General features: G+C 63.8%; 44 protein-coding genes and 1 pseudogene (1 of these 45 only partly in view). 25 read left to right on the forward strand and 20 right to left on the reverse strand.

Going from position 1 to position 57,671, the window contains the following annotated elements; all coding sequences use genetic code 11:
• Nucleotides 1–94 precede the first annotated feature (94 nt).
• The 6 genes from LOY53_RS15855 (at nucleotide 95) to LOY53_RS15880 (ending at nucleotide 6,388) form a co-directional block, all read left to right on the forward strand.
• Nucleotides 95–1,807 carry an FAD-dependent oxidoreductase gene (locus LOY53_RS15855; protein WP_258702950.1) on the forward strand — a complete coding sequence of 571 codons (1,713 nt, stop codon included), beginning with the start codon at nucleotides 95–97 and terminating at the stop codon, nucleotides 1,805–1,807.
• A 115-nt stretch (nucleotides 1,808–1,922) separates the two neighbouring features.
• Nucleotides 1,923–2,345 (forward strand): nuclear transport factor 2 family protein, encoded by a 423-nt coding sequence (locus LOY53_RS15860; RefSeq protein ID WP_252824782.1) that lies wholly within the window; start codon nucleotides 1,923–1,925, stop codon nucleotides 2,343–2,345.
• Entirely contained in the window at nucleotides 2,342–3,094 is a 753-nt protein-coding gene (locus LOY53_RS15865; protein ID WP_258702951.1) for an SDR family NAD(P)-dependent oxidoreductase, read from the forward strand. The genes LOY53_RS15860 and LOY53_RS15865 overlap by 4 nt, the downstream gene beginning before the upstream one ends.
• A gap of 6 nt (nucleotides 3,095–3,100) precedes the next feature.
• The gene (locus tag LOY53_RS15870; protein ID WP_252824785.1) at nucleotides 3,101–4,348 is read left to right on the forward strand and encodes an NAD(P)/FAD-dependent oxidoreductase; all 1,248 of its coding nucleotides are present in this window, start codon (nucleotides 3,101–3,103) and stop codon (nucleotides 4,346–4,348) included.
• Complete coding sequence (locus LOY53_RS15875) at nucleotides 4,345–5,154, forward strand: DUF1365 domain-containing protein (RefSeq protein ID WP_258702952.1); 810 nt, start codon at nucleotides 4,345–4,347, stop codon at nucleotides 5,152–5,154. Before LOY53_RS15870 ends, LOY53_RS15875 begins: the two co-directional genes overlap by 4 nt.
• Nucleotides 5,129–6,388 carry a cyclopropane-fatty-acyl-phospholipid synthase family protein gene (locus LOY53_RS15880; RefSeq protein WP_252824789.1) on the forward strand — a complete coding sequence of 420 codons (1,260 nt, stop codon included), beginning with the start codon at nucleotides 5,129–5,131 and terminating at the stop codon, nucleotides 6,386–6,388. Before LOY53_RS15875 ends, LOY53_RS15880 begins: the two co-directional genes overlap by 26 nt.
• A 141-nt stretch (nucleotides 6,389–6,529) precedes the next feature.
• On the opposite strand, the gene LOY53_RS15885 is transcribed toward LOY53_RS15880, so the two are convergent.
• Nucleotides 6,530–7,258 (reverse strand): sensor histidine kinase KdpD, encoded by a 729-nt coding sequence (locus LOY53_RS15885; protein WP_252824791.1) that lies wholly within the window; start codon nucleotides 7,256–7,258, stop codon nucleotides 6,530–6,532.
• Between the two features lie 152 nt (nucleotides 7,259–7,410).
• Between LOY53_RS15885 and LOY53_RS15890 the strand changes: the two genes are divergently transcribed.
• The 5 genes from LOY53_RS15890 to LOY53_RS15910 all read left to right on the forward strand — a co-directional run bounded on the left by LOY53_RS15890 (nucleotide 7,411) and on the right by LOY53_RS15910 (nucleotide 21,248).
• Entirely contained in the window at nucleotides 7,411–16,035 is an 8,625-nt protein-coding gene (locus tag LOY53_RS15890; protein WP_258702953.1) for a GH36-type glycosyl hydrolase domain-containing protein, read from the forward strand.
• Between the two features lie 76 nt (nucleotides 16,036–16,111).
• Nucleotides 16,112–16,843, forward strand: a complete 732-nt coding sequence (locus LOY53_RS15895; protein ID WP_258702954.1) for a Crp/Fnr family transcriptional regulator — start codon at nucleotides 16,112–16,114, stop codon at nucleotides 16,841–16,843.
• 400 nt (nucleotides 16,844–17,243) lie between these two features.
• A complete protein-coding gene (locus LOY53_RS15900; protein ID WP_099454554.1) occupies nucleotides 17,244–17,765 on the forward strand; it encodes a sigma-70 family RNA polymerase sigma factor in 522 nt (173 codons plus the stop codon).
• Nucleotides 17,762–18,736, forward strand: a complete 975-nt coding sequence (locus LOY53_RS15905) for a FecR domain-containing protein (RefSeq protein WP_258702955.1) — start codon at nucleotides 17,762–17,764, stop codon at nucleotides 18,734–18,736. Before LOY53_RS15900 ends, LOY53_RS15905 begins: the two co-directional genes overlap by 4 nt.
• Before the next feature lie 151 nt (nucleotides 18,737–18,887).
• The gene (locus LOY53_RS15910; RefSeq protein WP_258704179.1) at nucleotides 18,888–21,248 is read left to right on the forward strand and encodes a TonB-dependent siderophore receptor; all 2,361 of its coding nucleotides are present in this window, start codon (nucleotides 18,888–18,890) and stop codon (nucleotides 21,246–21,248) included.
• Nucleotides 21,249–21,461: 213 nt separating this feature from the next.
• Here the strand turns inward: LOY53_RS15910 and LOY53_RS15915 are convergent.
• Nucleotides 21,462–21,598: pseudogene (locus tag LOY53_RS15915) on the reverse strand (GNAT family N-acetyltransferase); the annotation flags it as partial.
• Complete coding sequence (locus tag LOY53_RS15920; RefSeq protein ID WP_258702956.1) at nucleotides 21,541–22,443, reverse strand: helix-turn-helix transcriptional regulator; 903 nt, start codon at nucleotides 22,441–22,443, stop codon at nucleotides 21,541–21,543. The pseudogene LOY53_RS15915 and the gene LOY53_RS15920, both read right to left, overlap by 58 nt.
• A 156-nt stretch (nucleotides 22,444–22,599) precedes the next feature.
• On the opposite strand from LOY53_RS15920, the gene LOY53_RS15925 reads away from it, so the two are divergent.
• Nucleotides 22,600–23,151, forward strand: a complete 552-nt coding sequence (locus LOY53_RS15925; RefSeq protein WP_099454557.1) for a GNAT family N-acetyltransferase — start codon at nucleotides 22,600–22,602, stop codon at nucleotides 23,149–23,151.
• Between the two features lie 39 nt (nucleotides 23,152–23,190).
• Here LOY53_RS15925 and LOY53_RS15930 read toward each other — a convergent pair whose 3' ends face one another.
• The 4 genes from LOY53_RS15930 to LOY53_RS15945 all read right to left on the reverse strand — a co-directional run bounded on the left by LOY53_RS15930 (nucleotide 23,191) and on the right by LOY53_RS15945 (nucleotide 27,867).
• Nucleotides 23,191–23,751: a nucleotidyltransferase family protein gene (locus LOY53_RS15930; protein ID WP_258702957.1), complete on the reverse strand. Its 561-nt coding sequence runs from the start codon at nucleotides 23,749–23,751 to the stop codon at nucleotides 23,191–23,193.
• A gap of 272 nt (nucleotides 23,752–24,023) precedes the next feature.
• Complete coding sequence (locus LOY53_RS15935; protein ID WP_252824799.1) at nucleotides 24,024–25,517, reverse strand: aldehyde dehydrogenase; 1,494 nt, start codon at nucleotides 25,515–25,517, stop codon at nucleotides 24,024–24,026.
• A gap of 118 nt (nucleotides 25,518–25,635) precedes the next feature.
• Nucleotides 25,636–27,018 carry an aspartate aminotransferase family protein gene (locus LOY53_RS15940; RefSeq protein ID WP_252824801.1) on the reverse strand — a complete coding sequence of 461 codons (1,383 nt, stop codon included), beginning with the start codon at nucleotides 27,016–27,018 and terminating at the stop codon, nucleotides 25,636–25,638.
• Nucleotides 27,019–27,063: 45 nt separating this feature from the next.
• The gene (locus LOY53_RS15945; protein ID WP_252827438.1) at nucleotides 27,064–27,867 is read right to left on the reverse strand and encodes a helix-turn-helix transcriptional regulator; all 804 of its coding nucleotides are present in this window, start codon (nucleotides 27,865–27,867) and stop codon (nucleotides 27,064–27,066) included.
• Nucleotides 27,868–28,200: 333 nt separating this feature from the next.
• Here LOY53_RS15945 and LOY53_RS15950 point away from each other — a divergent pair, with 333 nt between their 5' ends.
• Nucleotides 28,201–29,574, forward strand: a complete 1,374-nt coding sequence (locus LOY53_RS15950; protein ID WP_252824802.1) for an APC family permease — start codon at nucleotides 28,201–28,203, stop codon at nucleotides 29,572–29,574.
• A gap of 3 nt (nucleotides 29,575–29,577) precedes the next feature.
• Here LOY53_RS15950 and LOY53_RS15955 read toward each other — a convergent pair whose 3' ends face one another.
• On the reverse strand, nucleotides 29,578–30,069 hold the full coding sequence (locus tag LOY53_RS15955; protein WP_186680527.1) for a GNAT family N-acetyltransferase: 492 nt from the start codon (nucleotides 30,067–30,069) through the stop codon (nucleotides 29,578–29,580).
• Between the two features lie 138 nt (nucleotides 30,070–30,207).
• Here LOY53_RS15955 and LOY53_RS15960 point away from each other — a divergent pair, with 138 nt between their 5' ends.
• Both LOY53_RS15960 and LOY53_RS15965 read left to right on the forward strand, forming a co-directional pair.
• Entirely contained in the window at nucleotides 30,208–30,804 is a 597-nt protein-coding gene (locus LOY53_RS15960; RefSeq protein ID WP_252824804.1) for a biliverdin-producing heme oxygenase, read from the forward strand.
• 211 nt (nucleotides 30,805–31,015) lie between these two features.
• Nucleotides 31,016–31,411 (forward strand): hypothetical protein, encoded by a 396-nt coding sequence (locus LOY53_RS15965; RefSeq protein WP_252824805.1) that lies wholly within the window; start codon nucleotides 31,016–31,018, stop codon nucleotides 31,409–31,411.
• A gap of 156 nt (nucleotides 31,412–31,567) precedes the next feature.
• On the opposite strand, the gene LOY53_RS15970 is transcribed toward LOY53_RS15965, so the two are convergent.
• Nucleotides 31,568–31,726, reverse strand: a complete 159-nt coding sequence (locus LOY53_RS15970) for a DUF2986 domain-containing protein (protein ID WP_081717545.1) — start codon at nucleotides 31,724–31,726, stop codon at nucleotides 31,568–31,570.
• Nucleotides 31,727–31,787: 61 nt separating this feature from the next.
• Nucleotides 31,788–32,603: an AraC family transcriptional regulator gene (locus LOY53_RS15975; protein WP_252824807.1), complete on the reverse strand. Its 816-nt coding sequence runs from the start codon at nucleotides 32,601–32,603 to the stop codon at nucleotides 31,788–31,790.
• 114 nt (nucleotides 32,604–32,717) lie between these two features.
• Between LOY53_RS15975 and LOY53_RS15980 the strand changes: the two genes are divergently transcribed.
• The 4 genes from LOY53_RS15980 (at nucleotide 32,718) to LOY53_RS15995 (ending at nucleotide 37,914) form a co-directional block, all read left to right on the forward strand.
• The gene (locus tag LOY53_RS15980) at nucleotides 32,718–33,626 is read left to right on the forward strand and encodes a DMT family transporter (protein ID WP_252824809.1); all 909 of its coding nucleotides are present in this window, start codon (nucleotides 32,718–32,720) and stop codon (nucleotides 33,624–33,626) included.
• A 133-nt stretch (nucleotides 33,627–33,759) separates the two neighbouring features.
• Nucleotides 33,760–35,514, forward strand: coding sequence for a phosphoethanolamine transferase CptA (locus tag LOY53_RS15985; RefSeq protein ID WP_252824810.1), 1,755 nt, complete (start codon nucleotides 33,760–33,762; stop codon nucleotides 35,512–35,514).
• Nucleotides 35,515–35,638: 124 nt separating this feature from the next.
• Nucleotides 35,639–36,301, forward strand: a complete 663-nt coding sequence (locus tag LOY53_RS15990) for a TetR/AcrR family transcriptional regulator (RefSeq protein WP_252824812.1) — start codon at nucleotides 35,639–35,641, stop codon at nucleotides 36,299–36,301.
• Between the two features lie 53 nt (nucleotides 36,302–36,354).
• Nucleotides 36,355–37,914 carry an MDR family MFS transporter gene (locus LOY53_RS15995; RefSeq protein ID WP_252824814.1) on the forward strand — a complete coding sequence of 520 codons (1,560 nt, stop codon included), beginning with the start codon at nucleotides 36,355–36,357 and terminating at the stop codon, nucleotides 37,912–37,914.
• Here the strand turns inward: LOY53_RS15995 and LOY53_RS16000 are convergent.
• Complete coding sequence (locus LOY53_RS16000) at nucleotides 37,866–39,074, reverse strand: MFS transporter (protein ID WP_258702958.1); 1,209 nt, start codon at nucleotides 39,072–39,074, stop codon at nucleotides 37,866–37,868. The genes LOY53_RS15995 and LOY53_RS16000 overlap by 49 nt on opposite strands.
• Nucleotides 39,075–39,178: 104 nt before the next feature.
• Between LOY53_RS16000 and LOY53_RS16005 the strand changes: the two genes are divergently transcribed.
• The gene (locus LOY53_RS16005; protein ID WP_258702959.1) at nucleotides 39,179–39,766 is read left to right on the forward strand and encodes a TetR/AcrR family transcriptional regulator; all 588 of its coding nucleotides are present in this window, start codon (nucleotides 39,179–39,181) and stop codon (nucleotides 39,764–39,766) included.
• A 58-nt stretch (nucleotides 39,767–39,824) separates the two neighbouring features.
• On the forward strand, nucleotides 39,825–40,298 hold the full coding sequence (locus LOY53_RS16010) for a YMGG-like glycine zipper-containing protein (RefSeq protein WP_085273138.1): 474 nt from the start codon (nucleotides 39,825–39,827) through the stop codon (nucleotides 40,296–40,298).
• Between the two features lie 36 nt (nucleotides 40,299–40,334).
• On the opposite strand, the gene LOY53_RS16015 is transcribed toward LOY53_RS16010, so the two are convergent.
• A complete protein-coding gene (locus tag LOY53_RS16015; protein ID WP_027596219.1) occupies nucleotides 40,335–41,240 on the reverse strand; it encodes a LysR family transcriptional regulator in 906 nt (301 codons plus the stop codon).
• A gap of 500 nt (nucleotides 41,241–41,740) precedes the next feature.
• Here LOY53_RS16015 and LOY53_RS16020 point away from each other — a divergent pair, with 500 nt between their 5' ends.
• Together LOY53_RS16020 and LOY53_RS16025 are read left to right on the forward strand one after the other, a co-directional pair.
• Nucleotides 41,741–42,127: a VOC family protein gene (locus tag LOY53_RS16020; protein WP_027596218.1), complete on the forward strand. Its 387-nt coding sequence runs from the start codon at nucleotides 41,741–41,743 to the stop codon at nucleotides 42,125–42,127.
• A gap of 85 nt (nucleotides 42,128–42,212) precedes the next feature.
• Nucleotides 42,213–42,782 (forward strand): hypothetical protein, encoded by a 570-nt coding sequence (locus LOY53_RS16025; RefSeq protein WP_252824817.1) that lies wholly within the window; start codon nucleotides 42,213–42,215, stop codon nucleotides 42,780–42,782.
• A gap of 133 nt (nucleotides 42,783–42,915) precedes the next feature.
• Here LOY53_RS16025 and LOY53_RS16030 read toward each other — a convergent pair whose 3' ends face one another.
• From LOY53_RS16030 to LOY53_RS16045, 4 genes are all read right to left on the reverse strand, one after another.
• Nucleotides 42,916–44,595: an MFS transporter gene (locus tag LOY53_RS16030; RefSeq protein ID WP_099454571.1), complete on the reverse strand. Its 1,680-nt coding sequence runs from the start codon at nucleotides 44,593–44,595 to the stop codon at nucleotides 42,916–42,918.
• A 355-nt stretch (nucleotides 44,596–44,950) separates the two neighbouring features.
• The gene (locus LOY53_RS16035) at nucleotides 44,951–45,730 is read right to left on the reverse strand and encodes an alpha/beta fold hydrolase (protein ID WP_252824818.1); all 780 of its coding nucleotides are present in this window, start codon (nucleotides 45,728–45,730) and stop codon (nucleotides 44,951–44,953) included.
• A complete protein-coding gene (locus LOY53_RS16040) occupies nucleotides 45,727–46,146 on the reverse strand; it encodes a VOC family protein (protein WP_252824819.1) in 420 nt (139 codons plus the stop codon). Before LOY53_RS16040 ends, LOY53_RS16035 begins: the two co-directional genes overlap by 4 nt.
• Nucleotides 46,147–46,214: 68 nt before the next feature.
• Nucleotides 46,215–47,141, reverse strand: a complete 927-nt coding sequence (locus LOY53_RS16045; RefSeq protein WP_186703201.1) for an alpha/beta fold hydrolase — start codon at nucleotides 47,139–47,141, stop codon at nucleotides 46,215–46,217.
• 185 nt (nucleotides 47,142–47,326) lie between these two features.
• Between LOY53_RS16045 and LOY53_RS16050 the strand changes: the two genes are divergently transcribed.
• On the forward strand, nucleotides 47,327–52,207 hold the full coding sequence (locus LOY53_RS16050) for an NEL-type E3 ubiquitin ligase domain-containing protein (protein WP_258702960.1): 4,881 nt from the start codon (nucleotides 47,327–47,329) through the stop codon (nucleotides 52,205–52,207).
• A gap of 7 nt (nucleotides 52,208–52,214) precedes the next feature.
• Here LOY53_RS16050 and LOY53_RS16055 read toward each other — a convergent pair whose 3' ends face one another.
• Nucleotides 52,215–54,686, reverse strand: coding sequence for a UvrD-helicase domain-containing protein (locus LOY53_RS16055; RefSeq protein WP_258702961.1), 2,472 nt, complete (start codon nucleotides 54,684–54,686; stop codon nucleotides 52,215–52,217).
• Nucleotides 54,687–54,907: 221 nt separating this feature from the next.
• On the opposite strand from LOY53_RS16055, the gene LOY53_RS16060 reads away from it, so the two are divergent.
• Complete coding sequence (locus LOY53_RS16060) at nucleotides 54,908–55,606, forward strand: pirin family protein (RefSeq protein WP_258702962.1); 699 nt, start codon at nucleotides 54,908–54,910, stop codon at nucleotides 55,604–55,606.
• A 44-nt stretch (nucleotides 55,607–55,650) separates the two neighbouring features.
• Here the strand turns inward: LOY53_RS16060 and LOY53_RS16065 are convergent, their stop codons facing one another.
• The 3 genes in view from LOY53_RS16065 to LOY53_RS16075 are tightly spaced (at most 43 nt apart) and all read right to left on the reverse strand, a layout consistent with a single transcriptional unit that may run on beyond the window.
• Complete coding sequence (locus LOY53_RS16065; protein WP_252824823.1) at nucleotides 55,651–56,550, reverse strand: transporter; 900 nt, start codon at nucleotides 56,548–56,550, stop codon at nucleotides 55,651–55,653.
• 43 nt (nucleotides 56,551–56,593) lie between these two features.
• Nucleotides 56,594–57,655 (reverse strand): NADH:ubiquinone reductase (Na(+)-transporting) subunit F, encoded by a 1,062-nt coding sequence (locus LOY53_RS16070; RefSeq protein WP_258702963.1) that lies wholly within the window; start codon nucleotides 57,653–57,655, stop codon nucleotides 56,594–56,596.
• Nucleotides 57,656–57,666: 11 nt separating this feature from the next.
• Nucleotides 57,667–57,671 carry the end of a phenol hydroxylase subunit P4 gene (locus LOY53_RS16075; RefSeq protein WP_252824826.1) on the reverse strand. The gene runs 355 nt beyond the window's last position, so 5 of the gene's 360 nt are visible here — the last part of the coding sequence; the start codon falls outside the window, past its right edge; its stop codon occupies nucleotides 57,667–57,669.

A 57,671-nucleotide genomic window follows, 5' to 3' on the forward strand; every position in this document is an offset into this window, starting at 1 on the left:
ATCGACCAGTTCTGCACGGCCTCCCTTGCATGCAGCACCATCACCCATGAAGAATATGGAATCACGTTCCAATAATAATACCGGAGACCCTGCGATGCCTACCGACACCTTGCAAGCCGAATACGACGTTCTGGTCATTGGCTCAGGCGCCGCCGGCCTGGCCGCAGCGGTAACGGCAGCCTGGCATGGGCAGCGCGTGATGCTGGTAGAGAAGGCGCCGGTATTCGGCGGTGCCACGGCCTGGTCCGGTGGCTGGGCCTGGGTACCCCGCAACCCGCTGGCCCGCCGCGCCGGCATCGTCGAAGACATCGAACAGCCCCGCACTTACCTGCGTAACGAATTGGGCACACATTACGATGCAGAACGGGTTGACGCCTTCCTCGAGGCCTGCCCACACATGGTCGCCTTTTTCGAGAAACACACTGCGCTGCAGTTTGTCGACGGCAACGCCATCCCCGACATGCATGGCGACACACCCGGCGCCGCCACCGGTGGGCATCAGGTGATCGCCGCGCCCTATGATGCCCGCGAGGTAGGCGCGCTGTTGCCCCGCCTGCGCAAGACCCTGCGCGAGACCTCGTTCATGGGCATGCCGATCATGGCCGGCCCTGACCTGGCCGCCTTCCTCAACATGACCCGCTCGCCTCGGGCCTTCTTGCATGTGTGCAAGCGCTTTGGCCGCCACCTGTACCACCTCGCCCGCCATGGTCGGGCCATGCACCTGGTCAACGGCGTGGCCCTGGTGGCGCGACTGGCCAAATCGGCCGAAGACCTGGGCGTGCGGCTGCTGGAATCTGCCCCGGCCAAGCGCCTGTTGATTGAGCACGGCCAAGTGCGCGGCGCCGTGATAGGCACACCACAGGGTGACCTTACCGTCCGGGCGAAAGCCGTGGTGCTCGCCGCCGGGGGCTTCCCCAACGACAGTGCGCGGCGCCGGCAGCTGTTTGCGCGTGATGCCAGTGGCTATGACAACCTCGCCCTGCCCCCGCAGTCCTGCTCGGGCGATGGCCTGCGCCTTGGCGAATCGGCAGGCGGTGTGGTGGCCACCGACCTGAAATCTGCAGTGGCCTGGGCACCGGTCTCCAAAGTGCCGCACCGCGACGGCAGCGTCGGCCACTTCCCACACATCATCGAACGCGGCAAGCCCGGCGTTATTGGCGTGTTGGCCAGCGGTAAGCGCTTCGTCAACGAGGCGCACGGCTACTACGACTATGTGTCAGCCATGCTCGAGGCGGTCCCGCCGGGCGAGGAAGCCTGCTCCTGGCTGATCTGCGACCACCGCTTCCTGCGGCGTTACGGCCTCGGTCACGCCCGACCTGCACCGTTGCCGGTATGGCCGCACCTGCGCAGTGGCTACCTCAAGCGCGGTGCCAGCCTCGAACAATTGGCCCGCGCCTGCGGCATCGACCCTGTCGGCTTGAGTGCCACCGTCGCGGAGTACAACAGCCATGCGCGCCATGGCCAGGACCCGGCCTTTGGCCGCGGCTCCACGCCATTCAACCGCAAGCAGGGTGACCCGGCGTACAGCGGGCCGAACCCGTGCGTGGCGCCGATCGAACAAGGGCCGTTCTATGCTGTGAAGGTTCAGCCCGGTTGCTTTGGCACCTTTGCCGGTTTGCGCACCGATGGCCATGCACGGGTACTGGATGAGCAAGGCCAGCCGATTGGTGGGCTTTATGCCGCCGGCACCGACATGGCCAGTGTGTTTGGCGGCTGGTACCCCTCAGGCGGCATCAACCTGGGCCCGGCGCTGACGTTCGGTTACGTGGCCGGGCGGCATATTGCCGGGGCGCAGGCGCCGGAATAAGGCCACCGTTTGGCAGCCACCGGGTAAAAACTGTACAAAAAAATCATCCTGTATAGCTTTGCGGCGAAAGCTAAACTATACCTGTACAAGAAAACTTTTTTGTACAGGAAAGTGAATGCACAGCTACCTGCAAACCTTCGCCGAACGCTTTGCCAGCCTCGATGCGCACACCCTCGACATGCTCGGCGACCTGTACAGCGAGGACGTGACCTTTCGCGACCCCCTGCACCAGCTCAACGGCTTGCCTGCGCTGCGGGGGTACTTCGCGCAGCTGTACGCGAACGTGCAGGAGGTTCGCTACACCTTCGAGGGTTACGACGAAGTGCAGCCGGGCCACGGCTACCTGCGCTGGACCTTGCACTTTCGCCACCCTCGCCTGGGCAATGGCGCGCTGATCAGCCTGCAAGGCTGCAGCCACTTGCGGTGGCACGAGCGGGTCCATTTTCATCAGGATTACTTCGACGCCGGTGCCCTGCTTTACGAGCACGTCCCGGTCATGGGCAGCGCGGTCCGCTGGCTCAAAGGCAGGCTGGCATGAGCCGCTGCTGGGTGACCGGTGCCAGCAGTGGCATCGGCGCGGCGCTGGCCCTGCGCTTGCTGGAGCAGGGGCACCAGGTGGCCTTGGGTGGCCGCCAGGCCGAGCGCCTGGCGCCGTTGGCGGCGCGGTTTGCGCAGCAGGCCATGCTGGTCATCGGCGATAACGACGAACCGGGCCAGGTCGCCAAAGTTGCCGAGCAGATCGAGCACGCCTGGGGCGCACTCGACCTGGTGATCCTCAACGCGGGCACCTGCGAATACCTGGAACCGGGGCACTTCGACCCGGCGCTGGTCGAACGGGTGATGCGCACCAACCTGATCGGCACCAGCCACTGCCTTGCCGCTGCCCTGCCCTTGCTGCGCCGTGGCCAGCGCCCGCACCTGGTGGTGGTTGGCAGCTCGGTGAGCTGGCTGGCCCTGCCCCGTGCCGGCGCCTATGGCGCGTCCAAGGCGGCCTTGCGTTACCTGGTGGAGTCGCTGCGCATGGACCTGGTCCGCGAGGGCATTGATGTCACCCTCGTCAGCCCTGGCTTCGTCGACACGCCCTTGACCCAGCGCAACGACTTCCCCATGCCACAGCGCTGGAGCGCCGAGCGCGCCGCCGGGCACATCGTCGCGCGCCTGGCCAAACGCCCGCTGGAAATCAACTTCCCCGGCGCTTTCACCTGGGTGTTGCGCCTGCTCGGTGCATTGCCGGTGCGCTGGCGTCTGCAGCTAGGCCAACGCCTGGCACGAAACCCACGGGAATAGCACGCCATGCGCATCGCAATCATCGGCAGCGGTATCGCTGGCCTCACCTGTGCCCACTTGCTCGCACGCCAGCATGCGCTGACGGTGTTCGAGGCGGCTGACTGGGTGGGTGGCCACACCCACACGGTCGACGTGAACTGGGGCGGCCAGCAGTATGCGCTAGACACGGGGTTCATCGTCTTCAACGACTGGACTTACCCGCATTTCATTCGCCTGCTCGAACACCTGGGGGTGGCTTCGCGGCCGACCCAGATGAGCTTTGCGGTGCATGACCCCGCCAGTGGCCTGGAGTACAACGGCCATAACCTCGACACCTTGTTCGCCCAACGGCGCAACCTGTTGTCACCTGCGTTCTGGGGCATGCTGCGCGACATCCTGCGCTTCAATCGCCAAGCCCTGGCCGACCTGGACAACCGGCGCATCGAAGAGGACACCACGCTGGGCAGCTACCTGCGCACACACGGCTATGGGCGGCGCTTCATCAACCACTACATCGTGCCCATGGGCTCGGCGATCTGGTCGATGTCACGCGCCGACATGCTGGGCTTTCCGCTGCAGTTTTTCGTGCGTTTTTGTCGCAACCACGGTTTGCTGTCGGTCAACCAGCGCCCGCAATGGCGGGTGATCGAAGGTGGCTCGCGCAGCTACGTGGCACCGTTGTGCCAACCCTTTGCCGAGCGTATCCGACGCAACTGCCCTGTGGCCCGGGTGATCCGTGACCCCGACGGCGTGACTGTGATCAGCGCTGCCGGTACCGAGCGCTTCGACAAGGTGGTGTTCGCCTGCCACAGCGACCAGGCCCTGGCCCTGCTGGCAACACCCAGTGCGGACGAGCGCGCGGTGCTGGGTACCCTCACCTACGCCAGCAACGATGTGGTGCTGCACACCGACACTCGCCTGCTACCGCGTCGGCGTAAAGCCTGGGCCAGCTGGAACTATCGGCTGGGCGGCGCCGAGCAGGCACCTGCGGCACTCACCTACAACATGAACATCCTGCAGGGCATCGACGCCCCGGTCACCTTCTGCGTGAGCCTCAACCAGACCGCACAGATCGACCCGGCGCAGGTGCTCGCTCGCTTCAGCTACAGCCACCCGCAGTACAGCCTCGCGGCCTTGGCTGCACAGGCCCGCCAAGGCGAATTGCAGGGCCGCCAGCACAGTTACTACTGCGGTGCCTACTGGGGCAACGGCTTCCATGAAGACGGCGTGCTCAGCGCGTTGAAAGTGGCAGAATACTTCGGAGAGCGCTTGTGAACAGCAGCCTGTGTCATGGCTGGGTCAGCCATCGGCGGCTGACCCCGCGACACCATGCATTCCGCTACCGGGTCGGCATGTTCTACCTAGACCTGGACGAGCAATCACACTGGCGCGGCCTGTCGCGCTGGCTCGCGCGCTCGCGGCTGGCACCCTTGTGCTGGCGGGAAACCGACTACCTCCCCGCACTGACCGCGCGCGGCATACCGTTGGCCCAGGCCGCCCGCCAGCTGGTCGGCCAAGCAACCGGCCACCCCCCCGAAGGCGCGGTGCACCTGCTCACGCAACTGCGCTGCTGGGGGCTGTCGTTCAACCCGGTGAGCGTCTACTTCTGCCATGACCGCGACGGCCACCTGGTGGCGATACTGCTGGAGGTCCGCAATACACCTTGGCGGCAGCGCCACCACTACGTGCTGCCGGTGCAAGACGGCCAGCCCAACTCATTTAGCCTGGCCAAGGCGTTTCATGTGTCGCCATTCATGCCGCTGGACATGGACTACCGCCTGCGCTTCGTGCTCGACGGCCAGCGCGTGCACGTGCACATGGCGAACTGGCGCGAGGGGCACAAGGTATTCGAAGCCCACCTGGCGCTGCGCCGCGAACCGCTGGACCGGCCCGCCTTGCACCGCTACATCCTGAGCTTCCCGTGGATGAGCCTGCGCACAGTGTCTGCCATCTACTGGCAGGCCCTGCGCCTGCTGCTCAAGCGCACCCCCGTCTATAACCACACCGCCAGCCAGGGCGACCTGAGCCTTGGCCACGCCTGTAAGGAACCTGATCATGTCCGACCCCACACTGAGCGTTAGCAAGTCGGCCGGCCTGACGCCGGTGCTTGGCAGCCTGGCCCGGATGGCCGTGCTGGCGCAATTGCGGCGCTTGAGCCAAGGCTGCCTGCGTTTGATCTGCAATGACCAGCACTGGAACTTCGGTGACGCCGGCAGCGCGCTGTATGCCGAAGTCGAGATCGTCGATGACGCCGCCTGGAGCCTGATCGCCGGCAACGGTTCGATCGGCGCTGGGGAGGCTTATATCCATGGCTACTGGCGCACCCCCGACCTGGCGGCGGTAACCCGTCTGTTCGTGGCCAACCTGGACGTGCTGGATGCCCTCGAAGGTGGCCTGGCGCGCTTCGGCCGCCCGGCCCTGCGCCTGCTGCATCGCCTTAACCGCAACAGCCGACGCGGTGCGCGGCGCAACATCCTGGCCCACTACGACCTGGGCAATGCGCTGTTCGAACGGTTGCTCGACCCTACCCTGATGTATTCCGCGGCGCAGTTCGACAGCCCCGAGCAGACCCTGGAGCACGCCCAGTTGAACAAGCTGGAGAGCATCTGCCAGAAGCTTGAGCTCAAGCCCCACGACCACCTGTTGGAAATCGGCAGCGGCTGGGGCAGCCTGGCCATCCATGCCGCTACCCGCTTCGGCTGCCGCGTAACCACCACGACGCTTTCCGAGGCGCAGTACGCGCACACGCTGCAACGTGTGCAGGCGGCAGGCCTGGAGCAACGCATCACGGTACTGCGCGAGGACTACCGCGACTTGCAAGGGCGCTTCGACAAGCTGGTGTCGATCGAAATGATCGAAGCCGTCGGCCATCGTTACCTGCCCCTGTACTTTCGCCAATGCGCCGCGCTGCTCAAGGACGACGGCCTGATGCTGTTGCAAGCCATCACCATTCGTGACCAGCGCTACGAAAAGGCCCGGCGTTCGGTGGACTTCATCCAGCGCTACATCTTCCCCGGCGGCGCCCTGCCCTCGCTAAGCGTCCTGCTCGACACCGCCAGCCGTCATACGGCGCTGAACCTGGTGCACCTGGAGGACTTCGGCACCGACTATGCGCGCACCTTGCGCCATTGGCGCGACAACCTGCGCCATGCGCGCAACGCGTTGATGGAGTTGGGCTACGACGAAACCTTCCAGCGCCTGTGGGAGTTCTACCTGTGTTATTGCCAGGGCGGTTTCGAAGAGCGCGCCATTGGTGTAGCACAACTGCTATGGGCCGCCCCCCAGGCCCGCCGCGCGCCCCTGCCAGGCGCCTGACCAGGCAGGCAAAGGCCGCACATTACCCGGTAGGAGCAGCCTTGCGCTGCGAAGAGGCCAGCGAACATTACGAAGATCAACGGTGCTGTCTCCGGCCTCTTCGCAGCACAAGGCTGCTCCTACAAAGGGCAGGTCATGTGATCACTGCGGTGTCGGCATCGCCAGGGTGATGCAGAAGGTAGTACCCGCCTGCTCGGTCGATGTGACCGAAACACCACCGGCATGCGCCAGGGCTATCTGCCTGACAATAAACAGCCCCAGCCCGATGCTGCCAGCCTTTGCAGCCCGTTGCTGGCCGCGTACCAGCGGCTCGAACAGGCGCCCAAGCAGCTCGGCAGGGATGGGTATACCCCAATTGTGTACGCTGACCGTGGCTGCACGCCCGTAGCTGCGCGATGTCACTTGTATGGGCGCACCGCGCTCGCCATAGGCGACGGCATTGGCGACCAGGTTGCCGACGGCTTGATGGAGGCGGTCCTTGTCGAACAGGGCACTGCGCTCGCCCAAGTGCAGGTGAATCAAGGGGTAGTCGGGGCAGGTCAGGCGCAGCTCTTCCACGCACCTTGCAACGGCCTCTGACAGGTCGCACAGCACAGGATGCAGGGCGATGCCTCGCCCTTCTTGCAGCAACGTGTAATCCAGAAGGTCCGCCACCAGCCGCTGGGCCCGCGCCACCGAGTCGCTGATGGTGCCCAGGAGCTTGAGCGTATCGGCAGTGTGCTGGCGACGCGACAGCAACTCTGCAGCCATGCTCACGGCCTGCAGCGGTGTACGCAGGTCATGGCAGACCATGCCCAGCATCTGCTGGGGCGACACGGTCGGCTTGTACATCGGCGCCGGTAAAGGGGGCATCAGGGCGAGGGAAAGCACGGGGCAAACTCCTATGGCGGAACAGGTTCAACGGGAGGCAGGAGCAGCATGTGCCCTCTACCCGGGCGGGTCTGTTCGCTACCGTACAGACCCAGCCTGCCTGCCCCACGCACACTGCTTATCTACCGGTCAGCTCACGGCACCCGACACCCATGGACAACCCTTGGCTTCGCGCACTCAGCTACGTGCAACGCCTGGCCAACCGTGCCCGGCGTTGGCGCGCGCCACGGCACGCGTTCACCTACGAAAGCCTGCTGCGCTCGGAGCTGTACAGCGCCAAGCAACTGGCCGAGCACGGCACCTGGCTCGCCAGCCAGCACCGCTTGAGCCAGTTGCCTGCCGACGATTCGCTGCTCGACCGCCTGGCCGATAACGAACGCATGCTCTACGCAAGCTGTACCGCCCTCGCCGCCGCCCTGCCCGACTCACGCCCGACGCTGCCTGCCGCGCAGTGGCTGCTCGACAACTTCTACCTGGTCGAAAGCCATATCCGCATCGCCAAACGCCACCTGCCCAGCGATTACAGCCTGCAGCTGCCCCGGCTGGACAATGGCGCCTCTAGCGGCTTGCCGCGGGTCTATGACATTGCACTGGAAACCATCTGCCACGGCGATGGCCGGGTCGACGTCGAGAGCCTGAGCCACTTCGTCGAGGCCTATCAGCAAACCGCCACGCTGACCCTGGGCGAGCTCTGGGCGATCCCGATCATGCTGAGGCTGGCGCTGATCGAGAACCTGCGCCGTGTGGCCGCCCGGGTCATGGCCAACGGGGCGGACCGCGACCTGGCCAATGGCTGGGCCGACACCCTCAGCGAAACCGCCGAACGCGATGCCAAAAGCGTGGTGCTGGTGGTGGCCGACATGGCCCGCTCGGAGCCACCAATGACCGCTGCCTTCGTCGCCGAGCTGGCCAGGCGGCTGCAGGGCCACAGCAGCGCGTTGACCCAGCCACTGGCCTGGATCGAGCAACTGCTGGGCGAGTCGGCAATGAGCATCGAGCGCCAGGTGCAGCTCAATGCGCAACAACAGGCCATCGACCAGGTCTCCATCAGCAACAGCATCGGCAGCCTGCGGCTGCTGTCGACCGTAGACTGGCGGCTGTTCGTCGAACACCTAAGCCATGTCGAGCAAGTACTCGGCCTAGACCCCGCCGCCGTGTACGCCGCCATGGACTTCGCCAGCCGTGATCACTATCGGCACATCGTCGAACGGCTGGCGCGGCACAGCGCCTTCAGTGAAGAACAGGTGGCACACACCGCCATCGAACTGGCGCGTGCCGCAAGCGCGACGTCGCACCCACAGGCAGCCCATGTCGGCTATTACCTGGCAGGCGCTGGCCTGGCGTTGCTGGAACAGCGCCTGGGGGCGCGGGTGGCGCTTGCCGAGCGCTGGCAGCGCCTGTTGCACCGGGCACCGTTGGCGTTCTATCTGGTGCCGTCGGCGCTGCTCTCGTGCCTGCTGGCCTGGGGCTTCGTCGCGGGCATCGCTGCTGAGGGCTGGCCTGCCTGGGCAGTGGCAGCCATGGCCCTTCCCGTGCTGCTGACCACCAGCCGGCTTGCCATCGGCCTGGTCAACTGGCTGGTGACCCTGACCGTGAAGCCTGCGTTTCTGCCACGGCTGGACTACGCCGCGGGGATTCCCGTCGAGGCCCGCACCCTGGTCGTGGTGCCCAGCCTGCTGGGCAACGCGGACGACGTCGAAGAGCTGGTCGAAGGCCTTGAGGTGCGCTACCTGGCCAACCGTGATGACCACCTGCATTTCGCGCTGTTGAGCGACTTCATGGACGCCCCCACACAAACCCGCGCCGAAGACACCGCCCTGCTCGACCTCGCCAGTGACGGTATTGGTGCACTGAACACAAAATACGGTGAGCGCTTCTTCCTGTTGCACCGGCCGCGGCTGTGGAACCCCACCGAACGATGCTGGATGGGCCACGAGCGCAAGCGCGGCAAGCTCGCAGCGCTCAATGCCCTGCTGCGCGGACGCGGGGCCGAGCACTTCATGCGCATCGTCGGCGACCTGCGCACACTCGATCGGGTACGCTACGTCATCACCCTGGACACCGACACCCAGTTACCACGCGATGTGGCGCAGAAGTTCGTCGGTGCCATGCAGCACCCCTTGAACCGCGCCTGCTTCGATGCCGACAGCGGCCGAATCCAATCAGGCTACGCGATCCTGCAACCACGGGTCGGCATCAGCCTGCCCAGCGTGTCGCGCTCCCCCTATGCGCGCCTGTTCGGCAGCGATGCCGGGGTGGACCCTTACACCCTGGCGGTGTCGGACGTGTACCAGGACCTGTTCCTCAGTGGCTCCTTCATTGGCAAGGGCATCTACGCCGTGGATGCCTTCGAGCGGGCCCTGGAGGGGCGCTTTGCCGACAACCGTGTACTCAGCCACGACCTGATCGAAGGCTGCTACGCCCATGCCGGCCTGCTCAGTGACGTGCAGTTGTTCGAGGCGTATCCGGCGCGTTACAGCGCCGATGTAAAGCGCCGCCACCGCTGGATACGCGGCGATTGGCAACTGCTGCCGTGGCTGGTGCCGTGGTTGCGCACCGGCGTCGAAGGCCAGGCGCAGCGCCCGCTGAGCGCGCTGTCGCGGTGGAAGATCTTCGACAACCTGCGCCGCAGCCTGGAGCCGGCCGCGCTGCTGACGGCATTGCTGTGGGGCTGGTTGGCCAGCACCACGCCGCTGCTGTGGACCGTCGCGCTGCTGGGCCTGCTGCTGACCCGCCCACTGCTGGACACGCTGCTCGAACTGGTGCGCAAAACCACCGATGTGCCGCTGGCCGAGCACCTGCTTGCCGCCCTACACACCTCGGGCATCTACTTCGTGCGGGCCGGGTTGTCGCTGGCCTGGTTGCCGTTCGAAACCCGCTACAGCCTGGATGCCATCGCGCGCACGCTGTGGCGGCTGACCGTGAGCAAACGCCGGCTGCTGCAGTGGAACCCTTCGCGGGAGGATGAACGCAACAGTGCCGATACCCTGCAAGCGGTGTATCGCGAGCAATGGGTACAGCCCGCCCTGGTGCTGCTGCTGACGGGCGCCTTGGCGCAGCAGCCCAGTGTCCTGCTGCTGGCGTCGCCCATGCTTGCGCTGTGGCTGCTTGGCCCGGCCCTGGCCTGGTGGCTGAGCCGCACACGCGGGCGCAGCGTGTTTGCACCGCAGGCCCAGGACCTGCGCTTTCTGCACCGGCTGGCCAGGCGCAATTGGGCCTTCTTCGACCGCCATGTAGGCCCAGCCGACAACTGGCTGCCGCCCGACAACCTGCAGGAGCCGCCCTTCCCCAACATCGCCCACCGCACGTCGCCGACCAACATCGGCATGGCCCTGCTCTCGCACCTGGCGGCCCATGATTTTGGTTACCTGACGGCCGGCCGCCTGTTCCAGCGCCTGACCCAGATGCTCGACAGCCTGGACCACCTGGAGCGCTACAAGGGGCACTTCTACAACTGGTACGACACCCAGACCCGCGCGCCCTTGCACCCGCTGTACATTTCTGCGGTGGACAGCGGCAACCTGGCGGCCCTGCTGCTGACGCTGAAGCCCGGGCTGCTGGCGATGGCCGATACCCCCGTGCTTGACCGCCGCCTGAGCCAGGGCCTGCTGGACACGCTCGATATCCTGCACGAAACGTTCGCCACCGCAGGCCGGGCTGGCGAACCATTGGAAACGCTGGGCAAACAGCTGCGGCAAGCCCATGAGCAACCGGTCCCGTTGCCTGCCTCGTTGATGCAACAGCTCGCCGAGCAAGTACAAGGGCTGATCAAGCAATACGCCCCGCCCACTACTGAGGCCGATGATTGCCTGTTCTGGCTGGAGGCCCTGCATCAGCAGTGCCTGGACCTGGCTGGCGAACTGCACGCCTTGCAACTGCCACCCGGCAATGCGCCGGCGCTGCAGGCAGCGTTGAGCTGGCGCCAGCTTGCGCAGCTAGAGCCGGACCACTGGCCCGCCGACGAACGCCTGGCCGTGGCCACCGTCCGCACGCAAGCCTGCCAGCGCATCGAGCAAGCGCACAGCCTGGCGCAGCGGATCGCCGCCATGGCCAGCATGGACTTCAGCTTCCTCTACGACACCCAGCGCGACCTGTTCGCGATCGGCTACAACGCCGATGAACATCGCCTGGATACCGCGTTCTATGACTTGCTGGCCTCGGAAATGCGCCTGACCAACTTCGTGGTCATCGCCCAGGGCCAAGTCCCCCAGGCCAGCTGGTTTGCCTTGGGCCGGCTACTCACCAGCAATGCCGGCGTGCCGGTGCTGCTGTCGTGGTCGGGGTCGATGTTCGAATACCTGATGCCGCTGCTGGTGATGCCGAGCTACGAAGGCACCTTGCTCGACCAGACCTGCCGCGCCGCGGTCGAACGGCAGATCGACCACGGCAACCTGCTGGGCATCCCATGGGGCGTTTCTGAGTCGGCCTACAACGCCCTGGACGCTCACCTGAACTACCAATATCGGGCGTTTGGCGTACCCGGCCTGGGCCTCAAACGCGGCCTGGGCGAAGAACGCGTGGTCGCCCCCTACGCCAGTGCGCTGGCCCTGTTGGTAGCGCCGGGCGCCGCCTGCCGTAACTTGCAGCGCCTGAGCACCCTGGGGCTGGCTGGCCGCTTCGGGCTGTACGAAGCCATTGACTACAGCGAGGCGCGGCTCCCCCCGGGCCAGAGCGCCGTGGTGATCCGCTCGTTCATGGCTCATCACCAGGGCATGAGCCTGCTGGCCCTGACTTCCTTGTTGCTGGACAAACCCATGCAACGGCGCTTCACCTCCGACCCGCAATGCCAGGCCAGCCTGCTGCTGTTACAGGAACGCGTGCCGAAAACCGCCGCGCCGTACCTGCATACCCTGCAGGCACCGGCCGTGGACGCGGCAGGCCACGCAGGCGAAACCCGGCTACGGGTGTTCAGCGAACCGAATCGGCGCCACCCCGCCGTGCAACTGCTATCCAATGGCCGCTACCACGTCATGGTCAACCATGTCGGCAGTGGCTACAGCCAGCGCAATGGCTTGGCCGTGACCCGTTGGCGCGAAGACGCCACCCGCGATGACCTGGGCAGCTTCTGCTACCTGCGGGACGTCGCCAGCGGTGCATTCTGGTCAACCACCTACCAGCCCACGCGGCACCGCGGCAGTAATCAGGAGGCTATTTTCAGCGATGGCCGCGCCGAGTTCCGCATCCGTGAAAACGACTTCGACTGCCATACCGAAATAGCCGTGTCCCCCGAAGACGACATCGAACTGCGGCGCCTGCACCTGACCAACCACAGTGACCAGCCGCGCACCCTGGAGCTGACCAGCTACGCCGAAGTGGTGCTGGCACCGGCGCTCAGCGATGCCCTGCACCCGGCATTCAGCAAGCTGTTCGTGCAGACCGAACTGGTCCGCCCGCTGCAGGCCATCATCTGCACCCGGCGGCCGCGCTCGCAGCAGGACGCGGTGCCGTGGATGTGCCATGTGCTGGCCGTGCATGGCGCCGACATCGATGCGGTGTCTTACGAAACCGACCGTGCGCGTTTCATCGGCCGTGGTCGCACACTGATGGCCCCGGCGGCACTCGACCGCCACACCGAGGCCTTGTCCGACAGTGCCGGGGCAGTGCTCGACCCCATCGTGGCAATTCGCTGTCGCATCAGCCTGGCGCCTGGCCAGAAGGCCACGGTCGACCTGGTCACCGGCGTGACCGACAGCCGCGACGCCTGCCTGCAGCAGATTGCCAGGTACCGCGATCGGCACTTGGCCGACCGGGTGTTCGACCTGGCCTGGCCACACAGCCAGGTGCAGTTGCGACAGCTGAATGGGTCGCTCAACGATGCCCGGCTGTTCGAGCAGATGGCCGCGTCGGTGCTCTACCCCAACGCGGCGCTGCGGGCCAGCGGCGCCCTGCTGGCCCGCAACCGGCGTAGCCAGTCGGGCCTGTGGGGCCAGGGGCTGTCGGGGGACCTGCCGATCGTGCTGGTGCAGATTGCTGACCCGGCCAACCTGCACCTGGTCAAGCAAATGGTGCTCGCCCATGCCTATTGGCGACAGAAGGGTTTGGCGCTGGACCTGGTGATCTGGAACGAAGACCAGGCCGGCTACCGCCAGCAATTGCAGGAGCAGATCATGGGCATCGTCACCTCCGGCAGCGAGGCTGCGCTGCTCGATCGCCCCGGCGGGATCTTCGTGCGCCCGGCGCAGCAACTGTCGGCAGAGGACCGCACCCTTACCCTGTCGGTGGCGCGGCTGGTGCTCAGCGACAGCCACGGCACGCTGGCCGAGCAATTGCATCACCGCCACACGCCGCCAGCCCCCGCCGTGTTCGAGGCGACCTTGGCCTACCCCCCGAGCAAACCCGATAGCCGCTCGCTGGCAGACGCACCGGCGCGGGTGCTGGGCAACCGCTACGGCGGTTACAGCGCCGATGGCCGTGAGTACCTCATCGCCCAGGCTGATGGCCTGCCACCCCCGGCGCCGTGGGTCAATGTCCTGGCCAACCCACAATTTGGCAGCGTGTTGTCAGAGGCCGGCAGTGCCTATACCTGGTACGAGAACGCCCACGAATACCGCCTGACCCCTTGGCACAACGACCCGGTTTGCGACCCCAGCGGCGAAACCCTTTACCTGCGTGACGAAGACAGCGGGCAGTGTTGGTCGCCCACCCCGATGCCTTGCCCAGGCCCTGGCCGTTATCGCACCCGGCATGGCTTTGGCTACAGCGTTTTCGAATACGCCGACGACGGCCTGGACAGCGAGCTGTGGGTGTATGTCGCGCTGGATGCGCCGATCAAGTTCAGTCGGCTCAAGCTGCATAACCGCTCGACGCAGGCGCGACGGTTGTCGGTGACCTGCTTTGTCGAGTGGGTGCTGGGCGACCTGCGCAGCAAGTCGGCCATGCACGTGGTGACTGAAATCGACCCGGCCAGCGGCGCCGTGTTTGCCCGTAACCGCTATGCCGAGGCGTTTGCCCGGCATGTGAGCTTTGTCGATTGCGACCTGCCCTTGTATGGCATTACCTGTGACCGCAGCGAGTTCCTCGGGCGCAATGGCGACTATCAGGCCCCGGCAGGCCTGCGCCAGGCGCGGCTGTCCGGGCGCACAGGCGCCGGGCTGGACCCATGCACGGCCGTGCAGGTCAGCGTCCTGCTGCAAGCAGGCGAAAGCCGCGACGTGGTTTTCCGCCTGGGTGCCGGGCCAAACGCCGAGGCCGCCAGCCACTGCGTGCAGCAATACCGAGGGCTGCGCGCGGCCCTGGACGCCCTGGCGAAGGTCCAGGCCTACTGGCGCGACACCTTGGGCCGCGTGCAGATCGAAACCCCCGAGCCGTCCCTGGATGTGCTGGCCAACGGTTGGCTGCTGTACCAGGTGATTGCCTGCCGCTTCTGGGCGCGCAGCGGCTTTTACCAGTCCGGCGGCGCCATCGGTTTTCGCGACCAACTGCAAGACAGCATGGCCATGCTCCACGCCACCCCAGCCCTGGCCCGCCAGCACCTGCTGGCGTGCGCTGCGCACCAGTATGCCGAAGGCGATGTGCAGCACTGGTGGCACCCACCGCTGCAGCGCGGGGTGCGTACCCGCTGCTCCGACGACTTGCTGTGGCTGCCGCTGGCAACCAGCCGCTATGTGGCACTGACAGGCGACCACGCGGTGCTGGACGAGCCGGTCGGGTACCTGCAAGGGCGTGCGCTGAATGCCGGCGAAGAGTCCTATTACGACCTGCCCTCCCAGGCGAACCTGGTCGAGAGCCTTTACCAGCATTGCCAGCGTGCCCTCGGGCATGCCCTGCAATACGGGGTTCACGGCCTGCCGTTGATGGGCAGCGGGGACTGGAACGACGGCATGAACCGCGTCGGTGAACAAGGCCTGGGCGAAAGCGTGTGGCTGGGGTTCTTCGGCCACGAGGTGTTGCGGGCGTTCGCCAGCGTCGCCCTGAGCCACGGCGACAGCGCCTTCGCCCTGCAGTGCAGCCGCCAGGCCGCCACCCTTGCCGAGCACCTGGAGCAGCATGCCTGGGACGGTGGCTGGTACCGCCGCGCCTGGTTCGACGACGGCCAGGTGCTTGGTTCGGCCAGCAACCAGGAGTGCCGCATCGACTCGCTGGCGCAGAGCTGGGCAGTGCTGTCCGGGGTTGCCCCGCATGGACGGGCACGGGCCGCCATGGCCGCGCTGGACAAACACCTGGTGCGCCGCGACATCGGCATCGTCAAGCTGCTCGACCCACCCTTCGACCACGGCGACCTCGACCCCGGCTACATCAAAGGCTACCTGCCCGGCGTGCGCGAAAATGGCGGGCAGTACACCCACGCGGCCATCTGGGCGAGCATGGCCTATGCCAGCCTGGGCGATGCTGCCAAGGCCTGGGAACTGCTGCGCTTGATCAACCCGGTGCGCCAGGGCAGCAATGGGTTGATCGACACGTACAAGGTCGAGCCCTATGTGATGGCCGCCGATGTCTACGCCGTCGCCCCCCACGCAGGGCGGGGGGGCTGGAGCTGGTACACCGGCTCCGCTGGCTGGATGTACCGGCTGATCGTAGAGAGCCTGCTGGGCCTGCAACGCTGCGGGGACACCCTGCGGATTCAGCCGCTGCTGCCAGCGGACTGGCCCGGGTACACCCTGCACTACCGATTCGGCAGCACCCCGTATCGCATTGAAGTACGCAACGGCGCTAATGCCGAACTGACCCTGACCCTCGATGGCCAGCGGCTGGCCCAGGCGGTGCTGCCGCTGAAAGATGATGGCGTACTGCACCAGGTGATCGCCGAGTACCAGCCGTCCCCTTTGCCCATCAACTGACGGCCGACGGGTATGCAGCACGAGCCCGTGGGGGCTAACCTTGTTGCGACAACCGCTACCCCCGACGGTCCCGAGCATGCAACCCACCTCCAACCCCCGGCAAAATCACCTGTTGGCCGCGCTGACCGCGGACACGTTCGCCCGGCTGGAGCCGCACCTGGAACGGGTCAGCCTGCCCCTTGGCAAAGCGCTCTACGAGTCCGGCGACCCCCTGCGCCACGTCTACTTCCCCACCGATGCGATCGTCTCGTTGTTGTACGTAATGGAGAACGGCGCCTCGGCGGAAATCTCGGTGGTGGGCAATGAAGGGCTGGTTGGCATCGCCGTGTTCATGGGCGGAGAAAGCACCCCCAGCCGTGCGATCGTGCAAAGCGCCGGGCATGCCTATCGCCTGCCATGTCAGCGTTTGAAGGACGAGTTCAACCGCCATGGCGAACTGATGATGTTGATGCTGCGCTACACCCAGGCATTGATCACCCAGATGGCGCAAACGGCGGTGTGCAACCGGCATCATTCCATCGACCAGCAACTGTGCCGCTGGCTGCTGCTGTCGCTGGACCGCCTGCCGGGCGACCGGCTGTGCATGACTCAGGAACTGATCGCCAACATGCTGGGCGTACGCCGCGAAGGGGTGACCGACGCCGCTGGCAAACTGCAGCGGCTGGGGGTGATCGAATACAACCGGGGGCATATCAGGGTGCTCGACAGGGCACACCTGGAGCAGCTCAGTTGCGAGTGTTACGCGGTGGTCAGGAAAGAGACCGAACGCCTGCTTCCCTACCTGCCGCCTGTACGTCCTGCCGTTTAGCCAAGCGTTATGGCCTGATTTTCTGCTTCGGCTGATAGCTGTACCGCTCTGCCTCAGAGGCTCTTGACGGGTCGGGATGGCCGGAACCTCTTTGGCTTTCCGTCGGTGTCTGTGCCTCGGTATCGTCTTCATCTTTCCCGGTTGGCCAGTCTTCGCCGTGCCCTGGTTCGACAGCGGGGGCATCAGCCTCTGTGAAGCGCTTGCCAGTGGTCATACACACCTCTCAATGCTCAGAAGATCTGAGCTACAGCCAGTGTGCGCCTTCCCGGTGGGCAGCAGTTTTATATCGGACCAGAGACCGCCACGGCATTTGCCGCGCGCGCGTGTTGCAGGGGTGCCCAAGCCGTATATATGATAAGCATTATCGTTTGCAACAATGACCCTGCGGCGGCCGCACTCCATGCTCCCTTCCCCTGATCCCCTTCTGTGCGATGTGGCCCTGCTCTATCGCCAGCAACACAGCTGGCTGACGCGCTGGCTAAGGCTGCGGCTGAACTGCTCGCAAAGCGCAGCGGACCTAGCGCAAGACACCTTCCTGCGCCTGTTGAACAAACAACACGTGCCACAGTTGCATGCACCCCGCACCTTCCTGGCCAAGGTGGCGCAGAGCGTCTTGTGCAACCATTTTCGCCGGCAAAAACTCGAACGTGCCTACCTCGAAGCGCTGGCGACACTGCCCGAACAGGTTGCGCCCAGCCTGGAAACCCAGGCAATCCTGCTGGAAACCCTGATCGCCCTCGACGCCGCCCTCGACGGCCTGGAGCGCCCAGTGCGCGAAGCGTTCCTGCTGTCGCAGGTGGATGGCCTGGGGCACGCGGACATTGCCGAGCGGCTGGCCGTGTCGATTACCACGGTGAAGCGCTACATCGTCAAGGCAGGCGCCCTGTGCATCATGCTCGATCACAGCCTGGACCTGCCATGAACGGCCAGGGCTCAGCGTCGATCCCCGGCGAGGTGGCCGAGCAGGCCATGCAGTGGCACCTCGAACTGCAAGAGCCGGCCGTCAGCGCTGCCACCCTGGCCGCCTGCATGAGCTGGCGCCAGGCGCACCCGCTGCACGAGCACGCCTGGCAACGGACCCAGGTGTTCGCCCAACGCATGCAGGACATGCGCAGCCCAGGCCAACGCCCCTTGGCCCACGCGGCGCTGCGCCAGCAGCCGTCGCGGCGCACGGCGCTCAAGCAACTGTCGCTGTTGATGGCCGCAGGTGTCGGCGCCTGGTACCTGAAAGACGCCGCGCTGGTACAAGACTGGCGTACGGACTACCACAGCCGCATCGGCGAGCAACGGCGCTTGACGCTAGCCGATGGCACCCAGGTACAGCTGAACACCGACAGCGCCCTTGATGTGGCGTTCGACCATCAGGCACGCCGCTTGCGGTTGCTGCGCGGCGAGGTGCTGATCAGCCGCTCGCCCCGCGCCGATAGCCGGCCACTGTGGGTGGACACCGTGCATGGCCGTCTCGCATCGACACTGGCGCAGTTCAATGTGAGGCTGCACGCCGAGCTCACCCAGGTCAGCGTGTATCAGGGCAGCTTGTCGGTGCAACCGGCCTTGCAGCCCCCTCCGCCCCTTCTGCTGAGTGCCGGGGAGCAGGCCAGCTTCAGCCGCCAGGGCATATTCGACCGTCAGCCCGTGCCCCCCGTTGCCCCTGCCTGGAGCCAAGGCATGCTGGTTGCCCAAGGCCAACGCTTGGCGGCCTTTCTCGACGACGTCGGCCGCTATCGCCGCGGGCACCTCGCCTGCGACCCCGCCTTGGCGGACCTTCGTGTGTCAGGCACATTCCCGCTGGATAACACCGAAAAAATCATCACCGCAGTGGCGGACACCTTGCAGCTCGACGTGCAGCATTTCACCCGCTACTGGGTGACGTTGAAGCCGCGCATGGCCTGACGAAAAAAAAGTTACACAGAGGTGGTCCGATTTCGCGTCTCACGAGACTTAACCCTCAGCACTTCAAATCAATGGGGGAACACTCGTGAATCGCACCGCACGCAAACGCCAGGGCTGGCAGTTATCGGTCACGCAAAAACTCGCCGGCGCAGTGGTCCAGGGCATCGCTTGCATCAGTGCAAGCGCCCCGCTGCTGCTGACGCCCAGCTTGGCCACGGCAACCGAGCAGGCGCAGGCCGATTTCGATATCGCTGCTGGCCCACTGGCGCCCGCATTGGCCCGCTTTGGCCAGACCGCGCACATTCTGCTGTCTTACCCCACGGCATTGACCGAGGACCGCAGCACCAGCGGCTTGCAGGGCCGTTTCGATGTCGACCAGGGCCTGGCGATGCTGCTCGCTGGCACTGGGCTTGAAGCCAGCCGCGGCGTCAACGGCAACTATTCGCTGCAAGCCACTGCCACCGGGGCCCTGGAGCTGAGCGCGGTGTCCATCTCTGGCAAGGCGCCGGGCTCGACCACCGAAGGCAGCGGGCTCTACACCACCTATTCGTCGAGCAGCTCCACGCGCCTCAACCTTACCCCTCGCGAGACCCCGCAATCGCTGACCGTGATGACCCGCCAGCGCCTGGATGACCAGCGCCTGACCAACCTCACCGACGCGCTGGAAGCCGCGCCAGGCATCACCGTGGTTCGCGATGGCCTGGGCTCGGAGAGCGATTCGTACTGGTCGCGTGGGTTTGCCATCCAGAACTACGAGGTCGACGGCGTGCCGACCAGTACCCGCCTGGACAACTACTCGCAAAGCATGGCGATGTACGACCGCATCGAAATCGTGCGCGGCGCCACCGGCCTGATCAGCGGCATGGGCAACCCCTCGGCGACGATCAACCTGATCCGCAAGCGCCCCACCGCCGACGCCCAGGCCAGCATCACCGGCGAAGCGGGTAACTGGGACCGCTACGGCACCGGTTTCGATGTGTCCGGGCCGCTGACCGAAACCGGCAACGTGCGGGGGCGCTTCGTCGCCGACTACAAAACCGAAAAAGCCTGGATTGACCGCTACAACCAGCAATCGCAGCTGATGTATGGCATCACCGAATTCGACCTCAGCGAAGACACCTTGCTGACCGTGGGCTTCAGCTACCTGCGCAGCGACATAGATTCACCGCTGCGCTCCGGCCTGCCTACGCGTTTCTCGACAGGTGAACGTACCAACCTCAAGCGCTCGCTCAATGCCGCGCCAAGCTGGTCGTACAACGATCACGAGCAAACCAGCTTCTTCACCTCCATCGAGCAGCAACTGGGCAACGGCTGGAGCGGCAAGGTCGAGCTCACCCATGCCGAGAACAAATTCGACGAGCTGTTCAACTTTGCCATGGGTGAGCTGAGCCCGGAGGGCAGCGGCCTGGCCCAGCTGCCCGTGCGTTTTTCCGGCACCCCGCGCCAAGACAACCTCGACCTGTACGTCACCGGCCCGTTCAGCCTGTTCGGGCGTGACCATGAGTTGATTACCGGCATGACCCTGTCCCAATACCGGGAAAACACCCCAAGCTGGGGCGGCTGGCGCTATGACTACGCCGGCTCGCCAGCGGGCGTGATCGACAACCTGTTCACCTGGGACGGCAAGTCTGCCAAGCCGGACTTCGTCGAAAGCGGCAAGTCATCGATTGACGAAGACCAGTACGCGGCGTATCTGACCTCGCGCTTCAGCGTGACCGACGACCTTAGCCTGATACTCGGCAGCCGCCTGATCAACTGGAAGCGCGACTCTTCGGACAGGCCGTATGGCGGCGCCGAAACCGAAGTGAACCGTGAGGAAAACGGCGTATTCATCCCTTATGCCGGCGTGGTCTACGACCTCGACGACACCTGGTCGCTGTACGCCAGCTACACCAAGATCTTCAACCCGCAGGGCTCGTGGGTCACCGACGAGAGCAACAAGCCGCTCGACCCGATGGAAGGTGTCGGCTACGAGATCGGCATCAAGGGCACCCACCTCGATGGCAAGCTCAACTCGAGCCTCGCGGTGTTCAAGCTGGAGCAGGACAACCTGGCCATCTGGCAACACGACAACGTCTACAGCGCTGAACAGGACACCACCTCCAAGGGCATCGAACTGGAGCTGAACGGCGAGCTGGCCGAAGGCTGGCAAGCATCCGCCGGTTATGCCTATTCGGTGACCACTGACGCCGACGACCAGCGCATCAACACCAACCTGCCGCGCAACAGCTTCAAGACCTTCACCAGCTACCGGTTGCACGGGCCACTGGACAAGATCACGGTCGGCGGTGGGGTGAACTGGCAGAGCAAGGTCGGCGCCGACCTGCACACCTTCAGCCAGGGCAGCTACGCGGTCACCAACCTGATGGCTCGCTATGACATCAACCAGCACGTGAGTGCATCGGTGAACCTGAACAACGTGTTCGACCGCGAGTACTACAGCCAATCCGGCCTGTACGGCGTTTATGGCACGCCACGCAATGTGATGACGAGCTTCAAGTACAGCTTCTGATTCGAGCCACAGACGCGTCAAATCTCCGCTCAACCCCAAGCCCGGTCGGAGCAGCCTTGAGCTGCGAAGAGGCCCGTGACAACAACGAAGATTGATGGTGTTGTCACGGGCCTCTTCGCAGCACAAGGCTGCTCCTACAGGGGGGTGCGTCCCCGGCAAGTGCGCCTATGTGTGCAAGGAGAACGGGGCGTTGGGTAACGGCACCGCTAAAAATCAGGGTAGTTGCTTCTCCATCGGCTGATAGACCAGCCCGGCAAACTCGCCCACGTCGCCTGCGCCAGTGCCGCGTTCATCAGGCGCGTACCAATGCCCTGGCGCTGCCAGCCCGGTGCGACGAGCCTGGTCGCGATCCGTTCGGCTCATGCGAGTGGCTGCGATAGTAGGACAACGAAACCCCCGTCTGGCGTTTGAAATACCGGCACAAATACGACGCGTCGGCGAAGTTGAGCGTGTCCGCGATTTGCCCAATCGCCAGGCTACTGTATGAAAGCAGTGCCTTGATTTCCAAGGTCACCTGGCGGTCAATCAGGCCTTTGGGGGTGTCATTGAAAAAAGCCTTGCTGAGCTGCGACAGATAATACGGCGTGATCGTCAGCGCATCGGCATAAAACTTCACCTCTCGGTGGCGCATGCAGTGTTTGCCTATCAACTCCCAGAAACGCCAACTGAGTGTTTCCTGGCGGCTGAATTGCCGGCCCGCCTGGTACTGCGCCGGAAGTTGCTCGGCGATCTTCAGAAACAGGTTTTGCAGGTGATTTCTGAGCATGATGTGCTGGTACGTGGGGCAGCGCTGCGCAATGTCCCGCATGTGCGCCAACCAGCCCGCCAGCAGCGGCCTGTCAGCATTGGCCGGTACGCAGTGTGGGTGGTCATGCAAAAAAACGAACAAGGGGTTGGGCAGCTGGTAAGCCACCTCGGCAGCGAAGCTTTTGGGCATCAAGCAAAAAAATACCCTGAAACTGCGTGAGCGACGTTTGAGCAACGCGATCGTGTCCTCGGCCAACACCATCACATCACCACGCCTGACCGCCTGGTCCTGGAAGTTGAACGCGAAGGCGGCACTGCCGGACAAGCACACCAGCAGCGTTATGTAGGCATGGCCGAAAGACAGCGGCACGCCTACCCCTTCGGCGAGTGTAGTGTCCCCCAAACGGGGCGGATCGCCCGGTGTAACCAGTTTCGGAATGTGCTGCATGGTGGCTCAACGCTGCCCGTTTAAACTGCGCAAAGCTTATCACCGCTCGCTGATGAAGTTTCGAAAAGTACCGAAACTGCCGAGGTACTGACGTGTACCCATCAAGCGCCGCGCACTACCCTGTGACGCCCGAGTAACCCAGGATGAGTACCGGACATGCGACTTGAAACACAACGGCTGCGGCTGCGCCCTTGGCAAGAAACAGATGCCGCTGACTTATACGAATACGCCAAGGACGACCGCGTTGGCCCTGTCGCGGGGTGGCCACCGCACACCAGCGTTGCGCACAGTGCCGAGGTCATCCGCACCGTGTTCAACCACCCCGAGGTGTATGCCGTCGAACTGAAGGAGAACGGCCGTGCAGTGGGGTGTGTGGGCATTCTGATAGGCGGCAACAGCCACTTCGAGATCAGCGAGCAGGAAGGCGAAATCGCCTACTGGATCGGCGTGCCGTACTGGGGCAAAGGCCTGATTCCCGAAGCCGTACGTGAAGTGATGCGGCACGGGTTTGAAACCCTGAAGCTCAAGGCGCTCTGGTGTGGCTATTTCGCTGACAACACCCAGTCTTTTGTTGCCCAATCGAAGTGCGGGTTCCGTCATCACCACACCGAAGAAAACAAATACAACCCGTTCCTCCAGGATTACCGAACCGAACACATCAGCTGCATCACTTACGCGCAGTGGCTCACGCCGGCTGACCACCCGTGACGGGCGCACTGACAGCCAGGTGTGATGTGCGGTGATCGCTTAGCCAACCACTTTCAACCACGGCCAGCGCTCCCGGTAGCTGGCCGCTTTTTGCTCGAACAACGCAGGTTGCAGGTTCAATGGGTTGGGCCTTAGCAGGTCGTGCTGAAGATCATCCAGGCCATGGGTGCTGTAGAGCACGCCGGTGTAGACATCTATGCCCAGGCAGGTCGAGCTGATCAGGTAGCGGTCGATGCCATCGGTTACCCGTTGCAATGCCGGGTAGGTGGTGCCGAACTTCGAGGCGTACCACAGGTGAACACGGGCCTGGTTGCGCACCTCGACATTGACGCCAAGGTGCGCGCAGGCCTGCTGAACCCGTGCGATCACCCGGTCTTCGGCCTCCCACGACAGGTCTTCATCGAAGTAGGCAATGTCGTAATCCTTGATGCCCCACGCTGCCGGTTGCCCAGAGCGATGGTTCCAGAAAGCCTGGAACAGGCACCCCGCTGTCAGCATGCAGTGCGGTATATCCAGCGCCGGCAACAGTGACAGCAAGGCCCGGTTGATGGGGTTTTCCTGGGCATTGGCCAGTACCTGCGCGTGGGTCAGTGGCTGCATCGTTACCTCCCGGGTGTTTACGGGGCTGACGATAAGCCTACCTGAGCGTCAAGACATTCGCACTGCGCTCGGCGGCGCGAGGTGATCATCATCGAAGGGGAGTTGAGCTGACTGCCCTACCCTTCAGCCATGCGCGGTCGTGGTAGGAGCAGCCTTGTGCTGCGAAGAGGCCGGTGATAACACAGTAAATCTTCAGTGCTATCACCGGCCTCTTCGCAGCACAAGGCTGCTCCTACACCGGGCGCGCGTGGCTGGGGTACGCAGTCCGCTTTTCAAGCGCGCAACTGATACCAGGTGGTCTTGAGCTGTGAGTACTTGTCGAACGAATGCAGGGACAGGTCGCGACCAAACCCCGACTGTTTGCCACCCCCAAACGGCACCGTGACATCCAGCGCATCCACCGTGTTGACCGAAACGGTGCCCGCCTTCAACGCCCGCGCGACGCGATGCACCTGGTTGAAGTCGTCGCTCCACACCGACGCTGCCAGGCCGTAGACACTGTCGTTGGCCAGGCGCACGGCCTGCTCTTCGGTGTCGAACGCGCTGACCGCCAGCACCGGGCCGAACACTTCCTCCCGGGCCAGGCTCATGCTGCCATCGACGCCGGCAAAAATGCTCGGTTCGATGTAGTTGTCCGAGCCGTCAATGGTGAGGCGCCGGCCACCGCACACTAGCTGGGCGCCCTGCGCGTGCGCACGGTCGATGGCGGCCTTGATGCGACCGGTCTGCTCGGCATCGACGATGGCACCCGCGCGGCTTGCCGGGTCGAGTGGGTTGCCGGGCATCCACTGGCGGGCCTTGGCTTGCAGGCGCTCGATGAACGCATCGTGGATCGAGCGCTGCACATACAGGCGCGAGTTCGCCGAACACACTTCACCTTGGTTGAAGAAAATGCCGAACGCCGCCTTTTCCGCGGCCAGGTCCAGGTCCTGGCAGGTGTCGAACACCAGGTTCGGGCTCTTGCCGCCACACTCCAGCCAGACCTGCTTGAGGTTTGACTGCGCCGAGTACTGCATGAAGTACTTGCCTACCTGGGTGGAGCCGGTGAACACCAGGCAGTCGACGTCGGGGTGCAGCCCCAGCGCCCGGCCCGCATCTTCGCCCAGGCCCGGCACGACATTGAGCACGCCCTCCGGCAAACCGGCCTCCAGCGCCAGTTGCCCCAGGCGCAGCGCCGAGAACGGCGATTGCTCGGCGGGCTTTAGTACCACGCTGTTGCCGGCAGCCAGCGCCGGCGCAAGCTTCCAGGCCGCCATGTCGAGCGGGAAGTTCCACGGCACCACGGCGGCGACCACGCCCAGCGCTTCGCGGGTGATGGTGGCAAGCGCGTTGGGCGCGGTGGGCGCTACCTGGTCGTACAGTTTGTCCAGTGCCTCGCCGTACCAGGCAAAGACATGCGCCGAGCCGGGGACGTCGATGGTGTAGGCATCCATGACCGGCTTGCCCATGTTCAGCGAGTCCAGCAGCGCGAGTTCTTCGCGGTTGGCCATAATCAGCTCGGCCAGGCGCAGCAGCACCTTCTTGCGCTCAACCGGGGCCATGCGCGACCACGGGCCTTGCTCGAAGGCACGGCGTGCGGTGGCCACCGCCAAGTCGACTTCAGCCTGACCACAAGCGGCGACCTGCGCCAGTACCTGCTGGGTGGCCGGGTTGATGGCGGCGAACGTGGCGCCGCTGTTAGCGCTCACCTGCTGGCTGCCGATCAGGGCCTTGTCGAGCAAACGCAGGCCTGCAGCGCGCGTTTGCCAATAATCGAGACTGTCCATTTGCATTGCCTAAGAATGTATTGGATTGTGGGCTGCGGTGCAGCCCATTCGCGGCGCAAGGCCGCTCCCACAGAAGACCCGCGTGCACTTGTGGAAGCGGGCCTTGCGCCCCTTTGCCTCAGAGTCTGCCTGCCAACCGGGCAGTGCGGTCTACGGCGATACGTGTCTTGTCGACCAGTTCGTCCAGCTCGGCGCGGTTGGCCACCAATGCCGGCGCCATGATCATCCGGCCCAGGGTCGAGCGAATGATCACGCCTTCCTCGAAGCCGAAGGTGCGGCACTGCCAGGCCAGGTCGTTCTCATTGGCAAAGCGCTTGCGGGTCGGCTTGTGTTCAGCGAACTGCAGCGCCGCCACCAGGCCCGCACCCTGCACCTGGCCAATCAAGGGGTGATCGGCAAACACTTCACGCAGGATGCGCTGCAGGTACGGCCCGGTGTCGTCCTTCACCTGGCGTACGATGCCTTCATCGCGCAGCGCCTTGAGGTTGGCGATGGCCACGGCAGCCGCCACCGGGTGGCCCGAATAAGTCAGGCCGTGGGCGAACACCCCGCCGCGTTCCACCAGGGCTTCGGCGATGCGCTTGCTCAACACCAGGCCGCCCATGGGCACATAGCCGCTGGTCAGGCCCTTGGCGATCGACAGGGTGTCCGGCTCGAAGCCGAAATACTCATGGGCAAACCATTCGCCGGTGCGGCCAAAACCGCCGATCACTTCGTCGGCACATAGCAGCACGTCGTACTGGCGGCAGATCCGCTGGATCTCGGGCCAGTAGCTTTCCGGTGGGAAGATCATGCCCCCGGCCCCCTGGAAGGGTTCGGCGACAAAGCCGGCGACGTTTTCCGCGCCCAGTTCGAGGATCTTTTCCTCCAGCTGCAGCGCGCAGCGGCGGCCGAACTCGGCCGGCGTTAGCTCGCCACCTTCGGCGTACCAGTACGGCTCGTCGATGTGCGCCACGTCCGGGATCAGCCCGCCCATCTCGTGCATGAACTTCATACCGCCCAGCGCCGTGGCCGCCAGGGTCGAGCCGTGGTAGCCATTCCAGCGGCCAATCATGATTTTCTTGGTCGGCTGGCCAACCACCTGCCAGTAACGGCGCACGGTGCGGATCAGCACCTCGTTGGCCTCGGACCCGGAGTTGGTGTAGATCGCGTGGCTGTAGTGGCCAGGCAACAGGCTGAACAGCAACTCGGACAGCTCGATCACCGCCGGGTGGGTGGTGTGGAAGAACATGTTGTAGTAGGCCAACTGGTCCATTTGCGCGGCGGCGGCGGCGGTCAGGTCCTTGCGACCGTAACCCAGCTGAGTGCACCACAGCCCCGACATGCCATCCAGGTAACGCTTGCCCTCGCTGTCCCACAGGTGCAGCCGCTCCCCCCCAACCATGACCCGCGGGCCTTCGGCATTGAGCACCTTCTGGTCGAGAAAGGCATGGATGTGGTGCGCGGCGTCGGCGGCCTGGTAGTCACGGGTCTGGCGTTGGGGAACGAAAGGCGCATTCATGGGTGGTTTTCCTTGTTGTCGGTGGGTGTTGCAGGGCTGCGGCGCTTAGCGCAGCTTGCCCATGTAGCTTTCCAGCGGGTCCTTGCCCAGCACGCCCTGGGCATTGGCCAGCGCGTCGATGAACAAGGAAAACAGTTCGGATTGCGTGCCGATGTCGAGCTTGGCGTAGGCGTTTTTGCGGTGGGACTTGATGGTGTCTTCCGACACCCCCAGGCGCTCGGCCAGGGACTTGGTCGAATGGCCACGCAGGATGAGCTGGGCGATGCGGCACTCGCGCTCGGTCAGCAACGAGCTGCCAAAGTTGTTGAGCGCGGCATGGATACGCTGCTCCAGCACGTTCTCGAAACGCCCCCCGCGGCTCCCCAGCCCGGCGAAGTGCTTGTTGAGCACCGCCAGCACCCAGGGCGTGACACGGCCGAACAGCTCGCGGCTTGGCCCGTCCAGTTTGTCGGTGAAGGCCAGCGACACCGCCAGGCTCTGGCCGGGTGCGACCTGCAGGATGTAATTGAGCTCATCCTCCAGGTGCGAATGGCGATAGAACGACTGGTAATACTCACTCACTTCGAAATGGTCAGGAGCCACGTCGAACAGGCCGTAGCAGCCAGACTCGACGCGCTCCACGCAGGCGCCGTAGAACGGGTCGAGCAGGTAGAACCCGGAAAGGTAGCGGCTGACATTGCCTTCTGGCAGCCAGGGCGCCTTGTCATCCTGCTCGAACAGCGCACTCGGCATGCCGTCATGGGGGTAGAGGTAGACCGTGGTGGCCTGGATCGGCCGGATGAACCCGAGCGCGCCGAACAAGGTGGCGGCAAAGCCCGGTTGGCCGATCGTGTCGGTCACCTTGGCCATGTGCTCGAACCACTGCTCTGAAGCCAATTGGTCACTGTTCACTGGAATTCTGCCGGTAGCGGGAAACGGTATCGCCGTCGGGCGGCGCGTTGTTTGCAAATACTCCCACGGCCAGGCAGAGACCGAAATCACCCTTTGGGGTGAGCGTTTTCAGGCGACGACCGGCTCACCCCAAAGGGTGATTTCGAGTGTGCCTGGGGTGTGGGAGCATCGTCCGGCCCCACCCCTGAGGGCCGCGCACCGCACGCTGGCCCAGCCTCCTTTCATGACCCCACACGGTATCGAGCCCACTCGCCTACCGCGGCGTCCTGCATCCGATTTCAGGAGTTAGCAATGCATACAACAACAACTACAGCCCAACCCGCCCATGCCGCGTCGCCCTCCAGCCCTTCAGGCCGCTTTAGAAAATCCATGGGGCTGAGTGCCCTGGTGCTGTTCGGCCTTGCCTACATGGTGCCACTGGCGGTATTCACCACCTATGGCCTGGTTACTCAGATGACCAAGGGGCACCTGCCCACCGCCTACCTGCTGACCCTCGCCGCCATGCTGCTGACTGCCTACAGCTATGGCCGCATGGTGCAAGCGCACCCCTACTCCGGCTCCGTGTACACCTACACCCGCAAAGCCTTCGGCACCCACATCGGCTTCATGACCGGCTGGACGCTGCTGCTCGACTACATCTTTTTGCCGTTGCTCAGCTACTTGCTGATCGGCATCTACATGTCGGAATACTTCCCGGCCATCCATGCCTGGGTGTGGGTCGCGGGCTCCATCGCCCTGGTGACCTTCCTCAACCTGATCGGTATCGAATCGATTACCCGGGTGAACTGGATTCTGGTGGTCGTCCAGCTGGTGTTCATCATCGTCTTCGTCGGCTTGTCGATCAGCAATCTGGCCGGCCAGTCAGCACCTGTATCATTGCTTGCACCCTTCCACCATGAGGGCTTCAGCGTGCCGCTGATCATGACCGGCGCCGCGGTGCTGTGCCTGTCGTTTCTTGGTTTCGATGCGGTCTCGACCATGGCCGAGGAAACCAGTAACCCGACGTTTCGCATCCCACTGGCGATCATGGCCGTGTCGCTGATCGGCGGGCTGCTGTTTCTGGTGGTGTCGTATTGCGCGCAGATGGTCTTCCCGGAGTGGGGCAGTTTCGCCGACCCCGACTCGGCCTCGGTGGACGTGATGCGCCGGGTGGGCGGTGAACTGTTGGTGACGGCGTTTACCGCCACCTATGTAGCCGGCTGCTTCGCTTCGGCCATGGTCTCCCAGGCAAGCGTGTCGCGGGTGCTGTTCGCCATGGGGCGCGATGGGGCGTTGCCGGCCGTGTTTGGTCAACTGGTGACGAAAAAGCGTGTACCGGCGGCGGCGATCATGCTGGTCAGCCTGCTGTCGCTGATCGCTCTGTTCATCACCCTCGACACCGTCGCCAACATGATCAGCTTCGGCGCGTTGTTCGCGTTTTCCGCCGTGAACCTGGCCGTGGTCAAGCACTACCTGGTTGACCAGAAGCTACGTGGCACGCGCAACTGCCTGCTGTACGGCGTGGTTCCTGGGCTGGGGTTTCTCAGTACGCTGTGGCTGTGGAGCAGCCTGTCCAGCCTGTCATTTACCATCGGGCTGTGCTGGATGGGCGTGGGGTTCGCCTGCCTGCTTGGGCTGACCCGGGCGTTTCGGGTGAAACTGCCCGAGCTGCAGATGGCCGAATAAGGCTCAGAGCGTCATGAGCATTTCGTGCCAGGCCATGCCACCGTGCTCCGAGGGCGATGGCTGCACGTAGGTGTAGCCCAGCTTTTGGTACAGCGCGACATGCTGCTCTTTGCACATCAGGTGGATGGTCTGCTTGCCCTGGGCCTTCATGCGCTGGATGAACTCGCTCATCAGCCGCGTTGCATAGCCTTTGCCCTGATGTGCGGTGTCGACCACCACCGACATGATCACCACGTTCGGTGCCGCCGGGTCATGGCCGACCAGCTCCTTGAAGGCCTCGTCAGACATGACCACGTCATGCGCACAGCCACTGTTGATGAAGCCGACGGTTTCGCCCTCGGCTTCAAGTAGCAGAAAACCCTCCGGGTACTGGGCAATGCGGGTGCGGATTTTTTCCAGGGTTGCCGCTTCATCCCCTTCGTAGGCGCCGATTTCGATCGCGTAGCAGCGTTCAGCGTCGGCGGGCACGGGGTTGCGGAACTGAGGGGCGCTCATGCGCGGACTCCTTGGGCTAATGACGACAGGGCTGCATGATAAATCACTGCCGATTATTTTCGGCATGACAGGATCGTTTCCTGGGCTGAGCGATCTGATTACCATGCCACCCTCGCCACCTCGACACGGAAACGCCCAATGACTGCTACCGCCACGTGCCTCACCGAACCCGGCCGCTGTGCACGCCTGAAAGCGTCCAGCAGCCGCGACCACGACAGTGTCGATGCACTGGTCATGGCCGCACGCCCCTTCGAGGACCGTGAGCGCTATGCCCGCTTCCTGCAGGTGCAACACCGTTTCCATGGCAGCCTGACGGCGTTGTACCGCGATGAGCAGCTGAATCGACGGCTGCCGGGGTTGGTGCATTTATCGCGGTTCGAAGCGGTGGAGGCGGATCTGCAAGCCCTGGGGTTGCCGCTGCCTGCTGCGCCGCAACGGGTTATTGCCAGCCCTGCCGAGGCGTTGGGTTGGCTGTATTGCAGCGAAGGATCGAACCTGGGGGCGGCGTTCCTGTTCAAACAGACCCAGCGCCTGGGCCTGGATGGCAACCTGGGCGCTCGGCACCTGGCGCCCCACCCCGATGGCCGCGGCCTGCACTGGCGTGAGTTTGTCGCCAAGCTTGATGGGTTGGCACTGGAGCCAGAAGAGGAAGCGGAGGTGGTTGCCGGGGTGATTGCCGCGTTTGACAGTTATCGGGGGCATGTGCGAGCTGTGTTTGTGGAGGGTGAGGGTTGATAGTGCGATAGGGCTGACAAGGGTCACGCACCATGCCCCAGGAATAATTGGCCCGAAACAGATGTAGGAGCAGCCTTGTGCTGCGAAGCGCCGCGCGAGCGGCGCTCGATTGCATAGGCGCCAAATCAATCAACCCCTACCCCTTCTAGAACTTTTCCCTATTTAAAGGTCTATCTGCACAGGTAAATAGAACCAGAGGTTGGCTTCGCTCATGAAAATGCATGTCGCACGGTTGATGCTTCTCAGCCTGTTCACGTTCGCGGCGGTGGGCTCGGCATCAGCATCACAGATAAAGACCTCGAACGCGGTCTCCCCGGCCGCCACTGTTCAGGCACCGCAGCATCAGGCAGAAAACCCTTGGCCAACCGTGGCCAGCCTGGCGGGTGAGCACACGGCGCCGTTGCTCGCCCATGATGACCGCGACTGGCACGATGATCATTGGCATGATCGCAGAGGCGACTGGCGCCGCGAACAATGGCGCCGCGAGCAAGCCCGCCGCGAAGCCGAGCGCCGACGCGATTGGGAACGCCGTCGTGATTGGGAGCGCCGCCATGAACGGGCGATGCATCACCGCTATCAGGACGATCACCGCTACTATCGCCGTTGATGCGCGGCCCCCGGTAGGAGCAGCCTTGTGCTGCGAAGAGGCCAGTGACAGCAGCGACGATTTATTGGGTAGCTACCGGCCTCTTCGCAGCACAAGGCTGCTCCTACAGGGAAATGCATAACGGCAGATGGTCTGGCCGGGCCCCATTCTTTTTTATCAGCTCGGCGATTCGACAACCGTGGTTTCGGCAGCCTCTGCCAGCTTCAACCGGTCAGCTTTGCTGATGTACTTGGGCTTGCTTTTCGGCGCCAGCTTGGCACTGGCTTTCTTGGCATGCGCCTGCATCAACTGTTTGATCTTCTTACGACGGTTCATGGTTCCACTGGGCCTGTAGGTCTGGTTACGCTGCAGGCATCATACCTGTACGCCTGAGAAATCAAACCCGCGAATATCCGCTACGAAAACTGCCCGGCGTCAGCCCCACCACCTTCTTGAACGCCCGGTTCAAATGGCTCTGGTCAAAGAAACCGCACGCGATGGCGGCATCGGCGATGCTCAGGCCTGCACGCAACAGGCGTTGGGCGTGGGCGACCCGGACCTGGATCTGGTAGCTGTGGGGCGAGATGCCCACGCTCTTCTTGAATACCCGGATCAAGTACAACGGCTCAAGGCCCACCAGACTGGCCAGGTGCTCCAGCGAGACGTGCTGATCGTATTCGTCTTCGAGCTTGTGCCGCACCTGCTGCACGGCCCGCGTTTCGATGGCCTCGGAGGCTGCACCGCACAGGCCGCTAGGCGCGAACAGCAAGGGCAGCAACTCCAGCAAGAGGCTTTCCCGCTCCAGGCTGCAGTGCGACGCCTCGAGCGCTTGATGGTGATGCAAAAACGTGCGGGCCAGTACCGGGTGCTCGGCGAACGCAGCCCGGAACAGGTGGATGAAGTCGCCGGCCTGCTGCGGCATCAGGGTGCCATTGAGCCAGTGCGGGTCCACATACAGCATGCGGTACATCCAGCCCTGCTCATGGGCGGGCACGCCATCGTGGATCTCCCCGGGGCTGATGGTCACCACACTCCCCGGCCCGCCCAGGTCATGGCGACCGCGGTAGTACATCCGCTCCATGCCGGCGCTGATAACGCCCACGGCATAGCGATCATGCGAGTGGCGGCCGAACGCCTGGTGGCTGTATCGCGCCGTCAGCAGTTCACACCCCCCTTCAGGTATGCGCCTGAACGCAGCGAAGTCCTTGTTCACCCTGTCCCCCACTCCCAAGCTCAACCACCGCGTGTGCAGTTTTTTACAATACGTTCCGACGGTAGCTGGCTACGTTATCACGCCTTAAACAGGCACTGATCAACGGGAACCCTCATGTCAACCAACAACAACCGCGCAATCCTCGAACTGACGTTCGGCGGGTTGATGCTCAGCCTTTCCGCCTTGACTGTCGCATTCGCCCAGATAGGCGCCGGCGGCGCGGGCTTCTACCGGATGCTGTTTGCCTCCATCCTGTTCTTCATGCTGCTCAAGGCGCGGCGTACGCCGGTCATGCTCAAGGGCTTCAAGGCGCAGCTGTACACCGGGCTTGCCGGTGTGTTTCTGGCCATCGACCTGGCACTCTGGCACCAGAGCATCTACATCGTCGGCCCTGGCATCGGTTCGATCCTGACCAATTGCCAGGTGTTTTTCATGACCTTCCTGGGTTTTTACCTGCTCAAGGAACGGCCCTCGGCCAACTTCCTCGTCTCGATCACCCTGGCCTTTGTCGGGCTGTACCTGTTGCTGATGCCCGAAATGAGCAGTGCGCTGGGCATGAAGGGTGTCATCTATGGGGTACTGTCGGGGCTGGCCTATGCCGTCTGTGTGTACTTCCTCAAGGTCAACACCCAGTTGCCCGACGGCGGTGGCGACAAGATCGCGCAGATGCTCAACCTGAGCCTGTGGGCAGCACTGGTGTTGCTTGGCTACGCCCTGGCCAACGGTGAGAGCCTGGCCATCAACGATGGGCAGACCTGGCTGATGCTGGTGATCTATGGCGTGCTGGTGCAGTTCGTCGGCTGGTTGCTGGTCAACCGTTCGATCGGCGCGATCAGCCTGGGCCTGGCGGGCTTGATCCTGCTGCTGGAGCCGGTGATCACCTACTTCATCGACATCGCCTTCCTCGGCAAGGCCAACTCGACGCTCCAGGTGTGCGGTGCGTTACTGACCATTGTGGCGGTGTACATCGGCTCGATCCGCCCCCCGAAAAAAGCCAACGCGACCCTGCCCGAAGCCACCTGAAACGCCCCGGGCGGGCGTGCATCCCGTCTCATTGCGCTGCGCCTTGACGTTATTTTCACAACCTTCAGATTAGCGTCACGCCCTTTCCGGCCACGCGCACATTGGGTGGCTGCCAAGGTTCAACGAGGCATACGTGTCAGCTATTAAAAAAATCCCCACGCGCAAAGGCGTGGACTGGGCCGGCCTGGGCTGGCTCCTGCTGTTCTTCTGGTATTTCTCCGGCGTTACCCAGGCGCTGCTGCTGTTCAGTGGCACCACTGGCTTTGCCGGCTTTCGCGATGCGCTGTTTCTCAGCAGCCTGTGGCTGGCCCCTGTACTGCTGCTGCCGCGCTTTACCCGCGCTACCGCGGCAGTCATCGGCCTGGTGCTTTGGGCCGCCTCGCTGGTCGGCCTGAGCTACTTCGGCATCTATCGCCAGGAGTTCTCGCAAAGCGTCATCTTCGTGATGTTCGAATCCAATACCGCCGAGGCTGGCGAGTATTTCAGCCAATACTTCAGCCTCTGGCTGGGCCTGGCGCTGCTGCTGTATACCGTGGTGGCCGTGCTGCTGTACAAGCGCGTGCGCCCGGTCACGCTGCCCTTGCGCAGCCGCATCCCGGTGGTTGTCCTGCTGCTGGTGGCCAACCTGGTGTACCCCTTCTACAAGCAGATGGTCACCCAGGAACGCAACTTTGCCGACGCTGCCGAAAAGGTTCAGCAACGCATGGAACCTGCCGTGCCGTGGCAGTTGCTGGTCGGCTACAAGCAATACCGCCAACAGTTGAACAACATGCAGGAACTGCTGGCGCAGAACGCTGCGCTGCCGCCCTTGCAGAACCTGCGCAACAGCAGTGGTGACGCGCCGCGCACTTTAGTCCTGGTGCTGGGCGAATCGACCACCCGCGAGCACATGCACCTGTACGGCTACCCGCGCGATACCACGCCCAACCTCGATGCGCTGGCCGCCAGCGACAAAGGCCTGACGGTGTTCAGCAACGTGGTGTCGCCACGCCCCTACACCATCGAAGTGATGCAGCAGATCCTGACCTTTGGTGACGAACAGCACCCGGACCGCTTCCTCACCGACCCGTCGCTGATCAACTTGATGAAACAGGCAGGCTACAAGACTTTCTGGATCACCAACCAGCAGACCATGACCAAGCGCAACACCATGCTGACCACCTTCTCCCAGCAAACGGACGTGCCGGTCTACCTGAACAACCAGCGCAACCAAAACGCCAGCCAGTACGACGAAGTGGTGCTGGACCCGTTCGAGAAAGCCCTGCAAGATCCAGCGCCGAACAAGTTCATCATCATCCATCTGCTGGGCACGCACATGGATTACCGCTACCGCTACCCGAATGCCTTCCAGCATTTCAGCGATCGCCAGGGCGTGCCGGCCAAGCTTTCGCCCAGCGAGGTGGAAACCTACAACTTCTATGACAACGCAGTGCGCTACAACGACCACGTGGTGTCGAGCCTGATCAAGCGCTATTCGGCCACCACCCCCAACGGCTTCTTGCTGTACCTCTCCGACCACGGTGAGGATGTTTACAGCTCGGGCGATCACGACCGACTGGGGCGCAACGAAGGCGCCCCGACCCGGCCGATGTACACCATCCCGTTCCTGCTGTGGACCTCGCCGAGCTGGCAAGCGGCCCACCCGCGCGACCTGCAGGCCACGGCCAACCGTGCCTACAGCAGTTCGCACCTGATTCACACGCTGTCCGATCTGGCCGGGCTCAGCTATGACCTGTACGAGCCTGCTAAAAGCATCGTCAACCCGCAGTTTGAGGTTGTGCCGCGCTGGATCGGTGACCCCTACCGCAACAACGGCCTGCGCGAGTTCGACCACCTGCCACAGGACAAGGCCGAGCCTGTGCAGGAGACGGCCAGCAACGTGAAATAACCCCCTCACAACCACCGGGAGCGGCCTTGAGCCGCGCCCCGGTCGGCGTTTAAATTAAATTTAAATTGATTTTAGACTAAGCCTATTGCAAGCTCTGCCTACTCCCTACAGCGCAGAGCCCGCCATGCCCGCAGCCCCCCGAGAACCCCGCAAGGACGGCGCCGTCACCCGTACCCGGATCCTAGAATCCGCCGGTGAACTGTTCGCCGCGCTCGGTTATGCCGAAACCAGCAACAAGGCCGTGGCCGCCAAGGCAGAGGTCGACCTGGCGTCGATCAACTACCACTTTGGCAGCCGCAATGGCCTGTATCTGGCCGTGCTCGACGAGGCGCGCCAGCGCTTTCTGGATATCAGCGACTTGCAGCGGATCACCCAGAGCACACAGCCGGCTGCAGAAAAACTGCGGGTATTGGTAGAGCTGGTGGTTCGCAAGGCCTCGCAGGCCCAGGACAACTGGCACCTGCGTGTGCTGGCCGCCGAAATCCTCGCCCCCAGCCCCCACGGCCAGGCTCACCTGCAGGCCGCAGCGCCGCTGAAGCTGGCGCTGCTGAAAGGGCTGTTCAGCGAAATCACCGCCATCCCCGTGGACGCCCCTGCCCTCACCCGCTGCATCCTTTGCGTCACCGCGCCCTGGGCCATGCTGCTGATCGGCCCGCGCGGCGGGTCGGGGGCGCTGCACGAGATTCTTCAAATGCCCGGCGATGCAGTGGCTGCCCAGCTGTACAGCTTCGCCCTGGCAGGCCTGCAGGAAGTTGGCCGCCAGTATGCCCAAGCGGGCGTCAACTGATCACGCACGGATCGCGGCCCCCACGAACGCCTCACTCAGTTCAGGTCAGCCCCATGCACTCGACTGCCGATAACACCTCCCCCACCGCGCAGGCCGCAGCGGATACGCACACGTCTATCCCGCTGCTGCTGGCCGCACTGATGCTGGTGATGTTCCTCGCGGCCCTGGACCAGACCATCGTCTCGACCGCGCTGCCGACCATCGTCAGCGACCTCGGCGGGCTGCGCTGGCTGTCCTGGGTCGTGACCGCCTACCTGCTGGCGTCTACGGTGGTGGTGCCGTTGTACGGCAAGTTCGGTGACCTGTATGGCCGCAAGCGGGTATTGCAGATTGCCATCGTGCTGTTCCTGCTCGGTTCGGCGCTGTGCGGCGCGGCGCAAGACATGGCCCAGCTGATAACCTTCCGGGCCCTGCAAGGCTTGGGCGGTGGCGGCCTGATGGTGGTGGCGATGGCCGCGATCGGCGATGTCATCGCGCCGGCCGAACGCGGCCGTTACCAAGGCTTGTTCGGCGGCGTGTTCGGCCTGGCGACGGTGGTAGGCCCGCTGATCGGCGGTTTTTTGGTGGAGCACCTGTCCTGGCACTGGATCTTCTACATCAACCTGCCGCTGGGCCTGCTCGCGCTGCTGGTGATCGGCGGTGTGTTCCGCCCACACGTGGCTCGGGTCAAACACGTGGTCGACTACATCGGTGCGTTCTTTCTGACCGTGGCCCTGGCGGCCGTGGTGCTCATCACCAGCCTGGGCGGCAGCCTGCTGCCGTGGGCCTCGCTGGATGTGCTGTGCCTGGCGTTGTTCGCCCTGATCGGCCTGGTCGGCTTCGTGTTCGAACAACGCCGCGCCGCCGAACCGATCATGCCGCTGCACCTGTTTCGCCACCGTACCTTCGTGCTCGCCGGCCTGATCGGCTTTATTGTCGGGGTGTCGCTGTTCGGTGCGGTGACCTTCCTGCCGCTGTACATGCAGGTGGTGAAAAACGCCACGCCAACCAGTGCCGGCCTGCAGATGCTGCCGTTGATGGGCGGCCTGCTGGTGGTGTCGGCGATTACCGGGCGGCTGATCAGTCGCTGGGGCCGCTACCGGATCTTCCCAATCGTCGGCACCCTGCTGCAGGTGATTGCCCTGGGCCTGCTCAGCCAGCTCGACCTGCACACGCCCATGGCGTTGATGAACGTCTACATGGGCCTGCTGGGTGCCGGGCTGGGCATGGTCATGCAGGTGCTGATCCTGGCCGTGCAGAACAGTGTCGAGCCTCGCCACATGGGCGTGGCGACCTCTGGCGCCACGCTGTTCCGCTCGATTGGCGGCTCCATCGGCGTGTCGCTGTTCGGCGCGTTGTTTTCCCATGCGTTGCTGGGGCAACTGAGCGGCGACTTCGCTGCCCAGGCTGGGGCAGCGGCCAGCCTGTCACCTACCGCAGTGCATGCATTGCCGGCCGCCTTGCAACAGACTTACCTGGAAGCGTTTTCTGCCGCCATGCACGAGGTGTTCCTGATGGCCTGCCTGATTACCAGTGTGGCATTCGCCTTGTCGTGGTTGCTGCGCGAGGTGCCACTGCGCCGGGCTCATGCGCCTGACAAGGCTGCACCCGTCGCTGTGCCCAGCCGTCGATAGCTGTACAGCGCCAGCAACGCGACCGCCACACCTGCGACCACCGCGACTTGATAACCCGCCTTGGCGCCCAACAGGTCGACCACCTGCCCTGACGCCAATGCCCCCAGCGCGACACCGACATTTAACCCCGCCAGCAGCCAGGTCATGCCCTCAGTCAGCTGCTGTGCGGGCACACTGCGCTCCACCAGCGACATCGCCACGATCAGCGTCGGCGCAAAGAACAGGCCCGCTAGCAGAACGGCAGCCGCAAGCCCGAAGACGCTGTCAGCCAGCAGCAACGGCAAGGTCGTCACTGCCGTCGCCAGGCCACCGAGCAACAGCAGCCGGTGCAAGGGCGTTGGCAATTTCAAGGCACCGAATACCAGGCCAGCAGCGCAGGAGCCGACGGCATAGCACGCCAATACCACGCTGGCCGCTGCCGGCATGCCGGCCTGTTCGGCGAAAGCCACGCTGACGATGTCGACGCTGCCCACGATCACGCCCATGGCCACCATCAGCAACGCCAGCAGCCGAACATCGCAGTGCTGCAACACCGAGCCCTGGCCTTTCGATGCACCTGCATCTGCATCCACGGGCGGTTCACTACCAGTTTGAGCGACCAAGGCGAACACCCCGATCGCCAACAGCAGCGCCGCAGCCAATGGCCCGGCCTGGGGCAGCACGCCCACGCAGAGCCCCACCGACACCGGTGGCCCAGCAATGAAGGTGACCTCGTCGAGCACCGTCTCCAGGGAATACGCCACCTGCAAGTGCGGCGTGCCCCTGTACAGCGCCGTCCAGCGCGCACGGACCATCGCCGACATGCTCGGCATGAAGCCTGCCAACGCGGCCCCGACGAACAGCCCCCAATCGGGCGCTTGCCACCAAGTACAGGCCAACAGCACCAGCAGGCCCAGTACACACAAGCCTGCAGCGGCGGGCAGCACACGGCGCTGCCCGTGCCGGTCGACCAAGCGGGACACCTGCGGTGACATCAGTGCATAGGTCAACACGAACGTCGCCGCCACGGCCCCCGCCAGGGCATAGCTACCGCGTAGCTGCGAGAGCAGGGTGATGATGCCGATGCCCGTCATCGGCAGAGGCAAACGTGCCAGCAGGCCTGCCAAGGCAAAGCCGGCCGTGCCTTTTGCCTGGAACAGTTGGCGGTAGGGGTTGAGCATGATCGACTCTCCGTATCGAAAAAAGCGGCTTACATACACACTGTATGATTAAAACCCCATTATCATACGCACTGAATGTAAAGCCGCACTTTCAGGAGCCCCCAATGGTCAGACGTACCCGCGCCGACATGGAACAGACCCGCGCCACCCTGCTGGAGACTGCACGCCAGGTTTTCAGCGAACGTGGCTATGGTGAGACATCGATGGACGACCTGACGGCCCAGGCCAACCTCACCCGTGGCGCCCTTTATCATCATTTCGGCGACAAGAAGGGCCTTTTGGCCGCCGTTATCGCGCAAATAGATGCAGAAATGGACGCACGTCTGCACGCGATCTCCGACACGGCCAGCGACCCCTGGGAGGGCTTTCGCAACCGCTGCCGCGCCTACCTGGAAATGGCCCGCGAGCCGGAGATTCAGCGCATCGTTTTGCGTGATGGGCGTGCCGTATTGGGTGCCCCTACCCCGCAAGCGCAGCTGCACTGCGTCGCGTCGCTGCGCAGCATGCTGGAGCAGTTGATGGCGCAGGGCGTGGTCGCCCAGGCCAATCCACAGGCGTTGGCGTCGCTGATCTGCGGGGGCCTGGCAGAAACGGCATTCTGGATTGCCGAAGATGAGGGCCAAGGCCAACGGCTGGAGCAGGCCCTGGACGCCATGGAACTGATGCTCAAAGGGCTGCGCAATCCCTGCTGAAAAACCGCGCAGGCGGACTATCCTGTGAGAGGGGGTTCACGCCCACAGGAGGTGTGCCATGCGTTCGCTCACATGGAGTTACCTGCTGGTGCTGCTGTGCACAGCACCTGCCGCCCAGGCGCAGTCAGTGGTACCGCTGAAAGGCCAGAGCAGCCAGCAGATGCAACTGGACATCAATGATTGCAATACCGTCGCCACCAATGCCGCGAACAGCGCCTCGACATCCAGCGATGCCCACGTTGGTGGCCGGGTACGCGGCGCGGCAGCTGGCGCAGCTGCTGGTGCCGTGGGTGCGCAGGTCCGCGGCAATCAGCATGAAGAGCTGTACGACCGGGCCAGCGACGATGCCAAGCAGCAATACCGGCAAAACCGCGCCGGTGAAACCGCCGCTGCCGGTGCGGCAGTGGGGGGCATGCGCCAGCGCCAGGATCGCCGCCAGGACCGGCGTACCCAGGGCGAAGCACAGAGCTCGGCCCATGCCAGCGCGTACAGCGGTTGCCTGCAAGGGCGTGGGTACCAGGTCAACCCTTGAACGTTTGATGCACCAAGGTCAGGCCGACGGCAGGCATTAGAACTTGGCCAGTTCTTCCCGGCAAAACTCGACGAACAGTTGTGCCGGCTTGGTCAACTGAACCCGCTTCAAGCGGGCTGCCGCCAGCCCCGACAGCGCCACAGGTTCGGCGATATCGACCATCGCCAAGCGCTGCCCATCGTAGGTGCATTCCGAATGTGGACGGGTCACCAGCAGCGAAAAACCGAACCCCTGCCCCACCATCCCGCGCACCATCTCGATCGACGGCGAGCTGAAGACGATGTTCGGGGTGAGGCCCATTTCATTGAACAGGCTGACGAAATAGGTCCGGCTGGGGGCCACGTCCAGCAGAATCATCGGCTCGGGGCAGAGATCGCGCAGCGAGACCTGGCTTTGCCCGGCAAACCGGTGCTTTTCGGGCAACAGTACATAGGGTTTTTGCGGCGGCATCAGCGGCTCGGCCTCAATGGTGCCGTCCAGGTCGTGGTCGTAGAGAAACGCCAAGTCGAAGGTGCCGGCGGTCAGGCCCTGAATCAGGTCCTGCTGCTCGCCATCGCGCAGGCGGATGTCAACGCCAGGGTAGCGTTCGCGAAAGCCGGCGATCAGGCGTGGCAAGTACAGCGGCGCCACCGTCTCGAAACAGCCGATGTCGATCTGCCCGGCCACGGTGTCGTTATCGGCTAGGGCGTTCTGCTCGAACTCGTGGGCCATCTGTAGCAGCGATTTGGTCTTGGCGTAGAAGCGCTTGCCGCTGGGTGTCAGCGACACACCTTGGGCGTGGTGACGGATGAACAGTTGCACGCCAAAGCTTTCTTCCAGGCTTTTGATGGCCGTGGAGATGGACGGCTGGGCGATGTACAGCTGGCGCGAGGCCTCGGCGACGCTGCCGGCCTCCACGGTGGTGACGAAATACTTGAGTTGTCGCAAGGTATAGGAAGCCACAGGCACCTCTTTGGCGCCGCCTGGGCGCGCTGGTATTTTGCCTGTCACTTTAACGTGGCGCCTGGCTGCCGGGGGATCGGGCTATGAAGGATTTACCTATGGCTTGAGCATGTTTTTTAGTGGGAGGCGCATGGCGCCCCCCCCTGCTCGGATCACTCAAAGTCAATGTTCGCAGGTACGCACTCGTCTCCGACGCTCTTGAACCCTGGCGCGCAAGGCATTCCGACGAGAGGTGCTACACCTCTTGTACGCCATGACAGGGTTTTCTGCATCGCGACTTCCTCAACGTGTTCAAGGCCATCAAGGAATGGCGATTCATTCTTCGGTTTATCTTGCATGGTCATTTCTCCGGTTTATGTGAATTGCCCATTCAAGCTACAACCTGCTCGCGCCCATACCCACCGGGAAATGCCCCAACCTCTGCACACTGAAATGAACCCCGGCGCGGCCCAAAAGGTCTTTACTGAAAGTGGACAAGTCCCCAAAAACGGTGTGCGCCTATGAAGATCGTTGTCACCAGTATTCTTGTCGACGACCAGGCCAAGGCCTTGGCTTTCTATCACTACGTGCTCGGCTTCATGCCCAAACATGACATCCCCCTGGGCCGGCACCGCTGGCTTACCCTGACCTCACCCCACGAGCCAAACGGCGTCGAGCTGCTGCTGGAGCCTGATGCCCACCCTGCCGCCAAGGTGTATAAGGCTGCGCTCAAGCAGGACGGCATCCCCGTCACCTCGTTCGGCGTGCGCGACATCCAGGCGGAATACACCCGTCTGTGCGCGGCAGGCGTGCAGTTTACCCAACCGCCAACGGCCGCAGGGCCAGTCACCGTGGCCGTGTTCGACGACACCTGCGGCAACCTCATCCAGATCGCTCAGAAACACTAACGGTCACCCCCGCCTGGCGGGCACCCGTGGCCCGCCGTCCGCTATAGTTGCCTTTGCTTACTTGCGCAGCCAACAAGGAAAACAAATGCGCCACGAATTCAGTGAGGTCCTCAACGACCTGATCGATTACTTCCTGGTCGGCGACATTCAGTTGCTCGAGCGTTTTAAGCAAGACAACGACTTGGCGGACGACTTGGCCCACGCATTCACCCATGACGACAGCGGTGACAAGGCGGTGCGCGAAGGTGTGGTGCTGCCCATTGCAGGCATCGATAACCTGCCCTATCGGATCATCTTCACCCTCGATGGCCACACCCCTGCCCTGCGTGAGCCGGGTAGCCGCCTGAAGCATCAGCGTGCCGGCTACGTACTGCGCGTTGAGCACCGCGCGTTGATGCTGTACACCTGGCGCATCCTGCAGCACTTCACCAACAAGGCCCTCGGTGATCTGTTGGCACGCTACCAGGCGCCTGGGCGGCCGATCATCGAGCTGGACAACGGCTGGTATGACGTGGAGGTGCTCGGCGGTGCGGTGGTGCGGGATGGGTTGTACGAGCCGGCGTTCGAGTTCGTTTTGAAGAAGCGCTGGAGCCGCGGGGAAGCCACCGGGGTAGATACCGGATATGCCTTTACCCTGCGAGGTTATTTTGACTGAGGCAGGTCATGCACGCTTCGGTAGGAGCAGCCTTGTGCTGCGAAGAGGCCGGGGATAACAACGGAGATCTTCGCTGCTGTCACCGGCCTCTTCGCAGCACAAGGCTGCTCCTACACGGGTTCCTTAGCCTGACTCAGGTGTGGCTGATATCGCGATCCTTGGTCTCCGGCATGAAGAAGATCCCCAGCACCGCCGTCATCAGCGCAATCACGATCGGGTACCACAAGCCGTAGTAGATATCCCCGGTCGCCGCCACCATGGCAAACGCCACGGTCGGCAGGAAGCCGCCGAACCAACCGTTGCCAATGTGGTACGGCAGCGACATCGAGGTATAGCGGATGCGCGCCGGGAACAGTTCGACCAGCCAGGCCGCAATCGGCCCATAGACCATGGTCACGTAGATCACCAGGATGGTCAGCAGCAACAGCACCATCGGGTAGTGAATCTTCGCAGGGTCGGCCTTCTCGGGGTAACCCGCCTCCTTCAGCGCCCCGACGAGGGTGGCGGTAAAGGCATCGCTCTGCGTCTTGAGGTCCGCTGCGGCCAGGCTGCGGCCATCAAAGCTCGGGATCACCCGCTCGCCAATACGGATCTGCGCCACGCTGCCGGGCTCGGCCTTCTCATTGGAATACGGGATCGCCCGCTTAGCCAGCAGGCTCTTGGCGATGTCGCAGGAACTGGTGAATTTGGCCTTGCCCACCGGGTCGAACTGGAACGCGCACTGGCCAGGGTCAGCCACCACCACCACCGGGTTCTGCTCCTGGGCGACGAACACGTCCGGGTTGCCGTACTCGGTCAGCGCCTTGAAGATTGGGAAGTAGGTCAGCGCGGCGATGATGCAACCGGCCATGATGATCTTCTTGCGGCCAATGCGGTCCGACAGGCTGCCAAAGATGATGAAGAACGGCGTGCCGATCAGCAGCGAACCTGCGATGAGCAAGTTGGCGGTCTGCGGGTCGATCTTGAGCGTCTGCAACAAGAAGAACAGCGCATAGAACTGCCCGGTGTACCACACCACCGCCTGGCCGGCGGTGCCGCCGAGCAGCGACATGATCACCACCTTGAGGTTTTCCCAACGGGCGAACGACTCGGTCAACGGCGCCTTGGACGCCTTGCCCTCGGCCTTCATCTTCATGAACACCGGCGACTCGTTGAGCTGCATGCGGATGTACACCGAAATGGCCAACAACAGGATCGACAGCAAGAACGGAATGCGCCAGCCCCACGCCTCGAACGCCTCGGTGCCCATGGCCGTGCGGCAGGCCAGGATCACCAGCAGCGACAGGAACAGCCCCAACGTCGCGGTGGTCTGGATCCAGGCAGTAAAGAAGCCACGCCGGCCCTTGGGCGCATGTTCGGCCACGTAGGTCGCCGCGCCGCCGTATTCACCGCCCAGTGCCAGGCCCTGCAGCAGGCGCAGGCTGATCAGAATGACCGGCGCCGCCACCCCAATCGACGCATAGCTGGGCAACAACCCGACCAGCGCGGTGGACAGGCCCATGATGACGATGGTGATCAGGAAGGTGTGCTTGCGCCCGATCAAATCACCGAGGCGGCCGAACACGATGGCCCCGAACGGCCGCACGGCAAAGCCTGCGGCAAACGCCAACAGGGCGAAGATGAACGAGGTGGTTTCATTGACGCCGGCAAAGAAGTGCTTGGCGATGATCGCGGCCAGTGAGCCGTACAGGTAAAAGTCGTACCATTCGAACACCGTGCCCAGGGATGAGGCGAAGATGACCTTGCGCTCCTCCCGGGTGATACCGCGTTGGGGCGCGCTACTGCCCGTGGATGCGCTGTCGAGAACCGCCATGGGTTGCCTCCGTCTTGTCGTTATCGCAGGCCGGAGTACCTCACACCCATTTCACCGTCGCACCCAGGCCCTAGGGCTTGCATTGGTTGCGCGAAGCACGACGAGGCAGGCCGCCTCGAATCGCAGCAAGGTATCTGAAGCATAATCGGCTTTGCGGGGATATCCACTCGCCTTGATGGCAAGCGGCCACAGGGTGGACTGCGCACGAAACTCGAACAAGACCGTTACCCCTACAGTTGAAGGAAATTCTCAAGACATACGCTATCCCTGTGGGAGCTGGCTTGTCGGGGCGCCGAACCGCTGCGATGGGCCGCGCAGCGGCCCCATTAGGAGCCTGCAACCTCTGACCTGGAATTTACCGCAGAAAGCGCCCGACTTCTGCCAACACTCCATCAGTCTGTTCCCGGTGCGGCACATGCCCACAGCCCGGTATCAGCCGCAACACGCCGGGGCCCGAAGTAAGCGCGACAAGGCGCTCGGGGTGAGCCTGGGAGCCGAACTCATCGTTATCACCCTGCAAGCTCAGCAAAGGGCAATGTACCTGCGGCAACAGCGCATCCAGGCTCCACTCGGCGAAGTCTTCACTCAGCCAGTTATCCACCCAGGCACGCAATACCCATTCGGCCTTGTCGCCATGATAACGGCGCAGCCGCTGCAACTGCCCGGGCTCTGCAAACTGCAGATCCGCCGCACGAATACCCTCCAGCGTCCGTGCTTCGACAAAGGCTTGGGCGGACTCCGTGATCAGCCCCTGGCAATGGTCCGCGAACGCTGCCGCACACCCCACCGCCATGCCCCCGCCCACACTGTGGCCGAAGACAATGAAGGCATCGATATGCAAGTGTTCGCGCACCGCCGCAAAGCCCTGACGCGCTTCGGCCTCGACAAAGCCCAGACGCAACCGGGCGGGATGCGCGTCGGAGCGACCGAAACCGAGGCGGTCATAGGCGATTACCCGGTGCCCGGTACTGCGCGCCAGTTGCGCAGGGAAGTCTCGCCACAAGGCCACACACCCCAGCGAATCGTGTAACAGAACGATGGGAGCACCCTGCGCCTGCAACGGCGACCACTCTTGGGCGAACAGCGTGCCTTGGGCTGTGGTGATCCAGTGCTCGTGCGCCTGCAAACCCGTCATGACGCCTCCGGCACCGGCCCTTTGAGCTCGACCTGGTTGCCATCGGGGTCGAAGCAGTACAACGACGGCCCTTCGCCCTCAGCGCCGTAGCGTTTCTCGGCAGGCTCCACCGTTACACCCGCAGCGCGCAGGTAAGCGGTCAATGCCGGCTCATCGAAGGGCTCGATACGCAGGCACAAATGATGCAGGTTACGCCCCTCTGCGCCCGGCGCGGCGCCACCCGGCTGCCCCAGCACACCGTCCAGCGTGACCAGGTCGATCATGGCAGTGCCCGTCGCCAGGTGGACCATGCCCAGGTCTTCACGCACCTTGCTGACCGTGCAGCCCAGCACGTCCACATAGAAGGCGAGGCTGCGCGGCAGGTCGCTGACCCGCAGGACGAGGTGGTCGATGTGCTGGATGGCGAACGGTCGCATGCCGGGGACTCCTTGAGGCGTGTGCGCGAGGGTCAGACGCCACCATAGCCCACTATTCGGCGTGCTCGCTACTCATTGACCAAGCGCTGTAACTGGCCACCTTCATGACGTGCCAACAACCGCAGCAACTGATCGACCAAAGCCCGGTCGGGTGCCTCAAGGTGGAAGTGATGCCCGCCTGGGTGCCATGAAACCCGCGCATGGCCAGGCAAGGCCGCTTCACGCTGGGCGTACGCGTTGCCGCTAAAGGCCCCTTGTCGGCCGAACATCAGATACAACGGGCATTGGATCTGGCTGAGCAGGTCACAGGCTTCTCGCTCGGTCAACGGCATGGGTTCGGGCAACACCAAGCGTGGATCGTGGCGCCAACAATAGCCGTCGCCAACCTGCAACAGGTCACGACGGGCCAGCAACCGCGCAGCGTCCTCCGACAGCTCGCCGTCCAAGCGCTGGCGGCGCTGCTGCAAGGCCGCTTCAATCGTGTCGAAGCGGCTCGCGTCGGGTTCGCCGAACCCCTGTAGCTGGCTGCGCTGGACCATCCGCTTAAGCCGGTAAGAGCGCGCCAGATGCTGCACGCGGTCATCCTCCGCGACCGTGAACGGCGCGCCCATGCCATCGAGAAAGGTCATGCTGGAAATGCCGCTGGACAGGGCGGCGAGCAACGAGGCGATACCGCTGCCCATGCCGTGAGCCAGCACATGGAAGTGCGCCAGGCCCAGGCTGTCGACCACCGCCAGCATGTCCTCGGCATGCTCCCAGAGGTAATAGCCGCTGTCGTGACGGCGATGGCTGGAGCGGCCGTGGCCGACCAGGTCCGGCGCCACCACGAAACAGCCGTCGAGCAATGGCCCGAGGCGATCGAACGAGGCGGCGTTATCCAGCCACCCATGCAAGGCCAGCACCGGGATACCGTCTTCCGGCCCCCAGGTGCGTACTGCTATTTCAATACCGTCGAGGTCAAGCAAATGATCCTTGGGACCGCACAGCGAACGCATAGAAGCTCCCCTTGGCTGCAAACCGGCCGCCATGGCCTACCCCACCCTCTCGCAGATGCACCTGCACTGCTGGCCCCTCACCGACCCGTACATGCGCGAGACCGACTGCTGCCGGCAATTATCTACCGCCCCCCGGCACACGGATGAGGGTCGACTAGCGCCTCCCTGCTCAAGAGGTCGGTACCATGACAAGCACCCCACCCTTACATCACGCGCAGATCACGCGCACGCTGCCGCTATGGAGCAAAGCCCTGCCCCCCGGCCATGCCGAACGCGTCGTGCAGCGGGTACGCAAGGATTACCTGGCGGCCGATGGCACGCCTTACAGCTGGTACGCCAGCGCCGAACCCGAGCAGCGCCTGCAACTGCGCCTGCTTGTCGAGGCCCGCGACACTTGCCTCACCCAGCTCCGTCAGGCACTGCCCGATTTCAAAGGCATCATCGAATTCTGCCGACCGCTGCTGACCGAGCGCCTAGGCCTGAACGTAGCCGTGGACCAGGCCCAGTACGTGTTCCAACCCTTCGAGCCGATCAGCAACCCGTGGGTCGGCGTGCCCGACCCACAATACCCGTTGGTGCCGGAGCAGCCGGTAGACGTGCTCGCCACCCGCCCCGTCGGCGCGCCGCAAGCGCGCAGCTTGCTGGAAGCCGCCCTGCACAACTTCGAGGGCCTCACGGAAGTCGGTGCCTACAGCCGGCTGACCCGCGCCGCAGGCGATGAGTCACCCTTGCAAGGGCTGACCATGGCCAGTTTCGTTGAGCAGTGCCGGGCGCTGGACCTGGGCCAACAATACCAGGGCCACCTGCAGGCTACCCATGAAGGCGCGAATCGGCTAGAGGTCGAGCGCCTGTCGATTCAAGCGAGCCGCGAATGCTTGCGGGTGCAGGCGCAGGTTGCCTGGCTCAAGGGCTTGCTGAGCGAACGCGGGCACACCGCGCTGATGCAACTGTGCAGCAATGTGACCGCCCCGGCCTATGGTGAACACAATCTGCAGTGCTGGCGTTTCAGCCTGTTCGGTATCCCTCTGCACGAAGTCTTGCTTATCGGGCCTGATGCGCCACACCAGAGCAATCCTTGCATCCTCTACATCCCGGATGACAGCGAGCACCCGGTGCGGGAGTTCGCATCGATCCAGGCGGTCGGGCAGCACCTGCGGCGCCGGATGCAGCGCAGCGAATTCCGCCGTGCATTGCTGCAGTTCGCCTACAAAGACCGGCAAGTGGAACTGTCGGCCAAACTGGAGCACGCGCTGTTCGAGGTGGATGCGACCGGCAACCGCACGCTGCGCAGCAATCCGCTTTTGCACGTTACCCCTTCGCCTGTGGGCAATGCGCCTTGGCCGACGTTGTACAGAGCGCATCTGGCACGCATGAAGGCCGATGCCAAAACCATCGCTGTGCCCACCGCCGAGGTTGATGCCAAAGCGCGTACCGCGCGCCTGCAGCACTGGTTCGAAATGGGCATGAACGTACTCAATGTCGCCGCGTTCTTCGTCCCGGGGTTGAACACAGCCATGCTCGGGGTATTTGCCTATGACCTGATGAGTTCGGTGTTCACCGGTTTCGAAGCCTGGGAGGAAGGCGACACCGCGCAGGCGCTGCAGCAGGTGCAAGCGTTGGCCATCAATGCCGCAGTGATCGCCGGGTTCGCCGCCGGCGCCAAGGTTATCCAGGCGTCCGGTTTCGTCGATGCGCTGAAGGCGGTGTGGCAAGAAGACCGCGAACTGCTGTGGCACCCAAACATGGCGCCGTATGCCAGCACTGTGGCGCTTGCTGAAGGTGCAAAGCCCGATGCGCTCGGGCTCCATCAACACCAGGGCAAGGCCTACATGGCGCTGGAAGGCACCCTGTATGAAGTGTTCCAAGACCCTGAACGGCACTGGCGCGTGCGTCACCCCGACACCACCCAGGCCTATGCGCCGCACGTGCGGCCAATCGGCGACGGCCGCTGGCAGCTGGCCCATGAACATGCTCACGAGTGGGACGACATACAGCTGCTGCGCCGTCTCGGCCATCGCAGCCACGGGCTGGACGATGCGCACTTGCTCACTGCCCTGCGCAGCACCGGCACCGACACGGCCAGCCTGCGCCGTGCCCATGCTGCCGGCTTACGCCCCCCTGCATTGCTGGTCGACACACTGCTGCGCCTGCAACTGGACAACGAAGTGGGCACCCTCATAGAACACGTACGCCACGGCCTGCCGCTCGCGGCCCACAAAAACTATGCCCTGCCCGAACTGCTGAACCTGCCGAAGTGGCCGCAGGATCACGTTCTCAAGGTCTTCGAAGGCCCAGAACCTTGGGGCGAGTCGGTACGCTATGGGCCGCCCGTCGCACCGGGGCAGATAGAGATCGAGATCACCCGCGCCGACCTCGACAGTGGCGCACTGAGCCAGACCGTGCTGGCGCAGATGGATGAGCCCACGGTGCAATCGATGCTGGGCGATACCCCACACGCACAACGTGCCTCGGTACTGAACGACACGCTCGCTGAACATCTGACCAACCGCCGCAAGGCGATATTCAACAGTTTGCAGCAAGGCCATCGTCAACCGCAGCGCCCAGCAGCGCAAGCCCTTGCCCGCCAGTTCCCAGGCCTGCCGGGCAGCGCCCTCGACGAAATCCTCGCCCATGCCAACAGCACTGAGCGTCAGCGCCTGGGCGCCGGCCGAGTGCCCCTGCGCATCGGCGAAGAAGCCCGCTTGCTGCAAGCTCGCACCAGGCTAGACCGAGCCCTCATCGGGCTGTATCGGCACAGCCTGGCCAACGTGGACAGTGAACGATTGCAACAGGCCTTGCAGGCCGAACACCCATTGGTTACTGCGGCCGAACTGTTCGAGATCGCGCTTGCCGATCGGCAGCACTGTGCCGCCCTGCTAGGTCAGCAGCCGATCAAACCGGGATTCCGCTCGCCCATGCGCCTGGCCAATGGCAGGCTCGGTTACCCGCTCAGTGGCCGTGGTGAGACGGGGGCGGCAGCGCGTCGTTTACGGGCGCTCTATCCAGAACTCGATAATGCGCAAATCAGCGCATTGCAAACCGAGCTGGCAGAGGCCGGCGACCTGGGCACAGCGATCAACCGCTTGGAGGCTGAACAACGCAGCCTGGACCGTGATCTCGGCCGCTGGATCGAGACCGCGCAAGACCTGATAGACCGCACAAGTCGCCAGCAATGCGCCGAGCGCCTGATGAGCGCCTGCCGCCGTGAGGGTGGTCAACAACGCAGCCAGTTATGGCTGGAGCGTGTTCACTTGCGCGAATTGCCCATCATTACTGCCGCCATGCCGCATATCCATGAACTGCGGCTCGACGGCTTGCGCCTGGAGCGCCTGGAAGGCGCTTTCCTGGCCAACTTTCCTCACCTGCAAATATTGGAGGTGACCGGCAATCCGCACATGAATGTCGAGGCCTTATTCGAGGCGCTGAGATCAGCCCCCAGGCTGCGCGAACTGGACCTGACCGGCAATGCTCTGCGGGCGCTCACGCCTGCCGCTCAGCAAGCCATTGGTGCAATGCCGGGCCTGCGCATACTCAATCTGCGCCGTAATTTTCTGGAACTGGATGAAGCCAGTTTGCAATTTCTGACCCGCCTACGCCTGGACGCACTGGGTCTAGGGAACAATCACATCACGTTGGATGAAAGGCTTGCCGCACGCTTCCAGGACATGGTCCACCCGCTCGTCTTGCACCTAGATTTCAACCCGCTACAAGTGGCCCCCGACCTGCGCTTCATGGCCCGTCTCAGCCACCTCAACCTGCACCGTTGCGAACTGCAGCAATGGCCCGAGGGCCTGACTACCCTGATGAGCCAGCCGCAGTACCGGCTGCGTCACCTTGACCTTTCCTCCAATCGCATCCACAACGTGCCCGACCTGCCTGGGGTGCTACGTACACCGTTTGCCCGTGATGTCTCAGCGCGTTTGCCTGAACGCCGCTGGCTGTTCAACTACAACAACCTGGAGGCCGAAACACGTACACGCCTGGGTGACAGCGGCGTCAACGTCTTTGAACACGCGGGGGCGATGCCCGAGTGGCAAGCGCTGTGGCGCAACCCGGCGAGCGACGTCCAGGAGCAACTGTGGCGCGACCTGTTCGAGCAGGAGGAGAACAACGACCTGCAAGGGGTCCTAGAACGGCTGAGCCAATCCGCTGAAGCACAGCGCGATGCGCAGAGCCTGCGCAACCGTGTCTGGGCCTTGCTGGAGAAAGCGGCTGGGGACAGTGCGCTGCGCGAACGCCTGAACACGGTGGCCCAAGACTTCCCGCCCACCTGCGGGGATGCCGGGGCCGACGCCTTCAGTGCCCTGGAGATCGAAGTGCTGGCCTATGAGGCGGCGGGCGGTGCCGGTACTCGCCCTGGCGAGTTGCTGGCGCTGTATCGAAAGCTGTACCGGCGCGATCAAGTCAACCAGTTGGCTGACCGCATCAGTGTCCGCCGGTCGCTACGCAAACAGGCGCTGCTGGGCAATGTGTTCGACGACGCACTGCCGCCTCATGATGTGCTGGATGATCCCGCAGCGTTCCCCGACGGCGAACTGCAAAACGGCCTGGTGGACGATATCGAGCTTCGCCTGGCGTTGCGCCAGTCCCTGGCCGAGCCACTGGGCTTCCCCGAGCCCAGCCACGGCATGCGCTACCGTGACACGGCCCAAGTCAACCAGGTCATCATCGACCGGGTCGAGGCCGCCGTGCGCGCCCTCGACGCCGACACCAATGCCCGGCAGCAATGGCTTATCGAGCAGCCAGGGTGGGTAAGCTACCTGAAGCGCGAGTATGCCGCGCAGTTCACGCTGCTCACCGACTTCTGGCGACAGGGCCACGACTACCTCTTCTACTGCCTGGATGAAACCCAGGAAGCCGTTACTCGCTTGGACAGTTCGGTGATACGTGCGTTGAGCGACGCCCTGCCAGCGGCGCCCGTGGACGAGCAAGGCAACCTTCACCGCGTGCCCATTAACGATGGGCAGTTCGACCGCGCCATGCGTGCATTGACCGCTGAACAGCAAGCGGTAGAAGCGGGCCTGCTGGCCAGCCTCACCCGACAGGCGCAAACCCTGGGCGATTAAACCGCCCTCACTGCCCGCGCAGGTCTTCGAAGAAGGCCTGCCGGCCATCTACCTGGCTCGAGGCACGCGGCGCCGCCGGCGCTTCGCTGTTGGCCGCTTCCACGTGCCAGTAGCAGTGCCTGACCGCACGCGTGACCGCAACGTAGGCCAAGCGCTGTACTTCTTCCTTCTGCGCGGTATCGAATGCCTGGGCATCACCGGCCTTACCCAGGCCGGCCAGGCGATAGACCTGGTTCTTGTACGGCGAGCTGGTCAGGTACTGACAGTCACCAAGCATGAACACCGCATCGGCCTGCAAGCCTTTGGCGCTGTGGTAGGTCAACTGCCGCAGCCGGCGTTGCTCGGCCGGCAGCGCTGCCTCAGCGTGCAGCACGGCCTGCAGGTGGTCGTTCATCAGGGCTTTGTCGCTGCCCTTGCGGTACAGCATCATCACCGTCTCGCCCCGTTGATAATGCTCGATCAGGGTCTCGCCCAGCGCGGCCTCGTCGCGGTCGAACACCTTGACCGGCGAGCCCGGCAACTCGGCTGCCGGGCCACTGGCGCGGGCCTTCTTGCCGGTGATCGCGGGCGTGCCCTTGACCAGGAATTCCGCCGCATCGATGACCTGCTGCTGGCACCGGTAGTTCTCGACCATCATCACCCGCGTGTTGGCCGGTGACACAAAGGCCTTGGTGAATTCCATGAAGTACTTCGGCGAACTGCCGCGCCAGCCATAGATCGATTGCCAGTCGTCACCCACACACAACAGCGACGAATGCTGGGCATTACGGCCGGTGTGCATCGACGGCCCACGCCGGCGGATCTCGGCAAGGCAGGCACGCAGCCAACTGACGATTTGCGGCGAAACGTCCTGGAACTCATCGATCATCAAATGCGCCAGGGGCCTGAGCAACGGGTCGGGCAGCAGTTGCAGGTTTTCCGGGTTGTTCTCGCCAAACAGGGCAAACATGCGGTTGTAGCTCATCACCGGCGGCGACTGGTCCAGCAGGTGCGCCTCCAGGGCTTTCCAGTACAGCGCCAAGGCTTCGAAGAACAGGCCGTCGCTGTCGCCTGCCGGGAAGCTCATCGCCGCCACGGCGCTGTTCACGTCAAGCCCCAGGTTCTCGATGAAGTTGGCGGCACCGACAAAGGCATCGAGCAGCGGTGCCGGGGCCAGTTCGCCCTTGACCTTGTACTCGAAGCCGGGGCCAGCCACCGCATCACCGGCCAGGGAGGCAGCCAAGCGCCGCGCAGCCGCGTAGTTGTCCAGCCAGATCAGCGGTTTGTCGCAGAAGGCCTGCAGCAGGGTGCGCTTGACCGCCCACTCGGCACGCACCGCCAGCTTGGCGCCGGGGCGCTGGTACTGGGCGCTTTCCGCGGGGTCGAAACCCAACACCACCCAGGCACCCTGCCCCTCAAGGCGGCCATGCACATGGAAACGACTGCCACGGATTTCGACCGTGTCGCGGCACGGCTCGATGCCTTTGATCGGCCAGGCGCCTGCGGCGAACCACAGGTCTTCGATGACATCGCACAGCTCTTCGTCGCGCTGGGCAGCCAACTGGGTCACCTGCGCACGCTTTTGCACGTCCGGGTGGTTAGGGTCCAGCGGTTTGAGCTGCAGCGCCTCGCTGCGCAGCAGGCCAATGAGTTCGGCAAAGCGCGGGTTATCGCCCAGCAAGGTGCTGTAGCAAAGGTTCAGCTGTTGGCGCTGCGCATCGTTCAGGCGCAGGTCGAACGGGTTGCTCTCGGCTTCGGCCTCGCGGCCCGCCGGCATCTCATTGCCCAGTGTCTCGAACGCGCGCACCTGGCCAAAGCCTGGCAGGCTGCGCACCAGCGGCAAGATGCGCGAATGGAAGGTGCGCACCAGCTCGCGGGCCAGCGCGGGCTGCAGGTCGATCTGCCACAGGGCGGACACCTGCAGCAGGCGTTTGATGAAGTCTTTGCGCGATTCGCGGGTGAAGGTGACCACGGTCATCGCGTCCAGCTCGTAGCCCAGGTAATGGCGCAGCAGCAGAATGCGCAACACCAGCGAGGTGGACTTGCCCGCCCCTGCCCCCGCCACCACACAGGTGGACGGCGTGTCGCTGAAAATCAGCTTCCACTGGGCCGCACTGGGTTGCGCCTCGGCAGGCAGGCGCTGGGCCACATCGGCCTTGAAGCGCTTCTTCAATTCGGCGGTCAACGGCAGGCGCCAATCGTCGAAGAGGTTGTCGTCCTGGCCAGGTACGGCGGCAGTGTCGGGGCGGGTATCGCGGATGACCAGCACCTGGCGCCCCGCCTCGTACCCTTCCACGCGCCCGCGCTCGAAGCCTTCGCGCACCCCGTCGGCATGGCCACTGCGCTGGCCTGTGGCGTGGCCGAGGAACCAGGAGTCGCGATGCTGGGCTTGCAAGCCGGTCAGGCCCCGCCCCAAAAGTCGGGCGGCCAGGCGGCGAAACCACGGTAACTGGGCAGGTGGGGTCAGGTCGGCAGGCGCCTGGGGATGCTCGTGGGCCACGGTCACTCCGATGGAATACAAAATCAGCGTGCCATGTTCGCCGCATCCACCAAAAATCACCAGCGAATGCTTGCAGATCAGTGGATTAGGTGATGAAACGGATAAAAAGCCGCCGCCTTAATGATCTATCAATTCGATTATTATTAGCCGATATTTACGCTTATTTTCGATCTTTCTTTGTCGCATCATGGCGTCATTCCACTGATTCAAGGAGCACGACCATGCTGCAACTGCGACCGTTCGAAAGCCTCGGCCACGCCAACCACGGCTGGCTCGATGCCCACCACCATTTCTCGTTTGCCGAGTACTACGACCCTGCTCGCATGCACTGGGGCAACCTGCGGGTCTGGAACGATGACCTGATCGCTGCTGGCAGCGGTTTCCCGCCGCATCCGCACCGTGACATGGAAATCATCACCTACGTCCGTGAAGGCGCGATCACTCACCAGGACAGCCTGGGCAACAAAGGCCGTACCGAAGCGGGTGACGTGCAGGTGATGAGTGCAGGCTCTGGCATCGTGCACAGCGAGTACAACCTGGAGGACGTCGATACGCGGATCTTCCAGATCTGGGTAGTGCCTGAGCGAGTGGGCGATGCGCCGACCTGGGGTACCCGCCCTTTCCCCACCGGTGAGCGTGGCGAAGGCTTCGTGACCCTGGCCAGCGGGCGTGAAGGTGACGAAGACAGTTTGCAGATTCGCACCGATGCCCGGCTGGTGGCCGCGACCCTGCGTGCTGGGGAAAGCGCCGAGTACCGCTTCGATGCCGGGCGCCGTGGCTACCTGGTGCCGGCCAAGGGATTGGTAGAGATCAATGGCCTGCAGGCGAAAGCGCGCGATGGGGTGGCGATCGAGCAAGAGGACGTGTTGCGGGTGACGGCCATCGAGGACAGCGAGATCGTGCTGGTGGATGTTGCCTGATTTAATAGATTTTGGGGGCGCTTTGCGCCCCCAATATTTCAAAGTCAAAACGGCAACGTCAGCTTCACCCAGTACGCATCCCCCTGGGCGCGGTTACGCACTTCGGTTTCCTTCGACCATTTCGCCGTCACGAACCAGCCCCCATCGCCGCTGTACTTGATCGACGGCCCGATGGCAAAGCTGCGCCCTTTGTTATCTTCAATACGTTCGCCGTCCTGGCGGTCGTCAGTCGTCTGGCGGTAGTAATAGCCACCTACCCCCAACACCCACCCGTTGCCCAGCCCCCACCCCACCGCATAGTCGACATGAAACTCCTGTCCAGACCGGTAATCGGTAGCCGGGTTGCTGCGGTTGAAGTCGTACATCACCTTGGCATCCAGGTTGAGCCCTGCAGGGTCGACGTAGCTCATCGCGTACACCGGCTCGAACACCCAGTAGTTGCGCCCTGGGTTGGCCAGGTCGTGTTTGTCGTAGCGGCCTGTGGGCGCAATCATGTCGAAGGCGAGGATGCTGTGGAACTTGTCGCTGTGGTGAAAACCCAGCGCCGGGCCAAAAATCACGTCCCCCAGGCCACGGTTGTGCTGCGACTGGCCATTGACCGAAACCTTCAGGTCCACCAGCGGCACAATCGCGTGCAGCGCAAGGCTGCCGCCCAATACCGTGTAATCACTCACCCAGATCAGGCGTGGCACGATGGCATTGGCGCGCACGCGAAAGTCCACCGGCAGCTTGCTGCCGTCGTTGCCACGCAGGTTGTCAGCCTCATAGTGGTTGACGAACAACTGGCCATAGACACCCGGCGGCGGCATGGCACCGGACATGTAGTTCTCGGCACCGAGCGGGTACGACGTGCCGCCCCCTTCGGTAGCCTGTGACAGGTTGGCTGCGCCGAACAGGGTGGCGCAGGCGGCAAGGCGTAGCAGGTTGGCAAGCTTCGGGTTCATCGGGTCAACCTTTGTTGTTGTTATTGGTCGTGCAATAAGCCGGTCAGATGCGCTTGAACAGCGCCGAACGCTGGCCTTCACCCGCGGCATCAGCCGCGCTGTAGAAGCGCTCCATAAAGATGTCGCGCTCGAACAGGCGGCCTTGCATCAGGCAACTGATGGCGGCGTCGATCATCGGTGGCGGGCCGCACAGGTAGGCCTTATGGCCGTTGAAGCGGCCGTCGAAATGTTGCTTGGCAGCGTCGTGCACATAGCCGCGCACACCCTGCCACTGCTCATCCTCGGCCGCCTGGCTGAGTGCCGGCACATAGCTGAAGTTGGCATGACGGGCCGCCAGTGCTTCGAACAGTTCGCGGTTGTACAGCTCGGCGCGGGTACGTGCGCCCTGGAACAAGGTGATGTGCCGCGTGTCGCCCCGCGCCAGCAAGTCGAGGATCATCGACTGTGGGCTCGACAGCCCTGAGCCACCGGCGATGAAGATCAGGTCGCCCGGTTGAGCGCTGCGCACGAAAAACTGCCCGTAAGGGCCGGACAGGCCCAGCGCGTCACCCACCTTGAGCTGCCGGTGGATGTAGCCGGTGGCTATGCCGCCTTCCACCAGGCGCACGTGCAGCTCCACCTCATCGGGCCGGTCAGGCGGGTTGGCCAGGGAGAACGCGCGGGTGCCTTCGATGCCAGGCAGCTGCAGGTTCACGTATTGCCCGGCCTGAAACGCCATCGGCCGGTCGAGCTTGAGGTGCACGCCGCGAATGGTTGGCGACAGCTCAACCAGTTGGGTGACCACGGCGCGGTAGTCCTGCACCGGCAAGCCGGCGAAGTCAGGGTCGACGTCGATGTCGGCCTCGATCACCAGGTCGCTTTGCGGAATGGCACAACAGGCCAGCACCTTGCCCTCGTCGCGTTCCATGTCCATCAGGGCAAAGGAGGACGCCGCACCCAGGTCGACCTCACCTTCCAGCACCTGGCACTTGCAGGTCGCGCAGGTGCCGTGGCCGCAGGCAAACGGCAACCACACGCCCTGGCGCAAGGCAGCCGCGAGAATGGTCTGGCCTTCCTCCACCTCGATCTGTTCACCGGTGGGTTCGATGGTGACTTGATAGCTCATGGCAGCGCTCCTCAGT

Origin of the sequence: Pseudomonas sp. B21-031, assembly GCF_024748985.1 — a bacterium.
GTDB classification, from domain to species: domain Bacteria; phylum Pseudomonadota; class Gammaproteobacteria; order Pseudomonadales; family Pseudomonadaceae; genus Aquipseudomonas; species Aquipseudomonas kermanshahensis.

What these genes read in the sequence shown, in the direction of transcription:
- LOY53_RS16025 (WP_252824817.1), top strand. Translation starts at nt 42,213, where the DNA reads ATGCGCCACGAATTCAGTGAGGTCCTCAACGACCTGATCGATTACTTC.
- LOY53_RS16040 (WP_252824819.1), bottom strand. Translation starts at nt 46,146, where the DNA reads ATGCGACCGTTCGCCATCCAGCACATCGACCACCTCGTCCTGCGGGTC.
- LOY53_RS15870 (WP_252824785.1), top strand. Translation starts at nt 3,101, where the DNA reads ATGCGCATCGCAATCATCGGCAGCGGTATCGCTGGCCTCACCTGTGCC.
- LOY53_RS16060 (WP_258702962.1), top strand. Translation starts at nt 54,908, where the DNA reads ATGCTGCAACTGCGACCGTTCGAAAGCCTCGGCCACGCCAACCACGGC.
- LOY53_RS16070 (WP_258702963.1), bottom strand. Translation starts at nt 57,655, where the DNA reads ATGAGCTATCAAGTCACCATCGAACCCACCGGTGAACAGATCGAGGTG.
- LOY53_RS15970 (WP_081717545.1), bottom strand. Translation starts at nt 31,726, where the DNA reads ATGAACCGTCGTAAGAAGATCAAACAGTTGATGCAGGCGCATGCCAAG.
- LOY53_RS15945 (WP_252827438.1), bottom strand. Translation starts at nt 27,867, where the DNA reads ATGGCCAAGGTGACCGACACGATCGGCCAACCGGGCTTTGCCGCCACC.
- LOY53_RS15955 (WP_186680527.1), bottom strand. Translation starts at nt 30,069, where the DNA reads ATGAGCGCCCCTCAGTTCCGCAACCCCGTGCCCGCCGACGCTGAACGC.
- LOY53_RS15995 (WP_252824814.1), top strand. Translation starts at nt 36,355, where the DNA reads ATGCACTCGACTGCCGATAACACCTCCCCCACCGCGCAGGCCGCAGCG.
- LOY53_RS15965 (WP_252824805.1), top strand. Translation starts at nt 31,016, where the DNA reads ATGAAAATGCATGTCGCACGGTTGATGCTTCTCAGCCTGTTCACGTTC.
- LOY53_RS15940 (WP_252824801.1), bottom strand. Translation starts at nt 27,018, where the DNA reads ATGAATGCGCCTTTCGTTCCCCAACGCCAGACCCGTGACTACCAGGCC.
- LOY53_RS15990 (WP_252824812.1), top strand. Translation starts at nt 35,639, where the DNA reads ATGCCCGCAGCCCCCCGAGAACCCCGCAAGGACGGCGCCGTCACCCGT.
- LOY53_RS15895 (WP_258702954.1), top strand. Translation starts at nt 16,112, where the DNA reads ATGCAACCCACCTCCAACCCCCGGCAAAATCACCTGTTGGCCGCGCTG.
- LOY53_RS15925 (WP_099454557.1), top strand. Translation starts at nt 22,600, where the DNA reads ATGCGACTTGAAACACAACGGCTGCGGCTGCGCCCTTGGCAAGAAACA.
- LOY53_RS16035 (WP_252824818.1), bottom strand. Translation starts at nt 45,730, where the DNA reads ATGACGGGTTTGCAGGCGCACGAGCACTGGATCACCACAGCCCAAGGC.
- LOY53_RS15880 (WP_252824789.1), top strand. Translation starts at nt 5,129, where the DNA reads ATGTCCGACCCCACACTGAGCGTTAGCAAGTCGGCCGGCCTGACGCCG.
- LOY53_RS16065 (WP_252824823.1), bottom strand. Translation starts at nt 56,550, where the DNA reads ATGAACCCGAAGCTTGCCAACCTGCTACGCCTTGCCGCCTGCGCCACC.
- LOY53_RS16030 (WP_099454571.1), bottom strand. Translation starts at nt 44,595, where the DNA reads ATGGCGGTTCTCGACAGCGCATCCACGGGCAGTAGCGCGCCCCAACGC.
- LOY53_RS15855 (WP_258702950.1), top strand. Translation starts at nt 95, where the DNA reads ATGCCTACCGACACCTTGCAAGCCGAATACGACGTTCTGGTCATTGGC.
- LOY53_RS15920 (WP_258702956.1), bottom strand. Translation starts at nt 22,443, where the DNA reads ATGCAGCACATTCCGAAACTGGTTACACCGGGCGATCCGCCCCGTTTG.
- LOY53_RS16005 (WP_258702959.1), top strand. Translation starts at nt 39,179, where the DNA reads ATGGTCAGACGTACCCGCGCCGACATGGAACAGACCCGCGCCACCCTG.
- LOY53_RS16045 (WP_186703201.1), bottom strand. Translation starts at nt 47,141, where the DNA reads ATGCGTTCGCTGTGCGGTCCCAAGGATCATTTGCTTGACCTCGACGGT.
- LOY53_RS15980 (WP_252824809.1), top strand. Translation starts at nt 32,718, where the DNA reads ATGTCAACCAACAACAACCGCGCAATCCTCGAACTGACGTTCGGCGGG.
- LOY53_RS15860 (WP_252824782.1), top strand. Translation starts at nt 1,923, where the DNA reads ATGCACAGCTACCTGCAAACCTTCGCCGAACGCTTTGCCAGCCTCGAT.
- LOY53_RS15865 (WP_258702951.1), top strand. Translation starts at nt 2,342, where the DNA reads ATGAGCCGCTGCTGGGTGACCGGTGCCAGCAGTGGCATCGGCGCGGCG.
- LOY53_RS16000 (WP_258702958.1), bottom strand. Translation starts at nt 39,074, where the DNA reads ATGCTCAACCCCTACCGCCAACTGTTCCAGGCAAAAGGCACGGCCGGC.
- LOY53_RS15930 (WP_258702957.1), bottom strand. Translation starts at nt 23,751, where the DNA reads ATGCAGCCACTGACCCACGCGCAGGTACTGGCCAATGCCCAGGAAAAC.
- LOY53_RS16050 (WP_258702960.1), top strand. Translation starts at nt 47,327, where the DNA reads ATGACAAGCACCCCACCCTTACATCACGCGCAGATCACGCGCACGCTG.
- LOY53_RS15890 (WP_258702953.1), top strand. Translation starts at nt 7,411, where the DNA reads ATGGACAACCCTTGGCTTCGCGCACTCAGCTACGTGCAACGCCTGGCC.
- LOY53_RS16020 (WP_027596218.1), top strand. Translation starts at nt 41,741, where the DNA reads ATGAAGATCGTTGTCACCAGTATTCTTGTCGACGACCAGGCCAAGGCC.
- LOY53_RS15935 (WP_252824799.1), bottom strand. Translation starts at nt 25,517, where the DNA reads ATGGACAGTCTCGATTATTGGCAAACGCGCGCTGCAGGCCTGCGTTTG.
- LOY53_RS15900 (WP_099454554.1), top strand. Translation starts at nt 17,244, where the DNA reads ATGCTCCCTTCCCCTGATCCCCTTCTGTGCGATGTGGCCCTGCTCTAT.
- LOY53_RS15960 (WP_252824804.1), top strand. Translation starts at nt 30,208, where the DNA reads ATGACTGCTACCGCCACGTGCCTCACCGAACCCGGCCGCTGTGCACGC.
- LOY53_RS15950 (WP_252824802.1), top strand. Translation starts at nt 28,201, where the DNA reads ATGCATACAACAACAACTACAGCCCAACCCGCCCATGCCGCGTCGCCC.
- LOY53_RS16010 (WP_085273138.1), top strand. Translation starts at nt 39,825, where the DNA reads ATGCGTTCGCTCACATGGAGTTACCTGCTGGTGCTGCTGTGCACAGCA.
- LOY53_RS15905 (WP_258702955.1), top strand. Translation starts at nt 17,762, where the DNA reads ATGAACGGCCAGGGCTCAGCGTCGATCCCCGGCGAGGTGGCCGAGCAG.